55 protein-coding genes (2 of these 55 cut by a window edge) are annotated in these 56,216 nt (G+C 71.9%); 28 read left to right on the top strand and 27 right to left on the bottom strand.

Annotated features, from left to right (window positions below; all coding sequences use genetic code 11):
* The 5 genes from EWH70_RS31715 to EWH70_RS31695 form a co-directional block, all read right to left on the bottom strand.
* On the bottom strand, positions 1-2,178 hold the 5' portion of the coding sequence (locus EWH70_RS31715) for an AfsR/SARP family transcriptional regulator (protein WP_165436497.1). Its footprint begins 360 nt before the window's first position; the window shows 2,178 of its 2,538 coding nt (coding positions 1-2,178); it begins with the start codon at positions 2,176-2,178; the stop codon falls past the left edge of the window.
* Positions 2,179-2,305: 127 nt separating this feature from the next.
* Positions 2,306-3,640, bottom strand: coding sequence for a wax ester/triacylglycerol synthase family O-acyltransferase (locus tag EWH70_RS31710; protein WP_130479256.1), 1,335 nt, complete (start codon positions 3,638-3,640; stop codon positions 2,306-2,308).
* Between the two features lie 503 nt (positions 3,641-4,143).
* The gene (locus tag EWH70_RS31705; RefSeq protein ID WP_130479255.1) at positions 4,144-5,607 is read right to left on the bottom strand and encodes an SPFH domain-containing protein; all 1,464 of its coding nucleotides are present in this window, start codon (positions 5,605-5,607) and stop codon (positions 4,144-4,146) included.
* Between the two features lie 25 nt (positions 5,608-5,632).
* Entirely contained in the window at positions 5,633-5,839 is a 207-nt protein-coding gene (locus tag EWH70_RS31700; protein WP_130479254.1) for a hypothetical protein, read from the bottom strand.
* Positions 5,836-7,839 carry a Stk1 family PASTA domain-containing Ser/Thr kinase gene (locus EWH70_RS31695; protein ID WP_130479253.1) on the bottom strand — a complete coding sequence of 668 codons (2,004 nt, stop codon included), beginning with the start codon at positions 7,837-7,839 and terminating at the stop codon, positions 5,836-5,838. The genes EWH70_RS31700 and EWH70_RS31695 overlap by 4 nt, the downstream gene beginning before the upstream one ends.
* Positions 7,840-7,972: 133 nt before the next feature.
* On the opposite strand from EWH70_RS31695, the gene EWH70_RS31690 reads away from it, so the two are divergent.
* Positions 7,973-8,350, top strand: a complete 378-nt coding sequence (locus tag EWH70_RS31690; RefSeq protein WP_130479252.1) for an Rv2175c family DNA-binding protein — start codon at positions 7,973-7,975, stop codon at positions 8,348-8,350.
* Here EWH70_RS31690 and EWH70_RS31685 read toward each other — a convergent pair.
* The gene (locus EWH70_RS31685) at positions 8,319-9,461 is read right to left on the bottom strand and encodes an MFS transporter (protein WP_130479251.1); all 1,143 of its coding nucleotides are present in this window, start codon (positions 9,459-9,461) and stop codon (positions 8,319-8,321) included. The two genes, EWH70_RS31690 and EWH70_RS31685, sit on opposite strands and share 32 nt — an antisense overlap.
* 23 nt (positions 9,462-9,484) lie before the next feature.
* Here EWH70_RS31685 and EWH70_RS31680 point away from each other — a divergent pair, with 23 nt between their 5' ends.
* Together EWH70_RS31680 and EWH70_RS31675 are read left to right on the top strand one after the other, a co-directional pair.
* Positions 9,485-10,027, top strand: a complete 543-nt coding sequence (locus EWH70_RS31680; RefSeq protein ID WP_130479250.1) for a CGNR zinc finger domain-containing protein — start codon at positions 9,485-9,487, stop codon at positions 10,025-10,027.
* 250 nt (positions 10,028-10,277) lie between these two features.
* Positions 10,278-11,810, top strand: coding sequence for a sodium:solute symporter family protein (locus EWH70_RS31675; protein ID WP_130479249.1), 1,533 nt, complete (start codon positions 10,278-10,280; stop codon positions 11,808-11,810).
* Positions 11,811-11,860: 50 nt separating this feature from the next.
* Here the strand turns inward: EWH70_RS31675 and EWH70_RS31670 are convergent, their stop codons facing one another.
* The 5 genes from EWH70_RS31670 to EWH70_RS31650 all read right to left on the bottom strand — a co-directional run bounded on the left by EWH70_RS31670 (position 11,861) and on the right by EWH70_RS31650 (position 16,806).
* Positions 11,861-12,646: an LLM class F420-dependent oxidoreductase gene (locus EWH70_RS31670; RefSeq protein WP_130479248.1), complete on the bottom strand. Its 786-nt coding sequence runs from the start codon at positions 12,644-12,646 to the stop codon at positions 11,861-11,863.
* A 63-nt stretch (positions 12,647-12,709) separates the two neighbouring features.
* Positions 12,710-13,636, bottom strand: a complete 927-nt coding sequence (locus tag EWH70_RS31665) for a phytoene/squalene synthase family protein (protein ID WP_165436496.1) — start codon at positions 13,634-13,636, stop codon at positions 12,710-12,712.
* Complete coding sequence (gene crtI / locus EWH70_RS31660) at positions 13,633-15,105, bottom strand: phytoene desaturase family protein (protein ID WP_130479247.1); 1,473 nt, start codon at positions 15,103-15,105, stop codon at positions 13,633-13,635. The genes EWH70_RS31665 and crtI overlap by 4 nt, the downstream gene beginning before the upstream one ends.
* Before the next feature lies 1 nt (position 15,106).
* Positions 15,107-16,192: a polyprenyl synthetase family protein gene (locus EWH70_RS31655; protein ID WP_130479246.1), complete on the bottom strand. Its 1,086-nt coding sequence runs from the start codon at positions 16,190-16,192 to the stop codon at positions 15,107-15,109.
* A gap of 17 nt (positions 16,193-16,209) precedes the next feature.
* Complete coding sequence (locus EWH70_RS31650) at positions 16,210-16,806, bottom strand: CGNR zinc finger domain-containing protein (protein ID WP_130479245.1); 597 nt, start codon at positions 16,804-16,806, stop codon at positions 16,210-16,212.
* A gap of 51 nt (positions 16,807-16,857) precedes the next feature.
* On the opposite strand from EWH70_RS31650, the gene EWH70_RS31645 reads away from it, so the two are divergent.
* Together EWH70_RS31645 and EWH70_RS31640 are read left to right on the top strand one after the other, a co-directional pair.
* Positions 16,858-17,523 (top strand): AzlC family ABC transporter permease, encoded by a 666-nt coding sequence (locus EWH70_RS31645; RefSeq protein ID WP_240687332.1) that lies wholly within the window; start codon positions 16,858-16,860, stop codon positions 17,521-17,523.
* Complete coding sequence (locus EWH70_RS31640; protein ID WP_205669340.1) at positions 17,520-17,825, top strand: AzlD domain-containing protein; 306 nt, start codon at positions 17,520-17,522, stop codon at positions 17,823-17,825. The genes EWH70_RS31645 and EWH70_RS31640 overlap by 4 nt, the downstream gene beginning before the upstream one ends.
* Here the strand turns inward: EWH70_RS31640 and EWH70_RS31635 are convergent.
* Complete coding sequence (locus EWH70_RS31635; RefSeq protein WP_130479244.1) at positions 17,822-19,585, bottom strand: gamma-glutamyltransferase family protein; 1,764 nt, start codon at positions 19,583-19,585, stop codon at positions 17,822-17,824. The two genes, EWH70_RS31640 and EWH70_RS31635, sit on opposite strands and share 4 nt — an antisense overlap.
* A gap of 113 nt (positions 19,586-19,698) precedes the next feature.
* Here EWH70_RS31635 and EWH70_RS31630 point away from each other — a divergent pair, with 113 nt between their 5' ends.
* From EWH70_RS31630 to EWH70_RS31615, 4 genes are all read left to right on the top strand, one after another.
* Entirely contained in the window at positions 19,699-20,592 is an 894-nt protein-coding gene (locus tag EWH70_RS31630) for a methylenetetrahydrofolate reductase (protein WP_130479243.1), read from the top strand.
* A 10-nt stretch (positions 20,593-20,602) separates the two neighbouring features.
* Complete coding sequence (locus tag EWH70_RS31625) at positions 20,603-22,273, top strand: DUF885 domain-containing protein (protein WP_130479242.1); 1,671 nt, start codon at positions 20,603-20,605, stop codon at positions 22,271-22,273.
* A 495-nt stretch (positions 22,274-22,768) separates the two neighbouring features.
* Positions 22,769-23,671, top strand: coding sequence for a DMT family transporter (locus EWH70_RS31620; protein ID WP_130479241.1), 903 nt, complete (start codon positions 22,769-22,771; stop codon positions 23,669-23,671).
* 40 nt (positions 23,672-23,711) lie between these two features.
* Positions 23,712-24,341 carry a phosphoribosyltransferase gene (locus EWH70_RS31615; protein ID WP_130479240.1) on the top strand — a complete coding sequence of 210 codons (630 nt, stop codon included), beginning with the start codon at positions 23,712-23,714 and terminating at the stop codon, positions 24,339-24,341.
* On the opposite strand, the gene EWH70_RS31610 is transcribed toward EWH70_RS31615, so the two are convergent.
* The 3 genes from EWH70_RS31610 to EWH70_RS31600 are packed head-to-tail and all read right to left on the bottom strand — an operon-like array spanning position 24,330 to position 26,205.
* Positions 24,330-24,893, bottom strand: coding sequence for a GNAT family N-acetyltransferase (locus EWH70_RS31610; protein ID WP_130479239.1), 564 nt, complete (start codon positions 24,891-24,893; stop codon positions 24,330-24,332). The genes EWH70_RS31615 and EWH70_RS31610 overlap by 12 nt on opposite strands.
* A complete protein-coding gene (locus tag EWH70_RS31605; protein ID WP_130479238.1) occupies positions 24,890-25,393 on the bottom strand; it encodes a YbaK/EbsC family protein in 504 nt (167 codons plus the stop codon). The genes EWH70_RS31610 and EWH70_RS31605 overlap by 4 nt, the downstream gene beginning before the upstream one ends.
* A 23-nt stretch (positions 25,394-25,416) precedes the next feature.
* Positions 25,417-26,205, bottom strand: coding sequence for a DinB family protein (locus EWH70_RS31600; protein WP_240687331.1), 789 nt, complete (start codon positions 26,203-26,205; stop codon positions 25,417-25,419).
* 189 nt (positions 26,206-26,394) lie between these two features.
* Between EWH70_RS31600 and EWH70_RS31595 the strand changes: the two genes are divergently transcribed.
* From EWH70_RS31595 to EWH70_RS31580, 4 genes are read left to right on the top strand one after another with little or no spacing between them, the layout of a single operon-like run.
* Positions 26,395-26,919 (top strand): SAV_6107 family HEPN domain-containing protein, encoded by a 525-nt coding sequence (locus EWH70_RS31595; protein ID WP_165436495.1) that lies wholly within the window; start codon positions 26,395-26,397, stop codon positions 26,917-26,919.
* On the top strand, positions 26,919-27,683 hold the full coding sequence (locus EWH70_RS31590) for a maleylpyruvate isomerase family mycothiol-dependent enzyme (RefSeq protein WP_130479237.1): 765 nt from the start codon (positions 26,919-26,921) through the stop codon (positions 27,681-27,683). The genes EWH70_RS31595 and EWH70_RS31590 overlap by 1 nt, the downstream gene beginning before the upstream one ends.
* A gap of 19 nt (positions 27,684-27,702) precedes the next feature.
* A complete protein-coding gene (locus tag EWH70_RS31585; protein WP_130479236.1) occupies positions 27,703-28,248 on the top strand; it encodes a VOC family protein in 546 nt (181 codons plus the stop codon).
* A 56-nt stretch (positions 28,249-28,304) separates the two neighbouring features.
* A complete protein-coding gene (locus EWH70_RS31580; protein ID WP_130479235.1) occupies positions 28,305-29,363 on the top strand; it encodes a GNAT family N-acetyltransferase in 1,059 nt (352 codons plus the stop codon).
* Here the strand turns inward: EWH70_RS31580 and def are convergent.
* Positions 29,320-29,823 carry a peptide deformylase gene (gene def / locus EWH70_RS31575; protein ID WP_130479234.1) on the bottom strand — a complete coding sequence of 168 codons (504 nt, stop codon included), beginning with the start codon at positions 29,821-29,823 and terminating at the stop codon, positions 29,320-29,322. The two genes, EWH70_RS31580 and def, sit on opposite strands and share 44 nt — an antisense overlap.
* Before the next feature lie 42 nt (positions 29,824-29,865).
* Positions 29,866-34,500 carry an ATP-dependent helicase gene (locus EWH70_RS31570; RefSeq protein WP_130479297.1) on the bottom strand — a complete coding sequence of 1,545 codons (4,635 nt, stop codon included), beginning with the start codon at positions 34,498-34,500 and terminating at the stop codon, positions 29,866-29,868.
* A 685-nt stretch (positions 34,501-35,185) separates the two neighbouring features.
* On the opposite strand from EWH70_RS31570, the gene EWH70_RS31565 reads away from it, so the two are divergent.
* The 4 genes from EWH70_RS31565 to EWH70_RS31550 all read left to right on the top strand — a co-directional run bounded on the left by EWH70_RS31565 (position 35,186) and on the right by EWH70_RS31550 (position 39,238).
* Complete coding sequence (locus EWH70_RS31565; protein WP_130479233.1) at positions 35,186-37,123, top strand: Hsp70 family protein; 1,938 nt, start codon at positions 35,186-35,188, stop codon at positions 37,121-37,123.
* A gap of 125 nt (positions 37,124-37,248) precedes the next feature.
* Positions 37,249-37,443: a DUF3046 domain-containing protein gene (locus EWH70_RS31560; RefSeq protein WP_130479232.1), complete on the top strand. Its 195-nt coding sequence runs from the start codon at positions 37,249-37,251 to the stop codon at positions 37,441-37,443.
* A gap of 200 nt (positions 37,444-37,643) precedes the next feature.
* Complete coding sequence (gene recA, locus EWH70_RS31555) at positions 37,644-38,687, top strand: recombinase RecA (protein WP_130479231.1); 1,044 nt, start codon at positions 37,644-37,646, stop codon at positions 38,685-38,687.
* Between the two features lie 14 nt (positions 38,688-38,701).
* Positions 38,702-39,238, top strand: a complete 537-nt coding sequence (locus EWH70_RS31550) for a regulatory protein RecX (RefSeq protein WP_420809113.1) — start codon at positions 38,702-38,704, stop codon at positions 39,236-39,238.
* Positions 39,239-39,260: 22 nt separating this feature from the next.
* Here EWH70_RS31550 and EWH70_RS31545 read toward each other — a convergent pair whose 3' ends face one another.
* The 4 genes from EWH70_RS31545 to edd all read right to left on the bottom strand — a co-directional run bounded on the left by EWH70_RS31545 (position 39,261) and on the right by edd (position 42,865).
* Positions 39,261-39,797, bottom strand: a complete 537-nt coding sequence (locus EWH70_RS31545) for a DUF305 domain-containing protein (RefSeq protein WP_130479229.1) — start codon at positions 39,795-39,797, stop codon at positions 39,261-39,263.
* A 60-nt stretch (positions 39,798-39,857) separates the two neighbouring features.
* A complete protein-coding gene (locus tag EWH70_RS31540; RefSeq protein ID WP_240687330.1) occupies positions 39,858-40,190 on the bottom strand; it encodes a VOC family protein in 333 nt (110 codons plus the stop codon).
* Positions 40,191-40,361: 171 nt separating this feature from the next.
* Positions 40,362-40,973, bottom strand: a complete 612-nt coding sequence (gene eda, locus EWH70_RS31535) for a bifunctional 4-hydroxy-2-oxoglutarate aldolase/2-dehydro-3-deoxy-phosphogluconate aldolase (RefSeq protein ID WP_130479296.1) — start codon at positions 40,971-40,973, stop codon at positions 40,362-40,364.
* 29 nt (positions 40,974-41,002) lie between these two features.
* On the bottom strand, positions 41,003-42,865 hold the full coding sequence (gene edd / locus EWH70_RS31530) for a phosphogluconate dehydratase (RefSeq protein ID WP_130479228.1): 1,863 nt from the start codon (positions 42,863-42,865) through the stop codon (positions 41,003-41,005).
* A gap of 252 nt (positions 42,866-43,117) precedes the next feature.
* Between edd and EWH70_RS31525 the strand changes: the two genes are divergently transcribed.
* The 4 genes from EWH70_RS31525 to EWH70_RS31510 are packed head-to-tail and all read left to right on the top strand — an operon-like array spanning position 43,118 to position 46,954.
* Entirely contained in the window at positions 43,118-43,411 is a 294-nt protein-coding gene (locus EWH70_RS31525; RefSeq protein WP_130479227.1) for a hypothetical protein, read from the top strand.
* On the top strand, positions 43,408-44,241 hold the full coding sequence (locus EWH70_RS31520) for a hypothetical protein (RefSeq protein ID WP_130479226.1): 834 nt from the start codon (positions 43,408-43,410) through the stop codon (positions 44,239-44,241). The genes EWH70_RS31525 and EWH70_RS31520 overlap by 4 nt, the downstream gene beginning before the upstream one ends.
* 53 nt (positions 44,242-44,294) lie before the next feature.
* On the top strand, positions 44,295-46,208 hold the full coding sequence (locus EWH70_RS31515) for a fumarate reductase/succinate dehydrogenase flavoprotein subunit (protein ID WP_130479225.1): 1,914 nt from the start codon (positions 44,295-44,297) through the stop codon (positions 46,206-46,208).
* Entirely contained in the window at positions 46,205-46,954 is a 750-nt protein-coding gene (locus EWH70_RS31510) for a succinate dehydrogenase/fumarate reductase iron-sulfur subunit (protein WP_130479224.1), read from the top strand. Before EWH70_RS31515 ends, EWH70_RS31510 begins: the two co-directional genes overlap by 4 nt.
* Positions 46,955-47,006: 52 nt before the next feature.
* On the opposite strand, the gene EWH70_RS31505 is transcribed toward EWH70_RS31510, so the two are convergent.
* The 5 genes from EWH70_RS31505 to gluA all read right to left on the bottom strand — a co-directional run bounded on the left by EWH70_RS31505 (position 47,007) and on the right by gluA (position 50,907).
* Positions 47,007-47,396, bottom strand: a complete 390-nt coding sequence (locus EWH70_RS31505; protein WP_130479223.1) for a hypothetical protein — start codon at positions 47,394-47,396, stop codon at positions 47,007-47,009.
* 230 nt (positions 47,397-47,626) lie between these two features.
* On the bottom strand, positions 47,627-48,511 hold the full coding sequence (locus EWH70_RS31500; RefSeq protein WP_130479222.1) for an amino acid ABC transporter permease: 885 nt from the start codon (positions 48,509-48,511) through the stop codon (positions 47,627-47,629).
* A complete protein-coding gene (locus EWH70_RS31495) occupies positions 48,508-49,155 on the bottom strand; it encodes an amino acid ABC transporter permease (RefSeq protein WP_130479221.1) in 648 nt (215 codons plus the stop codon). The genes EWH70_RS31500 and EWH70_RS31495 overlap by 4 nt, the downstream gene beginning before the upstream one ends.
* 83 nt (positions 49,156-49,238) lie before the next feature.
* Positions 49,239-50,132: a glutamate ABC transporter substrate-binding protein gene (locus tag EWH70_RS31490; RefSeq protein WP_130479220.1), complete on the bottom strand. Its 894-nt coding sequence runs from the start codon at positions 50,130-50,132 to the stop codon at positions 49,239-49,241.
* A 46-nt stretch (positions 50,133-50,178) separates the two neighbouring features.
* Positions 50,179-50,907, bottom strand: coding sequence for a glutamate ABC transporter ATP-binding protein GluA (gene gluA / locus EWH70_RS31485; protein ID WP_205669342.1), 729 nt, complete (start codon positions 50,905-50,907; stop codon positions 50,179-50,181).
* A gap of 244 nt (positions 50,908-51,151) precedes the next feature.
* Here gluA and EWH70_RS31480 point away from each other — a divergent pair, with 244 nt between their 5' ends.
* Together EWH70_RS31480 and EWH70_RS31475 are read left to right on the top strand one after the other, a co-directional pair.
* Positions 51,152-51,829, top strand: a complete 678-nt coding sequence (locus EWH70_RS31480) for a response regulator transcription factor (protein ID WP_130479218.1) — start codon at positions 51,152-51,154, stop codon at positions 51,827-51,829.
* A 3-nt stretch (positions 51,830-51,832) separates the two neighbouring features.
* Positions 51,833-53,233 (top strand): sensor histidine kinase, encoded by a 1,401-nt coding sequence (locus EWH70_RS31475; protein ID WP_130479217.1) that lies wholly within the window; start codon positions 51,833-51,835, stop codon positions 53,231-53,233.
* Here EWH70_RS31475 and EWH70_RS31470 read toward each other — a convergent pair.
* Positions 53,223-54,143 carry a TAXI family TRAP transporter solute-binding subunit gene (locus tag EWH70_RS31470; RefSeq protein WP_130479216.1) on the bottom strand — a complete coding sequence of 307 codons (921 nt, stop codon included), beginning with the start codon at positions 54,141-54,143 and terminating at the stop codon, positions 53,223-53,225. The genes EWH70_RS31475 and EWH70_RS31470 overlap by 11 nt on opposite strands.
* Before the next feature lie 91 nt (positions 54,144-54,234).
* Between EWH70_RS31470 and EWH70_RS31465 the strand changes: the two genes are divergently transcribed.
* The 5 genes in view from EWH70_RS31465 to miaB are tightly spaced (at most 47 nt apart) and all read left to right on the top strand, a layout consistent with a single transcriptional unit that may run on beyond the window.
* A complete protein-coding gene (locus tag EWH70_RS31465; RefSeq protein WP_130479215.1) occupies positions 54,235-54,468 on the top strand; it encodes a ribbon-helix-helix protein, CopG family in 234 nt (77 codons plus the stop codon).
* The gene (locus EWH70_RS31460) at positions 54,468-54,815 is read left to right on the top strand and encodes a type II toxin-antitoxin system PemK/MazF family toxin (RefSeq protein WP_130479214.1); all 348 of its coding nucleotides are present in this window, start codon (positions 54,468-54,470) and stop codon (positions 54,813-54,815) included. Before EWH70_RS31465 ends, EWH70_RS31460 begins: the two co-directional genes overlap by 1 nt.
* A gap of 47 nt (positions 54,816-54,862) precedes the next feature.
* Positions 54,863-55,117 (top strand): FitA-like ribbon-helix-helix domain-containing protein, encoded by a 255-nt coding sequence (locus tag EWH70_RS31455; protein ID WP_130479213.1) that lies wholly within the window; start codon positions 54,863-54,865, stop codon positions 55,115-55,117.
* Complete coding sequence (locus tag EWH70_RS31450; RefSeq protein WP_130479212.1) at positions 55,114-55,560, top strand: type II toxin-antitoxin system VapC family toxin; 447 nt, start codon at positions 55,114-55,116, stop codon at positions 55,558-55,560. Before EWH70_RS31455 ends, EWH70_RS31450 begins: the two co-directional genes overlap by 4 nt.
* On the top strand, positions 55,557-56,216 hold the 5' end (the start) of the coding sequence (gene miaB, locus EWH70_RS31445) for a tRNA (N6-isopentenyl adenosine(37)-C2)-methylthiotransferase MiaB (protein WP_130479211.1). It continues 834 nt past the right edge of the window; 660 of the gene's 1,494 nt are visible here — the first part of the coding sequence; the start codon lies at positions 55,557-55,559; the stop codon falls past the right edge of the window. Before EWH70_RS31450 ends, miaB begins: the two co-directional genes overlap by 4 nt.

Genomic DNA, 56,216 nt, shown 5'->3' with positions numbered 1-56,216 from the left:
CTGGTCGTACTGCCGCTGCCACGCGCACAGCACGCCGATGTCGCCCAGAATCGCGCCCTCGGTCAGCATGGCCGTGTGCCGCCCGGGGCACGGCCAGGCCAGCGGCGCGGCGAGCATGCGCCCGATGACGTGCAGGCGCCGGAACGACGGGCCCAGCCGCGACCACGGGATGCGCCTGCCCGGCCGGGACAGGTCGGTCAGCGGGATGCCGACCCGGGAGTTGAGCAGGCCCAGCCGTTCCATCTCCCGCCAGCGCAGTGCCTCCTCGGGCGTGCCGAACGTCCGCGGCGTGACACCGGAGGGCGGCGGGCCGAGCGGAAGCGGCCGCGCCGAGGGGAACAGCGTGCGGTACAGGTTGTGCTGCGTGTGCGTCAGGTAATGCAGGACGCGCTGCACGGCCGCGCGACGCCCCAGGGCGGGCTCCTCGGCCCGCAGCCGGTCCATGGCGTAGAGCCGGAGCAGCGCGTGTAGCTGATAACGGCCGAAACTGGGTTGTTGCAGCATGTGCACGTCGACGAGGCTTTCCAGCAGGGCCTCGGCACGGCCGGGGTCGACGCCGCTCGCCGCCGCGGCGTAGAACGCGTCGAACTCGCTGTCCAGGTGCAGGCCGAGCATGCGGAAGAAGCGCCGCTCCTCCTCGCCGAGGTGCGAGTAGCACAGCTGCAGTGCCGACGTGACGCCGAACTCCGGCCCGGTCAGTTCGGCCAGCCTGCTGGTCTCGTCGCGCAGCCGCTGCGCCAGCTGCGCGACACTCCACGCCGGCCGCGACCGGAGCCTGCCCGCCGCGACCCGGATGGCCAGCGGGAGGTGACCGCAGATCTCGACGGCCTCGGCCACCGCTGCGGGCTCGCGTTCCGCGCGGTCGGCGCCGACGATGTTGCCGAACAGGGTCTCGGCGTCGCGGGCGGGAAGTGGTTCCAGGCTGAGCGTGCGCGTTCCGTCCAGTTCGGACAGTCGGCCGCGGCTGGTCACCAGCACCACGCAGTCCCGCCCGGCAGGCAGCAGCGGGCGGACCTGGGCGGCGGAGGCCGCGTCGTCGAACACGACGAGCGCACGGCGGTCGGCCGTCATCGAACGCCACAGCGACGCGCGTTCCTCCTCGGTCGCCGGCATGCTCGACGGCCGGACGCCGAGTGCGCCGAGCATGATCTCCAGCGCCTGCTCCGGCTCGTGCGGGCGGCGTCCCGGCGTGTGCCCGCGCAGGTCCACCAGCAGCTGCAGGTCCGGGTGCCGGCCGGCGAGCAGGTGTGCCGCCCGCAACGCCAGCGCGGTCTTGCCGACGCCAGCCATGCCGTCGATGGTCCAGATGACCGGCCCCTGCCCGCCGTCGTCGGCGGTGAGCCTGGCCAGTTCCGCGGCCCGTCCGGTGAAGTCGGCGACGCTGCGGGGCAGTCCGCGATGCGGCCGGGACGCCTGGTCGTGGCGGCTGTGCAGGGCGGGGTCGTCGTTGAGGATCTGCTCGTGCAGGGTGCGCAGCGACATTCCCGGCTCGATGCCGAGCTCGTCGACCAGGGCGTCGCGGGTGTGCCGGAACACGGCCAGCGCCTCCGCGGACTGGCCGCACCGGTGCAGCGCCAGCATCAGCTTGCCTGCCAGCGGCTCGCGCATCGGCTGTTCCCGCCACGCCACCCGCAGCTCGGGCAGGATGTCCTGGTGCAGGCCGAGCCGCAGGTCGATGCCGAGGCACTCCTCGTGCGTGCTCTGCCAGAGGTCCTCCAGCAGGGTGGCCTTGGTGTCGGCGAACACGCCGGGCACGCCGGACAGGATCGGGCCCGCCCGCAGTGCCAGCGCCTGGCGCAGCACTGCCCTGGCCGTCTTCAGATCGTCGGCGTCGACGGCCCGCTGGGCCCGCTCACGCAGTGCGTGGAACTCCTCGACGTCGAGCTCGGCCGGGCTGACGACGATCCGGTACCCGTCGGCAACGGTGGTGATCCGGTCCTCACCGGCGCTGGCGCCGGCCAGTGCCCGGCGCAGCCGGGAGACGTAGGAGTGCAGCGTCGACAACGCGGACGGGGGCCGCTCGTCGCCCCACACCGACTCCACCAGCAACTCCGACGGCACCACCTGACCGTGCCGGAGGAGCAGCGAGACGAGCACCGCCTTGGTCTTCGGCCCGCCGAGCGGCACCACCCCGTTGGGCCCCTGGACCTCGACAGGTCCCAGCAAACGGAATCTCACAACAGCCCCCATACCCGAACAAACCCCACGTCACAGCAATGACGCTCGCGCACGCTGACAGGTTGCCAGCGAGTTCCGCGGCGCGGCATCGTTCTGAAGACGGATATTGCCGGGGTGGGATGTCCGGTCAGTGGCAGAGCTGAACCAGCCGCTCGCCGGCCTTGAGGAAGGCGTCCCGCAGTGATCCGAGTTCGGGCACGGCCGCGCCGTTGGCCTGCAGGCCGATGTGCACGGCGTCGCGGTGCACGGCCACGGCGATGCCCAGTGCCTGGTTCGCCGGCAGCGGGACCAGCGGGAACACCTCGCGCAGCGGGTGGCCGCCGACCGTCAGCCGTGCGCGCGGGATCGGGACGGTGGTCACCACCGTGTCGAACAGCAGCGGTGCGGCCATGCCCGCGGCCCGGGTCGCCAGCCGGTGCACGCCGGCGGGCAGCCGGCCGGCCAGCAGCGGGAACGCCCCCGCGCCCGTGGTCGGCCCGCCCCGCTTGGCCGCGGTCATCGACCGGCGGACCGCCCGCAGCCGCTCGACCGGGTCGTCGAGCCCGACCGGCAGGTCGCACAGGTAGCCGGAGAGCTGGTTGCCTGCCGTGGCCCCCGCCCCGGCCCTGGCCCGCACGCTGACCGGGATCAGCGCGCGCAGGGTCCGGCCGTCGGCCCGCCTGCCGCGGTTGATCAGCCAGTCCCGCAACGCGCCCGCGACCACGGTGAGGACGACGTCGTTGGTGGTCCCGCCGTGTGCGGCACGCACCCTGCGGATGTCGGCGAGATCGAGCCGCACGAAACCGAGACGGCGCTGGGCCGCCCTGGGCGCGGCGATCGGGGAGACCGGGTAGGGCCGGGCGGCACGCAGCACGGACGACGCGATCGCGGCGCCCTCACCGGCCTGGCTCAGCGCCGACGACACGCCCTGTCGCAGCGCGTCCAGCGGCGACCGGGCCGTTCGCCGCTGGACGCACGAGGTGGGTGCCGCCCGCCGGGGGACGGGCACCGGGTCCAGCAGCCCCGCCCCGATGCCGACGGCACCCGCGCCGTCGGTCACCGCGTGGTGGAGCTTGAGCAGCAGCGCCACCGCGCCGCCGGGCAGGCCGTCGACGAGCCGCAGGTCCCACAGCGGACGGTCCATCGGCAGCGGCTCGGCGATCCAGTCGCCGGCGTAGGTGGTCAGCGGGTCGTCGTCGTAGAGCGTGCTGACCCGGTCGAGCCGGATGTGGGCGGCGGGGTCGAAGTGCGGGTCCTCGACCCAGGTGGCGCCGCCCGGCGGCAGCAGGGTGGTGCGCTGGTGGCGGCGCAGCTGGGGGATGCCTGCGGCACGCTCGGCGAGCAGGGTCGCCAGGCCGCGGGTGTCGATCGGGCCGTCGTCACCGGGGGTGAACACGGCCACCGCGCCCATGTGCATGGGCGAGTGCTGGCCCTCCAGGCAGAGGAACGCGATGTCGAGCCCGCTGAGCTGGCTGTCCGCCATGTACGACCTTCCGTCTCGTCTCGTGTCGGCGTGAGCACGTCCAGTGCACACGGACAACGTGACAGACGAGTGGTCACCGTGTTTCGGCGGGGCTAACCATCGCGGCTCCCGGGCCGGGAAGCGCATGAAGGCCACCTTCATCACGTCACACGGAAGGTCCCGGCAAAGTCCGAGGTGCTTGCAGGGCAAGGTGGGTGGGCCCGAGTGCAGAACTCGCGGTCCGGAACGCAGAACTCGCGTGCGTGAGCGCAGAACTCACCATGTGGACCGGGTTTCTCACCTCGCGCCGGTCACCCGCGTGAATGGCCCGTTCGCGCGAGTCGTACGTTCCCACGCGCGAGTCGTCCGTTCCGGACCCGCGAGTTGCACGTTCCCGCCCGCCTGGTCCCACTATCCGGCACGCTAGTTTCAGATCGCGAGACCCCTGCCCTGGGCAAAGCACGTGAAGGTCACCTTCATCACGTCACACGTAATGAAGGTGACCTTCACGTGCTGTGGACGGGTCAGGCGCCCGGCTGCTGGTTCGGCGTCAGCTCGCCGTTCTGCGCGGAGGTGTCCGGTGTGGACGAAGCGCCCATGGACTGCATCAGCTGCCGCGCGAGGCCGAGCCCGGTCCCGCCCAGCGACAGCGCCTTGGCGAACATCTCGGTCACGCCGTCCGCGCCGTTGAGCACGACCATGTTGTCGACGTTGCCGAACGCCTTCGCGCCTGCCTCGACGATCTCCGGCCACTTCTCCGCCAGCTGCTGGGCGACGACGGCCTCCTGGTTCTCCGCCAGCGCCGCGGCACGGGCCTTGATCGCCTCGGCCTCGGCGAGACCCTTCGCCTTGGCAGCCTCGGCCTCGGCAAGGCCCTTGGCGCGGGCGGCGGCCGCGTCGGCCTCACCGGTCGCCTTGGTCGCGGCGGCGTCGGCCTCACCGCGCGCCTTCGTGGCCTGCGCTTCCGCCTCGGCGGCCGTCTTCACCTTGGTCGCGTCCGCCGCGGCCCGCAGCTCGGTCTCCTTGGCCTCGGCCTGTGCCTTGGCGATGGCCGCGTCACGCTCGGCGTCGGCCGTGGTGCGAGTGTCGTACGCGCGGGCGTCGGCGGGCTTGCGCACCTGGGACTGCAGACGCTGCTCGGCCAGGTCGGCCTCCAGCTCGGCGGCCTTGGTCTCCTGGACGACGACCTCCTGACGCGCGGTCGCCTCGGCCAGCGGACCGGACTGGCTGGCCTTGGCCCGGGCCTGGTCCACCTCGGCCTGGTAACCGGCCTGCTTGATCTCGCTCTCCCGGACCGCGCCCGCCTTGCGTGCCGCGGCCTCCTGCTCGGCGGTGGTGGCCTCCTGGTCGCGCTGCGCCTCGGCGATCCGGGCCGACGCGGCGACGGCCGCCGCGTGCGGCTTGCCCAGGTTCAGGATGTAGCCGGACTCGTCGTCGATCTCCTGGATCTGCAGCGAGTCGACGACCAGCCCGAGCTTGATCATCTCGTTGGCCGACGAGCTGCGGATCTCACCGGTCAGCGCGTCGCGGTTGTGGATCATCTCCTCGATGGTCAGCCCGCCGACGATCGAGCGCAGGTGACCGGAGAACAGCTCGTGGATGGTCTGGTTCATCCCGTCCTGCTGGTCGAGGAACCGGCGGGCGGCGTTGGCGATCGAGGCGAAGTCGTCACCGACCTTGTAGATCACCACGGCCCGCACGGTGACCGGCAGGCCCTGCTTGGTCACGCAGGACACCTGCAGGTTGGCGCCCCTGGTGTCCAGCGACAGCCTGCGCGCGGTCTGGAACCCGGGCAGCACCAGCACACCCTTGCCGGTGATGATCTTGAAGCCGAGGCTGTCCGCGGTGTCCGTGCGCTGCACCCGCACACCCCAGCCGGAGATGATCAGTGCCTCATTCGGTTCAGCCACCTTGTACAGCAGCCGCAACAGGATGAACAGGACGATGATCGCACCGGCGATGACGCCGATGAGCGCCCAGATGTTCACTTGTTCCCCCCTTTTTTCCAGCTGGCTACCCCAGTGGCTGCCAGCGTTGCACGTAGACCGTACGCGGCGGCTCGAAATCGACGACGAACACCTGTGTTCCGTTTTCGAATCGTTCCCCGGAATCAGCCGCATAGGCGTAGAAGGCTTCGGTCCCGCCCCGGACGCTGAGCAGAACCTCCCCGACGAGCCCGGGCCCGATCGTGCCGGAGACCCGGCCTCGGCTGCCGATCACAGCACCGTCCTCAAGCGCACCTTGCTGCCCTTCTCCACCCTGCTGCCTGGTTGCGGGTCCTGGCCCGTGACGAGGTTGAACCACTCCTCGTCCTCGTCGTCACCGTTGCCGTTCCCATTGCCATTGCCGTTGCCGCGGCCGTTCTCGAACTCCGCCTTCAGCCCGGCCTGTTCGAGGATCCGCTTGGCCTCGCCGGGGCGCCTGCCGACCACCGAGGGGACCTCCACGGCGTTGGACAGGTAGACCGACACACGCTTGCTGCCGCGCATGGTCTGGTCCGCGCCGGGGTCGGTCCGCACGACGGCTCCCGCGGGCACGTTCGGGTCGAACACCGTGCCTGCCTCGACCGGCTCGAAGCCAGCGCTGCGCAGCGTCGCGAACGCCTCGTCCTTGCTCCGGCCCACCACGTTGGGCACCGGGACGGGCCGCGCGCCCTTGGACAGCACTAGCGTCACCGGGTCGCCGAGGTTGGCCTGGCTGCCCGACCGTGGCTCGAACCGGATCACCGCGCCCTCGGGGACGGAGTCGTTGAACTCCGCGGCGGCGTCGTCCCGCTTCGGCTGCAGTTCCGCAGCGCGGATGGCCGCCTCGGCCTGTTCCACCGTGGTCCCGGCGACGACGTCGGGTACCACCGGCCGTCCCGCCGAGACCAGCAGGACGATCTGCTGGCCCTCCTCGGCCTCGCTGCCCGCGCCGGGGCGCGTGTCCAGGGCCATCCCGGCCTGGGTGGTGTTGTGCCGCTTCAGTTCCACCGCCGGGACGAGCTTGGCGTCCCGCAGCACCTTCTCCGCGGCGGTCCGGTCCATCCCGGCGACCTTCGGCACCTCGATCGAACCGGCACTCGCGATCAGCCACGCGCCGGTGCCCAGCGCTGCACCGGCCAGCAGCACGGCCGCCGCCCAGATGGCGATCAGCCGCCTGCGGCCCGGCGACGGCGCGGGTGCGGCGGGTTCGGGAGGCGGCGGCTGCGCGGGCGGCGGGCGGTCGAACATCCGCGTCGAACGCGGGCCGGTGCCCTGCTGCACCGCGTTGGTGACGGCGGCGAACGCCGGCATGGTCTTCTCGGCGTCGGTCTCCCTCGCCTCGTCCGGCGCAGGCGGAACCGGAACCGGCACCGGCCGGATGCCCAGCGCGGAACGCACGGCCTGGAGTTCGTCGAGGAACGCGCCCGCGTCGGCCGGGCGGGCCTCCGGGTCACGGCGGGTGGCCCGCACCACGAGGTCGTTGAGGGCGGGCGGGATCTCCGGGCGCAGCAGGTTCGGCGGCGGCACGTCGTCGTTGACATGGCGGTAGGCCACGGAGATCGCGGTGTCGCCGGTGTAGGGCGTGCGGCCGGTGAGCATCTCGTAGAGCAGGATGCCGGTGGAGTAGACGTCACCCCGCACGCTGGCCGCGCCGACGGTGACCTGCTCGGGGGAGAGGTAGGCGACGGTGCCGAGGATGATGCTGGAGCTGGTGGTTCCCGCGCTGGCGACGGCCCGCACCAGGCCGAAGTCGGCCACCTTGACCACACCGGTGCCCGCAGCGCCGGTCCTGCCGATCAGCACGTTCTCCGGCTTGACGTCGCGGTGCACCAGCCCGGCGCGGTGCGCGGTGGCCAGCGCGGACAGCACCGGCTCGACCACGCTGAGCGCGAGCGGGATGTCCAGCTGGCCGCGCTCGTCGAGCACGTCGCGCAGCGTGCCGCCGTCGACCAGTTCCATGACGAGGAACGCGCGCGGGCCGTCGTCGCCCGGTGTCGTGTCGAAGCCCTGGTCGTGGACCGCGACCACGTGCGGGTGATGCAGCTTCGCGGCGGAGCGGGCCTCCCGCTCGAAACGCTCCACGAACGAGCGGTCGTCGGCGAAGCGCGGGTCCATGATCTTGATCGCCACCGGCCGGTCCAGCCGGGTGTCCACGCCGCGGTAGACCGACGACATCCCGCCCCTGGCGAGCAGCCGGTCGACCCGGTAGCGCCGGTCGAGAAGCGTCCCGGCCATGCTGGTGTCCGCGCGTGTCACAGTTGCCGATCGTACGGATAGGGGCATACCGGGTGGACGCTACCCGCGTGCCCCGGTTCGCCATGTTGAACTTTCGTTACGCCATTGGTGCGACCAGACGGCGGCTGGGACAAATTATGGCAAAGTGTCTGCTGTGAGTGCGATTCCAGTCGCCGACGACGTTCTCGACGCCGATGTCGCCGTGTTGTCGCTCAGCGAGACGGCCCGGGTGCTCGGACTGTCGTCCAGCAAGGTGCGGCAACTGCTGAAGGACGGACACCTCATCGCCATCCGCAGAGACGGCGAGCTGCTCATCCCCGAGGAGTTCCTGTCCGCCGACGGCAAGGACGGGATCGTCAAGGGCCTCGTCGGCACGATCACCGTGCTCGACGACGCCGGGTTCAGCCGCACGGAAATGCTGCGCTGGCTGTTCACTTCGGACGAGACGCTGCCGGGCAGCACCCCGATCAACGCCCTGCGCACCAGCCACGGCACCGAGGTCAAGCGACGCGCTCAGGCGATGGCTTTCTGAGCACACCGGCGCCCAGCGCCAGCAGCTGAACACCCGCGGCGAGCATCAGTGCCGTGGTGGTTGAGGCCGCCGCGACCGGTCCGGCCAGCGCCGAACCGACACCGAAGCCGCCGATCTTCAGGCTGGCCCCGGTGGTGAACACCTGTGCCCGTACCGCGTCGGGCGCCTCGCGGTGGCGGACGGCGAGCAACGCGGTCAGCTGCGGTCCCTCCGACACCCCGGCCAGCACCGCGGCCACCACCAGCCCCGCCGGGCCGGCGACCGCGGCCAGCCCGAGTGCCGCGGCGAGACCGGCGGTGCTCAGCGTCACCACGGTGTCCGGCCGCAGCGGCGGCGGGAACCTGGCCAGCACGAGGTTGGCCAGTAGCGCCCCGGCGGCGAGGACGGACAGCAGCAGCGCGCCGTATTCGGCGCCGCCGAGCCGTTGCGCGCCGAGTAGCGGGAAGCAGACCAGGGCCGCGCCGAAGCCGACGTAGGACACCACCGACGTCGCGGTCGCGCGGCGCAGCGCCGGGTTGGTCACGATCACCGCGAAGCCGCGGGTCAGCGGGACGCGGCCGGGGCGTGCCGCCCGAGCGGGCAGCGCCAGTGCCACCGGTACCGCGGCGGCGACCAGCGCGACGGCCAGCACGATCCCCACCGGGGCCCCGGCCAGGCCGGCCAGCGCGGGGCCGATCAGGCTCGCGGCGGTGAACGTCAGGCCGTCCACCGCGCTGGCCCGTTCCAGCGGGACCCGGCCGCGGACCAGCGGCAACTGCGCGGTCCAGCCGCCCGCGATGGCCGGGTTGAGCAGGCCGGTCACGGCCGCGACGCCGACCAGCACAGCGTCCGGCAGCCTGCCCAGCCCGAGGCCGATGGCGGTCAGGCCCGCCGCGTAGCCGGCCAGCGCGAGGGCGAGCAGCCTGCCGGGGCGTTCGCTGCGGTCGATGGCGACGCCGAGCAGCGGCCCCCCGGCCGCGGCGGCGATCGTCAGCGCGCCGACCAGCGCCGCGCCCACGGCAGGGGAGCCGGTCAGCGCCAGCCCGGCGAGCAGCAGCGCCGGTGCGGACAGCTCGTCGCCGGTCCTGGCGACGGCCGCGGCACCGACGAACGTCGTGTAACGGCTTATCACTCCCGAGACGTTACACTGATGATGTGCCGGTGCCGCAAGCCGATTCCGCCGCCGCCCGCCGGGCGGCCGAGCGTGCCGCCGACCTGGTCAACCTGCTCGCCGAGGACCCGGAGCCCGGCCAGGTCGCGGAATTGCTGCATGCCCACGGCGAGGTCCCGCCGGTGTCGCTGGAGCCCGCCGACGTGGCCGAGCTGCGGGAGGCGGCGGCCAGGCTGGCCCCGGTGTTCGCCGCCGCCGATGTCGACATGGCGGCGAACCTTCTCAACGACCTGCTCGCCACGCATGCCCATCCGCCGCGGCTGACCACGCACGGCGGATCCTGGCCGTGGCACCTGCACGTCGACCGGGACGACGACGGCCCGTGGGGCGAGTGGCTGCTGGCGTCCAGTTCGCTGGCGCTGGCCACGCTGGTGGCCGACCGTCAGCTCCCGCCGGGTGGGGTGTGCGCGGCCAGGGGCTGTGAGCGGGTGTTCGCCGCCGCCGGCTCGGGCAGCCCGCGCCGGTTCTGCTCGACCCGCTGCGCGACCCGGGCGCGCGTGGCCGCCCACCGCACCCGCGGCGCCTGACCGCGAGTCCACCGCTCAGACCCCGCGAGTTGCACGTTCGCGCCCGTTGAATGTGCAACTCGCAGGTCGCGGGCGGTGGACTCGCGGGGTGGGAGTGGTGGACTCGCGTGCATCAGAGCCTGATCGCGTTCATGTATGTGAAAGTAAGTCACAAGTGTGATTCACTTTCCGTCCGAGGGCTGGCGCCCTCGGCAACACCCTCGTAAGACCTACGTCACACATCGCGCGAGCACACAATCAGGGAGGTGCGATGAGCACACTGGACTGGATCGTGGTCGGTGCGTATTTCCTCGTGATGGTCGGAATCGGTTGGTGGTCGAAGAACCGGGTCCGCAGCATCGTCGACTTCTTCACCGCGGGCGGCAAGATGCCGTGGTGGTTGTCCGGGATCTCGCACCACATGTCCGGTTACAGCGCGGTCATGTTCGTGGCGTTCGCCAGTGAGGCCTATCGCCTCGGCCTCACCGTCTACGTCTGGTGGGCACTGACGATCGGCGTCGGCGTCGGGATCGGCAGCTGGCTGTTCGCCGCGCGGTGGAACCGGCTGCGGTCCAAGCACGGCGTCGCGTCTCCGCTGGAGTACCTGGCCCGGCGGTTCAACGTCCCGACCCAGCAGGTCATGGCCTGGTCCGGTGCCCTGCTGAAGGTGGTGGACATCGCCGCGAAGTGGTCGGCCGTCGCCATCCTGCTGCGCGGGTTCGCCGGTGTGCCGATCGAACTGGGCATCGTCCTGGTCGGCATCGTCACGATGATCTACTCGGTGCTGGGCGGCCTGTGGGCCGACGCGCTGACCGACTTCGGGCAGTTCATCATCCAGGCCGCGGCGGGCATCGTGATGTTCGCGGCGGTGGCCGCGCACTTCGGCGGCATCCAGTTCATGTGGGAGATCTGGGACCAGCTGCCGCCCGACCGCGCGCAGCCGCTCAACGGCGACTACACCTCGACGTTCTTCATGGCGCTGTTCGTCATCAAGACGCTGGAGTACAACGGCGGCATGTGGAACCTGGCGCAGCGCTACATGGCGGCGCCGGACGGTGCGGCCGCCCGCCGCTCGGCGGCGCTGTCGAGCTTCCTGTGGCTGGTGTGGCCGCTGGTGCTGTTCTTCCCGATGTGGGCCGCCCCGCTCATCGTGCCCGGCCTGGAGAACGCCGGTGACGCCTACATCGAACTGGGCAAGGTCATGCTGCCAGCCGGCATGATCGGGCTGGTGCTGGCCGGGTTCTTCTCGCACACCATGGCGATGGTGTCCTCCGACGCCAACGTGATCTCCTCGGTCATCACCAGGGACATGCTGCCCAGACTGTGGAAGGGCGCCAGGCGCATGGGCGAGGGGGCGCAGCTGAAACTGGCCCGCACCACGACGTTCCTGTTCATCGGGCTGAGCATGCTGATCGCGGTGTCGCTGGACACCAACGGCGGAGTGCTCAAGGTGGTCGTCGACCTGGTGGCCGCCACGATGGGACCGATCGCGGTGCCGCTGATGCTGGGCCTGCTGCCGTGGTTCCGCAGGATGGGCCCGGTCGCCGCGCTGACGTCGACGCTGAGCGGTCTCGCGGTGTGGGCGTTCCTCTACATCAGCCAGCAGAACGGGGTGAAGATCGCCAAGGAGGCGCTGGTGGCCTACCCGCTGCTCACCTCGCTGGTGCTGTTCATCGTGATCGGCCTGGTGTTCTCGCAGCGCACACCCGACCGGGACCGGCTGATCGACTCGCTGTCGACCGACGCACCCACCCCGTCCTCGCCCGAGCCGGGCGAGCCGGACCGGGTGCCTGCCAAGCAGTAACGGGCATGTGAAGGCCCCCGCGACCCGGTCGCGGGGGCCTTCACATGCGGTCAGGAGTTGGTGCGGTCCCGCCAGGCCAGCCACTCCCGCAGCAGGCCCAGGTCGTAGTCCGGCCCGCCGACACCGACGGTGAACTGGGTGACGCCCAGGTCGAGCAGCTGCTGGCCCAGCTCGTCGGGCTTGCCGCTGACGCCGACCGAACGCTCGATCTCCGCCGGGTCGCGGCCGACGTCGGCGCAGTGCTGGTCGAGGATGCCGACCTTGCGCCGCACCACGTCGGGGTCGCCGAAGCCGTGCCAGATGTCGGCGTGCTTGGCCACCATGCGCAGCGTCTTCTTCTCGCCGCCGCCGCCGATGAGCACCGGGATCTTGCGGGTCGGCGCGGGGTTCAGCTTGCCGAGCCTGGACTCGATGCGCGGCAGCGCCTCGGCCAGGTCGTCCAGCCTGCCGCCTGCCGTGCCGAACTCGTAGCCGTATTCGGTGTAGTCGCGTTCGAACCAGCCCGAGCCGATGCCCAGGATGAGCCGCCCGTCGCTGATGTGGTCGACGGTGCGCGCCATGTCGGCGAGCAGCTCGGGGTTGCGGTAGCTGTTGCAGGTCACCAGCGCGCCGATCTCCACCCGCGACGTCGACTCGGCCCAGGCGCCCAGCATGGTCCAGCACTCGAAGTGCAGGCCGTCGGGCTCGCCGTAGAGCGGGAAGAAGTGGTCCCAGTTGTAGACGATGTCGACGCCGAGGTCCTCGGCCTCGCTGGCGGTACGGCGGATGGTCGCGTAGTCCGCGTGCTGCGGCTGCAGCTGCAGCCCGATGCGGATCGGCCGTTTCGCAGAAGTCATGACTAGAGGGTAGCCGCGACGCGGAGCGTCTCCGTTGAGGGCGGTGGTGGGGCTGAGGATGGCCTAAGCCTGGAGTAACTCCAGTGCCTGAGTTCGCACCAGACTGGGCAACGCGACGGCCAGCCGCCGCCGGTTCGGCACGACCACCCTGCGGTGCAGGACGTGGTAGTCGGCCGCCACGATCTCGTCGAGGATGCCCTCGTACAACGTCAGCGCCGTGCGCACACACGGCCGCGATTCCGGGCGCAGTAACGGAATCCCCGCCCGCGCACGCCGGTACACCGCCCGGTTGCGGGCGACGAACGCGGCCATCGCCGCGCGGATCCGCCGGTCCGGCAGGCCAGTGCGGCGCGACCATTCCAGCAGCCCGGAGTCCACTCCGAACACCGCCAGCTCGGCGCGGGGCAGGTACACCCGGTCGCGGTCGAGGTCCTCGCCGACGTCCCGCAGGAAGTTGGTCAGCTGGAACGCCTCGCCCATCGCCGCCGCGCCCGGCTCCGCGTCGACGCGCGGACCGAGCGTGCCGAACACCGGCAGCAGCTGCAATCCGATCACCGCGGCCGAGCCGTACATGTACTCGCCGAGGTCGTCGAACGTCTCGTAGCCGGTGACGGTCAGGTCCATCCGCATCGACCGCAGGAACGCGTCGAACAGGCCGCGGTCGATCTCGTGCCGCCGTACGGTGTCGGCCAGCGCGACCAGCACCGGGTCGGCGGGCGTGCCGCCGCCGTACACCTCGTCCAGCTGGGCCGCGGCGCGGTCCAGCCCGGCTTCCGGGTCGCTGCCGGGCGCGGGGTTGTCGACGACCTCGTCGACGGCGCGGGCGAACCCGTACAGCGCGTGCACGGCGGGCCGGGCCCGGGTGGGCAGCAGCCGCGCGGCGAGGAAGAACGTCCTGCCGTGCGAGGCGTTGATCTCCCGGCAGACCGTGTACGCCCGCCGCAGCTCCGCGCCGCGGATACCGGCGGCGTCCAGTTCGCGCCTGCTCACCGGCCGGTCACCCGTGCCGCGGCCAGCCTGCCGGAGATCAGCACCGGCGGGATGCCGACGCCGGGCGTCGTGCCGCAGCCGGCCAGCACGACGTTGTCCATGCCGCGCACCAGGTTGCGGGGCCGGAACGGCCCGGTCTGCGCGACGGTGTGGGCCAGCGAGAACGGCGTGCCCGCCGCCATGCCGCGTTCGGCCCAGTCCAGCGGGGTCACCACCTCGTCGACGGTGAAGTCCCCGGCGAACCCTTTCAGGCCGCGGTTTTCCAGCGTCGCCACCAACTCGGCGCGGTAGGCGGGGCCGATCCGCCGCCAGTCCACGGCACCCCGGTCGAGGTTGGGTGCCGGGGCGAGCACGGAGATCACCTGCCTGCCGTCGGGCGCCATGCCGGGATCGGTCGCCGTCGGCCGGGTGACCAGCAGCGACGGGTCGCTCATCAGGCTGCCCCGGCTGGTGATCTCGGCGAAGGTCCGGCGCCACGCGGCGCCGAAGAAGATCGTGTGGTGGTCCAGGTCCGGCCACACCGTGTGGCTGCTGCCGTGCAGCACGACGGCCGACGGCGAGTACCTCGGCGGGACCGGGCGCCGCGGCCGGGCACCGAGCAGCCGGTAGGCGGCCTCCAGGTCGGTTGCCAACACGACGGTGTCACACGGGATGCGTTCACCCGCGGCGGTGCGGACCGCTCGCACGGTGCCGCCGATCCGCTCCAGCCAGGCCACCGGTGTCGCCAGCCGGACGGTGCCGCCCGCCCTCGTCACGGCGGCGGCCATGGCCTCGGCGACCCGGCCGACGCCGCCCTCGGGGTGGTACACCCCGCCGACCGTGTCCATGTAGGCGATCACGCCGTACGCGCCGATGGCCCTGGCCGGGTCGAGCCCGGCGTAGAGCGACTGGAACGTGAACAGCCGCCGGAGGCGCTCGTCACGCAGGTAGCGGCGCACCTTCGGCTCCAGCCTGCCGAATCCGCCGAGCGCGACCAGCCTGGCCAGGTTCGGGCCGAGAAGGTCCAGCGGGGAGTCGAAGTTGGCGCCGATGAACTCGTCGCGTTGCACGGTGTACAGCTCGGTCAGCCACTGCCGGAGCCCGCGGTATCCCCGTGCCTCGGCCGGGCCGGCGACCTCGCGGATCTCCTCCTCCATGGCCGGGCCGTCGGTGTGCACGGCGATCGTGCTGCCGTCGGCGAAGTGCGCGCGGTAGGCCGGGTCGAGGCGGTGCAGGCGCAGGTGGTCCACAGCGGACTCGCCGACGGCGGCGAACGCCTCGTCGAGCAGATCCGGCCTCGTGAGCACCGTCGCTCCGGTGTCCACTGTGTACTCCGAGTGGGCCGACGACACCCGCCCGCCGGGACGCGGATCGCGTTCCAGCAGGGTGACCTGACGGCCGGAGCCGAGCAGGTGCAGCGCCGCCGATAGCCCGGCGAGCCCGGCTCCGACGACCACCACGTGATCGGTGGGCCCGGTGACGGTACGCACGTCAGTACGTCCGCTGGGTGGCCAGGACCGCGAGGTCGGTCAGCCTGGCGGCCGCGGCGCCGGTCAGCTCGGCGCGGCCGAGGGCGGCCATGGCCGACCCGGTCAGCTCGGCGATCCGCCGCTCCACCGCGTCGACGGCGCCGGCCTCGTGCAACGCGGCCCGCACGGCGGTCACCTCGTCGACGGACAGGTCGGCCTTGCCGACGGCCGCGGCGATGACCTCCCGCTCGGCCGGGCCGGCGTCGCGCAGCCCCAGCGCGACCAGCAGCGTCCGCTTGCCCTCCCGCAGGTCGTCACCGGCCGGTTTGCCGGTGACCGACGGGTCGCCGAACACGCCGAGCAGGTCGTCGCGCAGCTGGAACGCGATGCCCAGGTCCTCGCCGAACTCCAGCAGCGGGCCGAGCAGTTCCGGGCCCGCGCCGGCCAGCGCCGCACCCAGGTGCAGCGGGCGGCGCACGGTGTAGGCGGCGGTCTTCAGCTCGTCGATGCGCAGTGCCGCCTCGACCGAGGCGTCCCCGGTGGCCTGGGTGTGCACGTCGAGGTACTGCCCGGCCAGCACCTCGGTACGCATGGCGCGCCAGGCCGGCCGCGCGGCGGCCAGCGTCGCCGCGGGCAGCGGCGCGGCGGAGAACATGTCGTCGGCCCAGGCCAGTGCCAGGTCGCCGATCAGGACGGACGCGGACAGCCCGTACCCGGCGGCCGAGCCCAGCCAGCCGTGGTCGGCGTGCCGTTTGGCGAACGCGACGTGCACCGTGGGCGAGCCCCGGCGGGAGTCCGAGGAGTCCATCAGGTCGTCGTGGATCAGCGCACACGCCTGGATCAGCTCCAGGCTGGCCACCGCCCGCAGCACGCCCTCGGCGTCCGGGCCGTCCGGGTCGCCGCCCGCGCCCCGCCAGCCCCACCACGCGAACGTGGGACGCAACCGCTTGCCACCGCCGAGGACGAACTCGGTGAGCGCGTCGATGGCGGGGCCGACGACCGGCTCGGTGCGGCGGATCGGGTCGCCTGCCTCGTGGAGGAACTCGGCGAGCACCCGCTCGACGTGCGGCGCCAGGTCGACATCGGGCGGTGACGGGCTCGGGGTCATGTGTCCATCGTCCGGGTTCATTCACCCGGATGCCCACCGGGGTGACCGACCACACGGCCATGGGTCCTGCGGTAGTGGCGCCGGGCGCGTTCCCGGTTGCCGCAGTCGGCCGAGCTGCACCAGCGGCGCGACCGGTTGCGGGTGCGGTCGACGAACAGCCAGGCGCACGCCGGGCCCGCGCACTCGCCGACCAGTTCGACGTCCGGCGAGGTGAGCAGGTCCTCGACGGCCAGCGCGAGCGCCGGGACGACGTCGCCGGGCCCGGTGACGTCGAGGGTCCACCGCAGTGGCAGGCCGGTCGCCGGGGCGGCGACGCGGTGGGCGGCGGCGAGGTGCCGGTGCAGCACCGCGAGCCCGTCGGTGTCGGTGCCGCCGGTGGTGATCACGTCGAACGTCGCCTCTCGCAGTGCGGTCAGCGCGGGCAGAACGGGTGCGAGGGCGGCGTCGGTGAGCTCGGTGGCCAGCCCGGTGCGCTCCAGCCAGGCGGGCAGGAAGCCGGGCAGCGTGAGCCGGTCGCGGTAGCGGGCCGGGTCGCGCCGCCAGGACACGGTGTTGGTCAGGTCCAGCGCCAGGTGACCGCCGACCAGGTCGTATCCGTGCCAGTTGTCGTCCACGCCGTCAGTCTAATAGGCTAAGTAGTAGTTAGCTTGTTAGGGAGGTGGACCGTGCGGAAGTACCTGCCCGGCATGCGTGTCGGCAGCGGCTTCGCCGTGGCGACCTTCGTGCTGGGGCTGACGTTCGGCGCGTTCACCCAGTCGCTCGGCTGGGGGCTGCTGGCTCCGGTGGTGTGCTCGCTGGTGGTGTTTTCCGGCTCCGCGCAGTTCGCCATGGCGACGGCACTGGCCGGCGGCGGCAACCTGGCCGTCGCCGTGGGCGCGGCGGCGCTGATCAACGCCCGGTTCCTGCCCATGGGGGTGGCGGTCGCGGGAGCGCTGCGGGGCGGCAGGATCCGCCGCGCGCTGGAAGGTCAGGCCGTCGTCGACGCGTCCTGGGCGGCCGCGCACCTCGGCGGCGGCCGTTACGACCGGGAGAAGCTGATCGGCGCGACGCTCGTCCAGGCGCCGGCGTGGGTGCTCGGCACGCTGGCCGGGGTGCTCGCCGCGCCACCGCCCGACGTGGTCACCCGGTTCGGGCTGGACCTGGTGTTCCCCGGCTTCTTCCTGGTGCTGCTGCTCGGCGAGCTGCGGGCGTCGCGGCGTGCGCGCGAGGTCGCGGCGCTGGCCGCCGTGCTCGCCGGCCTGCTCGTGCTCGTGGTGCCCGTCGGGATCGCCCTGATCGGATCCTCGGTGGCGGCGCTGCTGGCGTTGCTGCCCGAACGGGAGGCCGCGTGACGACGCTGTGGATCGGGATCGTGCTCGTCGCGCTGGTCAGCATCGGCCTGAAGGCGGCAGGGCCCGCCGTGCTGGGGGACCGGGAGCTGCCGCCGAAGGCCGCCGCGGTCATCGCCGTGCTGGCGCCGGCTCTGCTGGCGGCCCTCGTGGTCACCGACGTGGCCGGCGCCGGCTGGGCCGACGCCGACTGGCGGGTCGGTGCCGGGCTCGGCGCCGCCGGGCTGAGCTACCTGCTGCGGGCACCCGCCCTGGTGGCCGTCGCGGTCGGCGTGGTGGTCGCGGCAGGTCTGCGCCTGCTCTAACCGCCCAGGGCCACGCCGTCGCGGCGCGGGTCGGCGGCACCGCGCAGCCCGGACCCGGTGACGGCCACGGCGGCCAGCCCGCTGCGCAGTGTCGTGGCCCGCGCACACGGGTGACCACGTTCCTTCAGCGCGGGTAGCAGCTCGGCGATCGGCGTGCCCGCCTCCAGGTCGGAGTGCACGCAGTCGCCGGTCTCGGCCTGACCGGACACGTGCGGCCTGCCGACCGCCGTCGCCGGGTCCTCGCCGTGGACGAGCACGCCGAGCACGGTCTGCGCCACGTAGTCGGGGATCGGGCCGCCGCCCGCCGCGCCGGTCACCAGGCGCAGCGCACCCCGCCGGTCGAACACCAGGCTCGGCGCGATCGACGTCCGCGGCCGCTTGCCCGGCTCCATCGCGTTGACCTTCGCACCCGCCGCGCTGAAGTTGGTCGAGCCGTTGTTCAGCACGATGCCGCGGGCGACGACCCGGGAGCCGAAGTTCAGGTTGATCGTCGTGGTCATCGACAGCGCGTTGCCCCACCGGTCGACGACGCTGATCTGGCTGGTGTTCTCGGCCTTCCCGCCCGGTGTTCCCGGCTCGATCGGGTGCACCGCGCGGTCGGGCCTGATCAGCCCGGCCCGCTCCCGGGCGAACGCCGGATCGGTCAGTCCCGCGGGCACCGGGTCGTAACCCGGGTCGCCGACGTGGGCGTGCGAGTCGGTACCGGCGATGCGGCTGGCCTCGATGGCCAGGTGGGCGTACGGCGCGGTGCCCGGCCGGAGCCCGGTGATGCCCTTGGCCTCGGCCATGCGCAGCAGGTTGGTCAACGTCACCCCGCCGGTGGCCGGGGGCGCGGCGGTGCACAGCCGGTGCCGCAGGACCGGCCCGCACACCGGCTGCCGCTCGACGGCGCGGTAGTCCGCGAAGTCACGCTCGGTCAGCAGGCTCGGGATCACGGCCGGGCCGTTCGCGTCGGCGGTCGGGTCGAAGGTGCCCGCTCGCAGCGCCCGCACGATGGCCGGGGCGATGTCGCCATGCGGGTCGTAGAACGCCCGTGCGCCGCCGTCGCGGACCTCCGTGAGTACGGCGGCCAGCTCCGGGTTGCGCACGATCGCGCCCTCCGGCTTCGGGGCGTCGCCGTCGCAGAACAGCGCCCGCAGGCCGGGGAAGCGGCAGATCGGCGTCACGGTCATCGGGGTGCGCAGCATGGACGCCAGGTACGGCGCGACCGGGAAACCTTGCCGGGCAAGGGAAATCGAGTCACCGAACAGCCTGTCCCAGCCCAGCCTGCCGTAGTGGCGGTGCACCAGGCCGAGCACGGCTAGCGTGCCCGGCACGGCGACGCCGCGGGCCGAGTAGCCCACGTCGGCGGTGCCGAACGACGGCACTCCGGCCGCCTGCTCCCGTTCCGTGGGCACGGTCAGCCCGGCCGTGGTCGTGTGCCCGGCCGCGGCGACGCCGTCGAAGAACCGCACCTTCTTCGACCGTGCGTCGTAGTAGGTGAGCAGCGAACCGCCACCCAGGCCGGACGACTGCGGTTCGACGACGGTGAGCACCGCCTGGGCGGCGACGGCCGCGTCGATCGCCGAGCCACCTGCCAGCAGGATCCGGCACGCCGCCAGCGAGGCGGCCGGGTGGGCGGTGGCGGCCATCACCCTGGTGCCCGTGTCCTGCCGGCAGGACGGCGGCTTCTCCTGCGCGGCGGCGTTGCCGGTCACGAGCAGGGAGGCGGCGAGGGTGAGCAGGCCGAGCAGTGCGGTGATGCGGCGCGGTGTCCCCATGGACGTCAGGCATACCGCAGCCGGCCCCCGCGCGCGAAGCGGTGCTCCCAGAGAACGAGAAGGCAGTTTCGAACAGTGACTTTCCGCGTACCCTGCCGACTACCATGAGTGTCATGACTTCCGTGGTGGAACGCCTGCGAGGCGACAGGACCGCGTTCTCGGTGGAGTTCTTCCCACCGCGGGACGAGGCCGACGAGGCCATCCTCTGGCGGTCCGTCCGGGAGCTGGAGGGGTACGACCCCGCCTACATGTCGATCACCTACGGTGCGGGCGGCACCAGCCGCGACGGCACCATCCGCAGCATCGCCAGGGTCGCCACCGAGACCACGCTCGTGCCGATGGCCCACCTGACCGCCGTCAACCACTCCGTGGCCGAGCTGCGCAACGTCATCGGCTGGTACGCGGCCGTGGGCGTGCGCAACATCCTCGCCCTGCGTGGCGACCCGCCCGGCGACCCGTACGGCGAATGGATCCCCCACCCCGACGGCCTCAACTACGCCGAGGAGCTGGTGGAGCTGGTCCGCTCGCTCGGCGACTTCTGCGTCGGCGTGTCCGCGTTCCCCTACGGCCACCCGCGTTCGGCGGACCTGGACGCCGACACCAAGTACCTGGTCCGCAAGCTCAACGCCGGCGCGGACTTCGCCATCGCGCAGCTGTTTTTCGAGGCGGACGACTTCCTGCGGCTGCGCGACCGGGTGGCCGCCACCGGCTGTGAGGCCATGGTCATCCCCGGCATCATGCCGCTGACCACGCCCCGCACGCTGCGTAAGACCATCGAGCTGTCCGGCGCGCAGGCGCCCCGCTGGCTGCTGGACCGGCTGGAACCGCTGTCCGGCGACGCCAAGGCGTTCCGCGCGGAAGGCCTGGACGTGGTGACCGAGCTGGGTGAGCGGCTGATCGCCGAAGGCGTCCCCGACCTGCACTTCTACACGTTCAACCGGTCCAAGGCGACCCGCGAGTTGATCACCAGGCTTAACCTCGTGCCCGCGAGGGTGCCGCCCGGGTAGCGTGCCCGGCATGGCATCAGTGCATGACATCAGCGACCGGTACGTAGACGACTTCGCGGCGGCCGATCCCGTCACCGCGACGCTGATGGGCATCAGCGGTTACGACGACCGGATGCCCGACTACTCACCGGACGGCCACCTCGCGCGCGCCGAGCTGGCCCGCACCGCGCTACGCGAGGTCAAGGCGGCCGCTCCGGCCGACGCCTCGGAGGAACTGGCCGCCGCGGTGATCACCGAGCGGGTCGGCATGGACCTGGCGGTGCACGAGGCCGGGCTGGACCTGTCCGCGCTCAACACGATCGCCAGCCCGGTGCAGGACATGCGGATCGTCTTCGACCTGATGCCGACCGACACCACCGAGCACTGGGAGACCATCGCCGCCCGCGCGGAGGCCGTGCCCGTGACGCTCGACGGCATGCGGGCCTCCCTGCTCACCGCCGCCGGGCGGGGCAACGTCTCCGCGTTGCGTCAGGTGTCCAAGGTCGCCGAGCAGGCCGAGACGTGGGCGGGCCTGCACGGCAAGGAGGGCTTCTTCACCGGCCTGGTGTCCGGTGCCACCGGCGTGGACGAGGCGCTGCGTGCCCGGCTGGACGCCGCGGCCCGGGCCGCGCAGGAGGCCTACGCCGAGCTGGCCGGGTTCCTGCGTGCGGAGCTGGCGCCGAAGGCCCCGACCAAGGACGCCGTCGGCGAGCAGGCCTACCGCCTGTGGTCGCGGTACTTCACCGGCGCCGATCTCGACCCGCACGAGGCCTACGAGTGGGGCTGGGAGGAGTTCACCCGCATCGAGACCGAGATGCTGGAGATCGCGGGCCGGATCCGTCCCGGCGCGAGCCTCGCCGAGACGGCGGCGGCGCTGGACACCGACGAGCGGTATCTGGTGCACGGCGCCGAGGCGTACGAGCGGTGGATGCAGCAGCTGTCCGACGCCGCGCTGGAGTCGGTGCGTGGGACGCACTTCGAGATCCCCGACCCGATCATGGCGCTGGAGTGCCGGATCGCGCCGCCCGGCGGCCCGGCGGGGGCGTACTACACCGGCCCCAACGACGACTTCACCAGGCCGGGCACGATGTGGTGGTCGCTGCCCGAGGGCCGCGACGTGTTCACCACCTGGCGTGAGGTCAGCACCGTCTACCACGAGGGCGTGCCGGGCCATCACCTGCAGATCGCCACCGCCGTGCACACCGAGACGCTGAACCGCTTCCAGCGGCTGCTCGCGCTCAACTCCGGGCACGCCGAGGGCTGGGCGCTCTACGCCGAGCGGCTGATGCGCGAGCTGGGCTACCTGTCCGACGACGGCGACCTGCTCGGCATGCAGTCCGAGCAGCTGTTCCGCGCGGCCAGGGTGATCATCGACATCGGCATGCACCTGGAGCTGGAGATCCCGGCGGGCTCCGGTTTCCACCCCGGCCAGCGCTGGACGCCCGAGCTGGGACTGGAGTTCCTGCGCACCCGCACGATCACCGACCCGGGGATCATCCCCGACGAGATCGACCGCTACCTGGGCTGGCCCGGCCAGGCACCGTCGTACAAGCTCGGCGAACGGCTGTGGCTGGCCGCGCGGGACGAGGCCCGGGCCCGGCAGGGGGCGGCGTTCGACTCCAAGGACTTCCACACCCGCGCCCTGCGCATGGGCGGGATGGGCCTGGACACCCTGCGCGAGCAGCTGGCGAAGCTGGGCTGACCGTCCCAGGTTCTCACGTGGTGCCGGTCGCCTGCGTGAGCGGGCGGCCGGTTCGCGCGAGTCGTACGTTCTGACGCGCGAGTCGTACGTTCCCGCCCGTGCGTGAAGGTGGAGTTCGCGTGCGGGAGCGTGGGACTCGCGTGCAGGAAGGTGGGACTCGCGGGGCCGCGGGGTGGGAGGAGTGTCTCACGGTATGAACTCCACGCTCGTGCACGCGAGTTCTGCGTTCCCGTACGCGAGTTCCACGTTCGCGCACGATCACCCGGGCCTGACGTGTGACGTAATGAAGGTGGCCTTCACGTGCCGTGGTCCCTTAGGGTGCGCATCATGCACCGGGTCTTTCTCGTCACCCCACCCCCCGCTCGCTGAGCGGGGCGTAGGCAGCCGTCGGTGACACGTCACCGGCGGTATGTCGTGGTGCGATCGGACCCTTCGTACACGTGACGCCCCGCGTCGTGGTCGTTTCCCGTCCACTTCGACGCTGGAGCGTTTCGAATGTCCTTGTCCGTAGTTGTCGACGCGCGCGCGAAAAGCCGCGCCGTGGTGGCGCTGGTGGCCGCCGGGGTGCTGTGGGGGACCGGCGGTATCGCCGGTTCGCTGCTGGCTCAGCGAGCGGGGCTGCATCCGCAGCCGGTGGCCGCGTACCGGCTGCTGGTCGCCGGTGGCTGTGGCGTGCTGTTCCTCGCCGTGACCGGCGGCGCCCGCCTGCCCCGCACGCGAGCGGCAGCCGTGCGCCTGGTGGTCGCGGGCGCGTTGCTCGCGTTGTTCCAGACCAGCTACTTCGCCGCCGTCACCCTCACCTCGGTGAGCGTGGCGACGATGACCACCATCGGCAGCCTGCCGGTGTTCGTCGCCGCCGGCGCCGCGGTGCTCGACCGGCAGCGGCCCGACGCCCGCACGCTGATCTCGGTCGCCGCGGCGGTGGCCGGAGTGGTCCTGCTCAGCGGCTCGTCCGGAGCAGGCGCGAGTGGCTGGCGGCTGGTCGCCGGGGTGGCGCTGGCACTGCTGGCCGGCGCCGGTTTCGCGGCGCTCACCCTGGTCAACCGGCGGCAGGTGGCCGGCCTGGACGGCCTGCGGGTCACCACGTACGGCTGCCTGGTCGGCGGGGTACTGCTGCTGCCCGCCGGGCTGGCGTTCGGGATGACGCTGCCGCTGCGCGCCGACGTGCTCGCGCTGGCGTTGTACCTCGGCGCCGTACCGACCATGCTGGGGTACGCGGCCTACCTGCGTGGCCTGCGGGACGCGCGGCCGGTGTTCGCCGCGCTGGCCGCGCTGCTGGAGCCACTGACGGCGGCGGTACTGGCCGCCGTGCTGCTGGGCGAGCACCTCGGGGTGCTGGGCTGGTGCGGGGCGGCGCTGCTGGTTGCGGCGCTCGCCGGAAGTTACTCGCGGCGCTGACCGGGTAGCCGGTCGGTGGAGGTGACGAGAGGGGTACGGCATGCGTGCGACGAGGATCCGCGCGTTCCCCGACCGCGCCGCCGCCGGCCGGCAGCTCGGTGAGCTGCTCGCCCGGCGCGAGTGGCACGAACCGGTGGTGCTTGGCCTGGCCAGGGGCGGCGTCCCGGTCGCCGAACCGGTGGCCAGGGCACTGGATGCCCCGCTCGGCGTCGCCGTGGCGAGGAAGATCGGCGCACCCGGACAGCCGGAACTGGGAGTCGGCGCGGTGACCGCGGACGGACCGGCCTACTTCGACCGGCGGATGCTGCGCAGGCTCGGATTGTCCGAAATGGACATGGCGGAGACGTGCGAGCGGGAACGTGCCGAGGCGGCCAGACGGCTGCGGCTCTACCGCGGCGACGACGAGCCGGAGATCGGCGGCCGCGACGTGGTACTGGTCGACGATGGCCTGGCCACCGGTGTCACCGCGAGGGCGGCCGCCCGGGATCTGGCCGGGCGGGAGCCCGCGCGGATCGTGTTCGCCTCGCCGGTGTGCGCGCCGGGCGCCGAGGTGCCGGAGGCCGACGAACTGTTCTGCGTGGTGATGCCGCCGGGGTTCGGCTCGGTCGGCAACTGGTACCGCGACTTCGCGCAGACCACCGACGACGAGGTGATGGCGTTACTCGGATAGCGGCAGGGTGCGGCCCAGGATGGCGAACGGCCGGGGGTCGCCCGCGAAGTAGTAGTCACGCAGCACGTCGGTGAACCCCATCCGGCGGTACAGCCGCCACGCCCTGGTCGGACCCTCCGGAGTGGACAGCAGCACCCTCGGATAGTCCACACCGGACAGCAGCCTGCGCAGCAGGTCGGAACCGATGCCCCTGGCCTGGTCGGCCGGGCGCACGTGGATCTCGGTCAGCTCGAAGTAGTCGGTCATCCACAGCCGGACGCCCTCGTCGCCGGATTCCTGCGCGAGCCCGCGCCGCACCTGCTCGTGCCACCATTGGCCGGCCCGGCCGCGGTAACCGTAGGCGAGGCCGAGCATGGTGCCGTCGGTGTCCAGCGCGACGACGCAGCGCCAGCCCTCCCGGAGCACGTGGGTCAGCCACATCGGTGCCCGCTGTTCGGCCGTGCCCTGGGGGTAGTGCATGGCGGCGACGTAGAGGTCGAGCGCCTCGCGCAGGCGGTCGCGGAACTCGTCGGCCGTCAGCTCGACGAACCGGGTCGACGACGTCGCCGTCATGCTCCGCCCCCCAATGCGGCCGCCCGGCCGCCGGTCAGCTCGACCAGTGCGGCGAACGTGGTGGGAAAGACCGTCTTGGCGTGGCCGGCCGCGGCCCAGACCGTCTCGTACTGCTCCAGGGCGGTGTCCACCAGCGTGACCAGCTTCGCCGGGTGCCCGACCGGCGCGACCCCGCCGATGACCTGGCCGGTGTGCGTCTTGACGAACTTCGGGTCGGCCCGGTCGACCTCGTCCGCGCCCGCCAGTTCCGCGAGCACCGCGAGGTCGGCGCGGTGCGCCCCCGAGGTGAGGGCCAGCAGCGGGAAGTCGGTGCCGCCGCGGACGGCCCGGAAGACCAGGCTGTTGGCGATCGCGCCGACGCTCACCCCGAGTGCCTCCGCTGCCTGCGCCGCCGTGCGTACCTCCGCGGGGAGCACGCGGATCCCGTCCGCCGCGGCCGTCTGCCCCGCCTCGGCCAGTGCGGCCGCCACCTTCGCCGTCGCCGGATGCTCGAAGCTCATGCCCACTATCAGATCACGGACCGCTACCGGCCCGCGATGGTGTATCCGGCTTCCAGCACGGCCAGATCCCGTTCGGCGTAGAGCCGGTGCTGCCATTCCTCGTTGAGGACGCACAGCAGGCACTCGCGCACCGGGTGGCTGACCGGCTCGGGCCAGCCCGGCCCCTCGACGGCCGTGGTGTGGCCGGCCAGCGACTCGTCGGTCAGCCCGTCGACGACCTCGCGCACCGTGGCCATCCGGTCCCGGCGCAGTGCGAGTACCTCGTCCAGCGACGGCCGTGCGTCGCGGTCGCGCGGTACGCCGGGAATGTCCGGCATCTCGTCCCACGGCAGCGACAGCGGGTGCCACGGCGCCGGATCGCCGAGGATCGCCCGCCGGACCCAGGCGTCGGTGGCGAACACCAGGTGCCGCAGCGTCTCGATGAACGACCACTCGCCCTCGACCGATTCGTGCAGCAGCGCCGGGTCGAGGCGGCGGGCCCGCTCGACCGTGCCCGCCCAGAGCCGCTCGACGACGTCCCACGCCTCCCGGAAGCCCGCGGCGTCGGCGGGCCGCATCTTGACCCGGTCCGGGTAGCGCCGGTCCAGCTCCGCCTCCACCAGCGGTGCGACGTCGACGCCGTTGATCTGCAGGTTCTCGAACTCGCCGTTGATCTCCGTGTTGGACAGGTAGCTGCCGTGCATCGTGACGTTGTCCATCAGCACGCCCCGGAAGCGCGCGCCGGACAGCGCGACCGAGCGGAACAGGGCGTCACGGAGGTTCACGTCCTCGAACCGGGAGCCGCTCAGATCGGCCTGCGTGTAGTGAGCCACGTCACCACCCTAGTCGATCGCGGCGGGACTTGAACGAACAGGTGTTCGAAGCTACGCTGGAGATGTTCGAACGTGAGTTCGAAAGGCCGGTGGGGTGCTCACCGGAGGTGCCCGGCGGCGGGGTGGGGGAAGCGCGCCGTCGCCGGGCACCGCACCCGGCCGCCGACCGTCGACCCAAGGGGGTTGCCCATGTCCGCTGTTGCCGCAGTGAACGACACGACGCAGACCGCGCAGACCGCGCTGCCCCTGCCCCTGCGCGGGGCGGGGCGGACCCGGCCGCCGTCGTCCGCGGTGTCGCTGCTCACGCAGGCACGCAGGGAACACGGTGAGGCGACCCGGCAGACCGACCCGGTGGAGCGCTACACCGGGTCCTACTACTCCGCGCTGCGTGCCGCCGCCGCGGTGCTGGCCGCCCGCGGCCGCCCGCACCGGGGCCGGGCCAGGCCGGCGAGCGTGTGGGTGCTGCTCGACTCGACGGTGCCCGAGCTCGGCGAGTGGGCTGCCTACTTCGACTCGCACTCGGCCACCCACGCCGCCGCGCAGGCCGGCCTCGCCCGCAAGGTCACCGCCGACCTGGCCGCCGAGCTGCACGAACAGAGCGGCCGGTTCCTGGAGGTGGCCCGAGGGCTCGTCCACACCGGCCGGGAGAACGGCCGCGGCACGGTGCACCCCGCGACGCGGCGAAGTCCGCTACGCGGTGTGCGGAGCAGGTGATGTGGCGACACGACCTCATCGATCAGAGCAGGCTGCTCGAGTCCATCGGCATCGAGATGGAGCTGACCAGCGAGATCGCGCACGCGGTCCCGCCCGAGCTCCCGGTGCCGACCTGCCCGGGTTTCACCGTGGAGGATCTGGTCCGTCACCTGGGCAGCGTCTACCGGCTGGTGCGGACGTGGCTGGTCAAGGGCTACAAGCCCGGCGACTGGCAGCGCGATCCGGAGGAGGGTCAGGACCCGCTGGCGTTCCTGCGGAGCGGGGCCGAGGACCTGCTGGAGACGTTGTCCGCGCACGACCCCGGCGAGCCGGTGTCGACGTGGTGGCCGGAGGACCGGACCTACGGGTTCTGGCGCAGGCGGATGGCCCACGAGTCGACCCTGCACCGGGTCGACCTGGAGGTGGCAGCGGGAAACCAGGCCGGCCCGATCGGTGAGGACCTGGCGCTGGACGGTGTCGACGAGGCGCTGCGGCTGTGGTTCGGCCACCGGCTGTCGACGCTGGGGCTGTCCGGGACGATGGAGGCCACCGTCGCCGTGCGCACCGGCGACCACAGCTGGTTCACCAGAGCCGGGCCCGGTGAGACGTTCGCCTGGCGGTGCACCGAGGAGGAGGCCGACCGCGCGCAGGCACAGGTGACCGGGCCGCCCGCGCAGATCTACCTGTGGCTGTGGGGCCGGGTCAACGTCAACGCGGTGGACTACGAGGGCCCGTTCGACGCCATCTCCCAGCTCTGGGCGCTGCTGCGCCTGTCGACCAGGTAGTCGGCTAGCGTCCCGGGCTGTGACGGGCAACCTCGCGGGGCTGGTGTTCGAGGCGGAGCGACCTCGTGAGACGGCGGCGTTCTGGGCCGGGCTGCTGGGACCGGCCGGCGGCGGCCTGCTCCTGCACTTCGTGCCGCCGCGGCAGCCCAAGCGGGGCAAGAACCGGGTGCACCTCGACCTGGCCAGCGTCTCCGCGGAGCATCAGGCCGACCTGATCAAGCAGGCCCGCGACCTCGGCGCGGGCCTGCCGCAACAGCCGGCGGGTGTGCCGTGGACGGTGCTCACCGACCCGTGCGGCAACGAGTTCTGCGTACTGGAACCCCGCGAGGACTACCACGACACTCTGCCGTTGGCCCTCTCTTCGTTCGGGCGTCGGTCGGGCCCCCTGAGTCGGCGTCTTCCCTCCTCGCCGTCGGCCGCTGAGCGGCCTTTGGGCTCGTCAGTCCAGACGCCGACGGGCCCGACCGGTGCGGCTCGCCTCAGCCGGGGCCAGCTGTGCGTGGATCCGATCGGCACCGAGTACGTGCTGTTTCCCCGGGATTTACCGGGGTTCGCGTCCTCCTGACGTCCGCGAAACGCCGCCGTCCCCGCCTGGCAACACCGCCGGGGGACCGTGAAGGCATGGAAACGACGTTGCGTGTCCGCGTCCGGATGGACGACGGCCCCGGCTCGCTCGCCCGGATCGCCATCCGGCTGGCCGACCTGCGGTGCAACATCCTCGGCCTCACCGTTCTCCCGGTGCCCGGCGGCGTGCTCGACGAGATGGTCATCCGGCCCGCGCCCGGTGTCACCCGCGCGGAGGTACTCGACGCCATCCGGGCCGAGGGCGGGACCTGCGCCGGCGTCGCCGACGCCGACCTGCACCAGCTGGTCGACCCGCCCGCGTCGGCCCTGGACGCCGCCGCCCACGCCGTCGGACGGCCCGCCCGGCACTGCGACGCCCTGCGGACGGTCCTGACCGCGGATCTGGTCACCACCGTCCCGTCCGGGGAAGCCAACCCGGGCCGCACCGAGGGCGGGCACCGTGCCGTCTTCCCCAGCGGCGACGGCACCGCGTTCGTCGCGCGGCGACGATGGGCACCGTTCGTCGAGCAGGAGATCGCCCGCGGCGAGGCGCTGCTGCGGCTGCTCGGCGCCGTCCGCAGGGACATCACCGGACCGTCGGTCGTGACCTGTGCCGACGGCGCCACCGTCGTGCTGCGCACCGGCGTACCCGCCGACGCCGACGCGGTGGCCGCACTGCACGCCCGCTGCTCGGCGAACACCCTGTTCAACCGCTACCACACCGGCGTGCGCACGATCCCGCGCCGCTGGCTGCACCGGCTGCTCGTCCCGCCCCGCGGCCGCAGCCTGCTCGCCGTCTGCGGCCGCGACGTGGTGGCGCTGGGCCAGCTCATCCCCGCCGGTGACGGGTCGGCCGAGGTGTCCCTGCTCGTCGAGGATCGCTGGCAGCGCAACGGCCTCGGCACGGCCGTGCTGGCCAGGGTGGCCGAACTGGCGAACGCCGACGGCCACGGGGAACTGGTCGCGCTGTGCCTGACCGGTCAGGATGCCGTGCGCCGCACCGCGGTCCGCGCCGGTCTCGCCGTCGGCGAGCCCGAACGCGACGGCTCGGTGGCGCGCCTGCGGATCACACTCAGCGCCGCGCCCAGAACCAGTCCTTCTCCCTGGTCTGCTTGAGCGCCGCGCGCTTGCTGTCCTTGTCCAGCCGGTCCAGGTACAGCAGGCCGTCCAGATGATCGGTCTCGTGCTGCAGGCACTGCGCCATCACGTCGTCGCCCTCGACCGTCACCGGCTCGTTGCGCAGGTCGACGCCCTTGACCACGGCGTGCTTGGCCCGCCTGGTCGGAAACCACAGCTCCGGCACCGAAAGGCAGCCCTCGTCGATGTCGTGGGTCTCCTCGGAAAGCTCCACCAGCTCCGGGTTGATCACGTAACCGATGCGGCCGCCGACGTTGTAGCTGAACACCCGCAGGTTCACGCCGATCTGCGGCGCCGCGAGCCCCGCCCGGCCCGGCGCGTCGACCGTGTCGAGCAGGTCGGTCACCAGTGATTCCGTGGACGAGTCGAACCGGGTCACCGGATCCGACACCGTCTTCAGCACCGGGTCGCCGAAGTACCGCAGCTCCCGCATGGCCATAGGTGTTCCCCTCTCGCGTCCGCGCAGCATCCTACGAAGCCGTCAGGCCCGCAGCCGCAGACCCTTCGGGGTCGCCCGGAAACCGGCCTCCCGCAGCACCTCCGCCAACGCCGACGTCAGTGCCTGCTCACCGTCGGCCCGCTGCACCGACAGCTGGCCCAGCCAGCCCTCGCGCACCGCCGCCGACAACGCCTCCGCTGCCGCCCGCAGCGTCTCCTCCCGCTCGGTGAACGACAGCAGCGACCGCCCGCCGCGCTCCACGTACAGCGCGGGACTCCCGTCGACCAGCACCGCCAGCGCACCGGCCTTGCGGCCGGGCCGGTGCCCGGTGTCGCCGACCACAGCGGGCCAGGGCAGTGCCGCGCCGTAGGGCTGGGCGGGGTCCGACGCCGCCAGCACCACAGCCCGTGCTGTGTCGGCACGGGAACGGCCGCCCGCGCCGTCGGACACCGCCCGCAGCCGGTCCACCGCCCCCTTCGCGGCGAACTGCGCGGCCCCCAGCCCTTCCACGACGTAGCCGCGGATCACCTGCCCGGAATCCTCCATGCCCCGCAACACCTTGTAGATCCCGGAGAACCCGCCGGTGACGCGCTCGGTCTCCAGTGCGCCCCTGGTCAGCACCCCGTGCCGTTCCAGGAACGCCTCCGTCCGCGCGTGCGTGCGCCGGGTAGGGTCCGGTTCCCTGGGCGGCGTCAGCGCCCAGCGCCCGGCCACCGTCGGCGGACCGGACCGCGACGGCATCGCCGGGCGGCCCGCCCGCAGCCGGGCGTACCGGCCCCGCGGCGCGGACCGCCGCGGCCGGTGGGTGGCGCCCTTGCCGGACACCTGCGCCCGCATCGGGCCCAGCGTGTCGCCGGTGACCACGCCCGCCCACACCAGGTCCCACAGCGCCGCGACCACCGCACCGTCGTCGGGCGCGGCCTCGACCAGCGGCGTGACGCGGTCCACCAGCTGGCGGAAGAACAACGCGCCACCGTCGAGCACCGAGATCACCGCGCGGTGCAGTGGCTCGTCCGGCGGTTCCTCGTCGATCTCCGGCAGCAGCAGGTCGGCCACGTCGGACGGCGCCAGCGCCAGCCAGCCGTCCCCGCCGGACAACGCGCCGCATCCGGCCCAGATGACCTCACCGGCCGTGGTCAGCTCGTCGAGCAGCGCCGGGTTGTAGCCGGGCAGCCTGCTGGGCAGGATCAGCGATTCCACCGCGCTGGCCGGCAGCGGCGCGCCGGCCAGTTGCTCGACGACGGCCAGCACGTCGTCGGCCGACGGCGCCGAGCGCAGCCGCTTGCCGATGCCGTGCCAGGACGGCAGGAACCGGCCCAGCGCCGCCGGTTCGACCGGCTCCACCTCGGCCCGCAGCCGCGCCAGCGACGCCCTGCGCAGCCGCCGCAGCACGGCGGCGTCGCAGAACTCGATGCCGGTGTCGTGTGGCGAGCGCTGCCCGGGATGGCCGACCGGGCTCAGCTCGCCGCGCACCAGCCTGCCCTCGGCGGTGAGCCGGTCCAGCACACCGGTGACGACAGCAGGACCCAGCCCGAACCGCTCGGCCGCCTGCGCGGCGGTGAACGGGCCTCGGTTGCGGGCGTAGCGGGCCAGCAGGTCGCCCAGCGGGTCGGCCACCGGCTCGGTGAACGCCTCCGGCACCCCGACCGGCAGCGCCACGCCCAGCGCGTCGCGGACCCGGCCGGCGTCCTCGATGGCGAGGAACCGTTGCTGCCCGGCGATCCGCACCTGGATCACCCGCCGGGCAGCGACCAGCTCGTCCAGCCACTCCGCGCGGATTCCCCGCTCGGCCGCCTCCTCGACGGTGAGGTCGCCGAGGAACCGCAGCAGGTCGGCCGCGTCCTCGGGGCCGCGGGCGTGCCGGTCGGGCTCCAGCCGCTGCAGCGACCGCTCGACCTCGGCCACGACGTCGGCGTCGAGCAGCTCGCGGATCGCCTCGGTGCCGAGCAGTTCGGCCAGCAGCGCCGAGTCCAGCGACAGCGCCGCCGCTCGCCGCTCGGCCAGCGGCGCGTCGGTCTCGTAGAGGAACATGCCGACGTAGCCGAACAGCAGGCTGCGGGCGAACGGCGACGCCGAGGGGGTCTCGACCTCCACCACCCGTACCCGCCGCGCCCGCACGTCGGACATCAGCTCACGCAGCCCGCCGACGTCGTAGACGTCCTGCAGGCACTCCCGCATGGCCTCCAGCACGACCGGGAACCGCTCGTACTTCGACGCCACCGACAGCAGCTGGGCCGCACGCTGACGTTGCTGCCACAGCGGAGTGCGCCGCCGCGGGTCGCGGCGGGGCAGCAGCAGCGAACGTGCCGCGCACTCCCGGAACCGGGCGGCGAACAGCGCCGAGCCGCCGACCTCGGCGATGATCAGCTGCTCGACCTCGTCCGGGTCGAGCACGATGTCCTCGGCGCCGATGGTGATCTCGGCGCCGTCGGCGTCGAGCGCGTCGGGCAGGCGCAGGACGATCCCGTCGTCGGAATGCATGGCCTGCGCGTCCACCCCGCGTTGTTCCCGCAGCCGGGCCGCGATGGCCAGTGCCCACGGCGCGTTGACCTGCGCGCCGAACGGCGAGTGCACGATGATCCGCCAGTCGCCCAGCTCGTCGCGGAACCGCTCCAGCAGCACGGTCCGGTCGTTCGGCACGTGCCGGGTCGCCTCCCGTTGTTCGGCCAGGTAGGCGAGCAGGTTGGCCGACGCCCGCTCGTCCAGGCCGGCCGCGCCCGCCCGTTCCAGCGCCGCCGAACTCTCCGAAGTGGACAGATCGCGGAGGAATTTCCCGTGTGCCCTGCCCAGTTCCAGCGGGCGGCCCGGCGCGTCGCCCTTCCAGAACGGCATCCGCGCGGGTTCACCCGGTGCGGGGACCACGATCACCCGGTCGTGGGTGATGTCGGTGATCCGCCACGACGAGGTGCCCAGCAGGATCGCGTCGCCCACCCGCGACTCGTAGACCATCTCCTCGTCCAGCTCACCCACCCGCGAGCCGGGCCTGCCCTCCTCGCCGGGCGTGGTGACGGTGAACAGGCCGCGGTCGGGGATCGTGCCGCCGGAGGTCACCGCCAGCCGTTGCGCGCCCGGCCTGCCCCGCAGCTCGCCGGTGACCCTGTCCCAGGTGATCCGCGGCCGCAGCTCGCCGAACTCCTCGCTGGGGTAGCGGCCGGCCAGCATGTCCAGCACGGCGTGCAGCGCGTCCTCCGGCAGGCTGGCGAAGGGTGCGGCGCGGCGGACCAGCGCCGCCACGTCGGTCACCGTCCACGGCTCGACGGCGACCATGGCGACGATCTGCTGGGCCAGCACGTCCAGCGGGTTGCGCGGGTACCGGACGGCCTCGATGGCGCCCTGCCCCATGCGTTCGGCCACCACCGCGCAGGACACCAGGTCGCCGCGGAACTTCGGGAACATCACCCCGGACGAAACCGCCCCCACCTGGTGGCCCGCCCGGCCGATGCGCTGCAGCCCGGACGCCACCGTCGGCGGTGCCTCGATCTGCACCACCAGGTCGACCGCGCCCATGTCGATGCCCAGTTCCAGCGACGAGGTGGCCACGACGCAGGGCAGCCTGCCCGATTTGAGCTCCTCCTCGACGTGGGTGCGCTGCTCCCGCGACATCGAGCCGTGGTGGGCCCTGGCCACGTCGGCGGGTGCGCCGCCGGCGAGGCCGGACTGGCCGATCGCCTCGGCGGGGAACCGGCCCGGCTCCGCGGGCACCTCGGCGGCCAGCTCGTTGAGCCGGGAGGTGAGCCGTTCGGTGAGCCGCCGCGAGTTGGCGAACACGATCGTCGAGCGGTGGGCACGGATCAGCTCCAGCACCCGCTCCTCGACGGCCGGCCAGATCGACGGCTTCGGCGGCGGGGTCACTTCGTCGTAGGTGTCGCCCTCGGGGAACGCCGGCGGCTCGGCCGGGTCGGACCGCGGCGCGTCCAGCTCCGCCAGGTCCTCCACCGGCACCTCGACGGTGACCTCGATCGTCTTGGGCGTCTTCGGCTGCACCACCCGCACCGGGCGCCCGCCACCGAGGAAGGCGCTGACCTCGTCCAGCGGTCGCACGGTGGCGGACAGGCCGATGCGCTGGGCCGGTGCGTCCAGCAGCTGGTCCAGCCGTTCCAGCGACAACGCCAGGTGCGCGCCGCGCTTGGTGCCCGCGACGGCGTGTACCTCGTCGACGATCACCGTGCCGACGCCGCGCAGCGACTCGCGGGCGGCCGAGGTGAGGATGAGGAACAGCGACTCGGGTGTGGTGACCAGGATGTCCGGCGGGGTGCGGGCGAACGAGCGGCGTTCGTTGGCCGGTGTGTCGCCGGTGCGCATGCCGACCTCGATCTCCGGCCTGGGCAGCCCGAGCCGGTGCGACGCCTGCGCGATGCCGGCCAGCGGTGCGCGCAGGTTGCGCTGCACGTCGACGGCCAGTGCCTTGAGCGGGGAGACGTAGAGGATGCGGCAGCGCCTGCCCGGGTCGTCCGGTGGCGGTGCGACGACCAGCCGGTCCAGCCCCCAGAGGAACGCCGACAGCGTCTTGCCCGAGCCGGTCGGCGCGACGACCAGCGCGTGCTCACCCGCGTGCGCCGCGCGCCAGGCCCCCTCCTGGGCCTCGGTGGGCGCGGCGAACGCCCCCGCGAACCAGTCCCTGGTCGCGGGGGAGAACAGCTCCAGTACTGGGTCCGACTCCGGCACGCCCTCCATCATGCGCCGGACCACCGACAGTCCGCGCGTGACCTCGCCTCCGGCGGGGCGAACAAGCTCATGAAGGCCACCTTCATTACGTCAGACGTCAGGGCCCCGGCAAAGTCCGGTCGCAGGCAGGTGAGGTGGCTGGTCTCGAGCGTGGAACTCGCGTGCCGGAATGCAGAACTCGCGTGCGTGAGTGCAGAACTCACGATGTGGACGCGGGTTCTCACCCGGTGCCGGTCGGCCGCGTGACCGGGCCGGTCGCGCGAGTCCTCCGTTCCCGACCCGCGAGTCGACCGTTCCGGACCCGCGAGTTGCACGTTCCCGCCCGTCTGGTCCCACTGTCCGGCACGCCGGTCCAGATCGCGGGACGAGCCAGGTGGCCGAACGGGCCGCTCGCGCGGCCCTGCCGGGCCGGAACGCGGGTTTCGCGTTCCCGAACACGACACTCACCATCCGGACTGGCGAGTCCCACCGTCGTGCACGCGAGTCCCACGCTCCGGCACGCGAACTCCACGCTCCCGCACCACCACGACTCCCGGACTTTGCCGGGGCCCTGACGTCAGACGTGGTGAAGGTGGCCTTCACGTGCCGTGGCCGAGCGGAGGCCCAATCTGCCGGGTCCGCACACGCGGGAGCGGCCGACGTGGGAACATCACCGCGATCGTGCGTGCGCCCGGTGGGCGTGAACGAGGGGAGTGCTGTGCGGATCCTGTCGGTGGACCTGGGGACGTCGAACACCGTCGCGGTGCTGTCCGCGCACGGGCGGCCACCGCGGGTCGTCGAGGTGGACGGGGCGGCCACGATGCCGTCCGCGGTGTTCGCCGAGCAGGGTGGGCAGCTGATGGTCGGCAGGGACGCCGAGCGCCGTGCCCGCCTGGACCCCACCCGCTTCGAGCCGAACCCCAAGCGCCGCGTCGACGAGCAGACGCTCCTGCTGGGCACCGACATCGTCCCGGTCAGCGAGGCGCTGGCCGCGGTGCTGCGCCGGGTGCTGGAGGAGACGTCCCGGCAGCTCGGCGGCGAGCTTCCGGACGAGGTCCGCCTCACCCACCCCGCGCAGTGGGGGCCGGTCCGCCGCAACGTGCTGCTGTCCGCGGCCCGCCTCGCCGGCATGCCGGCCGGGGTGACGCTGGTGCCCGAGCCGGTGGCCGCGGCCGCGCACTTCGCCTCGTTCCCCGGCAAGACGCTGGCGCCGGGCCAGGCGCTGGCCGTCTACGACCTCGGCGCCGGCACGTTCGACGTCGCCGTCGTCGGCGCGACGCAGAGCGGGTTCAGCGTGCTGGCCGAGGACGGGCTGCCCGACCTCGGCGGTCTCGACGTCGACCAGGCGCTGATGGTGCACGTCGGCCGCGAGGTGTCGCACTCCGACCCGCAGCGCTGGCAGCGGCTGCTGCGGCCCGAGTCCACCGCCGACCGGCGTACCCGCCGGGCGCTGCAGGAGGACGTCAAGGCCGCCAAGGAAGCACTGTCCCGGCACCCGCAGACCGAGGTGCCGATGCCCGAGCCGTTCTCCGACGTCCTGGTGACCAGGGCGGAGCTGGAGGGCCTGGTCCGCCCGGCGATGCTGCGCAGTGTCGAGCTGCTGTCGCGGACGGTCCGTTCGGCCGGGCTGGCCCCCGAGCATCTCGTCGGCATCTACCTGGTCGGTGGCTCCAGCAGGCTGCCGCTGGTCGGCAGCATGATCGCGGAGAAGCTGGGCGTCGTCCCGGCCAGCCTCGACCAGCCGGAGACCGCCGTGGCGCTGGGCGCGCACCACGTCGCGCCGGACGGCATCAGCATGCGCACCCAGAACGTCGACGGCACGGTGGCCGCGACCGGAACCGGCGCGCACCAGGTCAACCCCGCCATGACCGGCCCGCACACGCCGCCGCCGGTGGCGGCCATCCCCGGCACACAGACCGGGCCGTACGGTCCGCCCGCGCAGACCGGCCCGTACCCGCCGTCGTCGTTCCCCGGCACCGGCCCGCAGCCCGCGCAGGCTCCGCCGCCCGCCAACTTCCCGTCCTACCGCAAGCCGCAGGAGGAGACTCCCGCCGCCGACAGTGGCAAGCGCAAGAAGCTGATCATCGGCATCGCGGTGGCGCTGGTGGTCCTGCTCGGCGGTGCGGCGACGTACTTCCTCTGGCCGTCGTCGCAGGCGTCCGCGCTGCCGGCCGACCAGTGCCAGCAGCCCGGTCAGGCCGGCGCCAACGGGTTCACCGACTGCCTGCGTCAGCTGGCAGGCAAGATCGCCGACACCGGGCAGTGCACCCCGGGCATGGGCAACGGCCCGGCCGCGGCGCGGGAGCCGGAGTCGCTCGGGGTGACGGTCAACTGCGCGGCGCCCGGCAAGCCCCGCGCGCAGATCATCTACATCCACGGCACGTCGGCCGAAAGCATCAAGGAGCACACCGACCAGGTGCTGAGCGCCTCCGGCGGCAACCTCAACAGCAAGATCGAGGCGCCGTGGAAGGGCAACGGCCTGACCGGGCGCTACACGGCGGCCGCCAGCCAGGACTCGTCGGCCGTGGTGTTCACCGTCGACGACCGCCCGCTGGCCGGGATCCTCTACGAGGCCAACCTCGGTGGCTCGGCCGGTCAGGTCGACCCGTCGGCGCTGGTCGACTACTTCGAACAGCAGATCCAGCCGGGGGAGTAGGCGATGCTGGGACCGACGGGCGAGCTGCTGGTGTCATTGGCCGCGGCCGCCTGCCTGGTGGCGGCCATCGTCGTCGGCCTGCTGTGGCTGCGGAACAACCGCAAGCGCTGAGTACGCTGGCGCCAATGCGTATCACGGTGTTCCGGCAACGGATGGCGGAGGAGTTCGGCACGGTCCGCGCGGAGATGCTCGCCAAGGACCACGTGCTGAGCGGCCTCGGCGGCAGGACGGTGGAGCAGGCGCTCGCCGCCGGTGTCTCGGCCAAGGAGATCTGGCAGGAGGTCTGCGCGGCCTTCGACGTCCCCGCCGAGCGGCGCTGAGGTTCCTCCGGCGTGTCGCTCGCGACCTCGAACAGGTGTTCGTCTAAGCTGTGCGCGAGTTGTCCACAGCAGGGTCGGTGATCCACAGATTTCCGTCGTTTCCACACGGAGGTCTGGAACTGTCGGTCCGTCCCCGTAGCGTCGGACCCAACAGCCGAACAGCACAAGCCCACAGGCTCCAACCAACGAGGTGGATTGCAATGCCAGCAGCAGCACCGGACCGGGACAAGGCGCTCGAACTGGCCCTTGCGCAGATCGACAAGCAGTACGGCAAGGGCTCGGTGATGCGCCTCGGCGACGAGGGGCGCGCCCCGATCGCGGTCATTCCGACCGGTGCGATCGCGCTCGACATCGCGCTGGGGATCGGCGGCCTCCCGCGTGGGCGGGTCGTCGAGGTCTACGGGCCGGAGTCCTCCGGTAAGACCACCGTCGCCCTGCACGCGGTGGCCAACGCCCAGAAGGCGGGCGGGATCGCGGCGTTCATCGACGCCGAGCACGCGCTGGACCCCGAGTACGCCAAGGCACTCGGCGTCGACACCGACGCCCTGCTGGTGTCCCAGCCGGACACCGGCGAGCAGGCGCTGGAGATCGCGGACATGCTGATCCGCTCCGGCGCGCTGGACATCCTGGTCATCGACTCGGTGGCCGCGCTCGTGCCGCGTGCCGAGATCGAGGGCGAGATGGGCGACTCGCACGTGGGTCTGCAGGCACGGCTGATGAGCCAGGCCCTGCGCAAGCTGACCGGTGCGCTGAGCAACTCCGGCACCACCGCGGTGTTCATCAACCAGCTGCGGGAGAAGGTCGGCGTCATGTTCGGCTCTCCCGAGACCACCACCGGTGGTAAGGCGCTGAAGTTCTACGCGTCGGTCCGGCTCGACGTGCGCCGCATCGAGACGCTGAAGGACGGCGGCGAGCCGGTCGGTAACCGCACCCGCGTCAAGGTCGTGAAGAACAAGGTGGCGCCGCCGTTCAAGCAGGCGGAGTTCGACATCCTGTACGGCCAGGGCGTCTCCCGTGAGGGCTCGCTGATCGACATGGGTGTCGACCAGGCCATCGTCCGCAAGTCCGGTGCCTGGTACACCTACGAGGGCGACCAGCTGGGGCAGGGCAAGGAGAACGCCAGGAAGTTCCTGCGCGACAACCCCGACATCGCCAACGAGATCGAGAAGCGCATCAAGGAGAAGCTCGGCATCGGTGCCCAGCTCGACGCCGACGAGACCGTGCCGGCGCCGGTCGACTTCTGACCGCGGTGCCGAGGCTGAACGCCGAGACCCTCGCCGAGCTGACGCCGCAGGAGCGGGCGAAGCGCGCCAAGGAGGTGTGCTTCGACCTGCTCGCCGCGCGGCCCCGCACCAAGGACGAGCTGCGGCAGGCGTTGCGGCGCAAGGGTTTCGACGAGGAGACCCGGGAGACCATCCTGGGCAAGCTCGACACCGCGGGCCTGGTCGACGACGAGGCCTTCGCCGAGGTGTGGGTGCGGTCCCGCCACACCCACCAGGGCCTGGCGCGCAGTGCGCTGGTCGCCGAGCTGAAGCGCAAGGGGGTCGACGCCGAGGTGGCGGCGCGTGCCGCCGGCGAGGTCGGCCGCGACCTGGAGGAGCAGCGCGCACGGGAGCTGGTGCGCAAGCGGCTGCGGTCGATGTCGGGTCTGGACGAGGCCACGGCGGTACGGCGCCTGCTGGGGATGCTGGCGCGTAAGGGATACCCGCAGGGGCTGTCGTACGCGGTGGTGCGGGAGGAACTGCGCGAGGCCGGTAACGAGTCCACCCTCCTGGACGAGGCCGTGCAGGACTGACGCGGGCGCGAGTGCGCGAGTCTCAGACCCGGCCCATCGACTCCAGCTCGCTCAGCTTCGCCTCCTGCGCGGTCACGATCTCCCGCGCCAGCGCCTTGGTGCCCTCGTGGGTTCCGTTGACCTGCACGTCCTTCGCCATCTGCACCCCCGCCCGCAGGTGCTTGGCCAGCGTGGTCATCCACAGCCGGTCGAACTCCGTGCCGCCGGCGGCGTCGAGCGCCTCGAACTCGCGCTCGGTCAGCATGCCCGGCATGGCGTGGCCGGCGTGGGCGTTCCCCGCCGGCGCGTTCACCTGCCACGCCGCCAGCCAGGACTTCATCGTCTGGATCTCCGCCGACTCGGAGCGGGCGATCGCCTCCGCCGTCTTCGTGACGACCTCGTCGGCGCTCCGCAGCCCGGCCAGTTCCGCGAGCCGCAGCGTCTGCTCGTGGTGCGGGATCATCTCCAGCGAGAACCGGATGTCCGCGTCGGTCACCCCCTCCCGGTGCGCGGGCTTTCCTTCGGACCAGCAGCCGGCCAGCAGCGTGACGAGCAGGCCGAGGATGGCTAACAGGCGCACGGGTCCTCCTGGCGGGTCGGGAGCCTTCACCCATGCAGTACGGTCCCGGGCCCGTCCGGTTCACCCCAAAGGCTGGAAGATCCCGAACGGCACGCCCTGCGGATCGGCCAGCTCGCCCACCGGTCCGATCGACGTGTCGAACGGGCCGGTGAGTACCCGCCCGCCCAGGCGCACCACCTCGTCGGCCGCCGCACGGGCGTCGGCGACCCCGAAGCTCACGTTCCACCGGCTGCCCTCGCCCTGCCGCTGGGTGTCGCCGGCCTTGAACACCGTGTACGGACCGCCGTCCATCTCGTTGACCACCTCCGCCCGGATGTGCTCCTTCGCCTGCCACAGGGCGACCGGGGCGCCGGTGGGGTCGATGAGGTAGGTCATCCGGCCCGCGTCGAGCACGGGTCCTGCGCGGTGGAGATGGCCGCGGCCGAACGCCCGGCCAGCGTGGCCATGCTGTAGACGCCTCCGCCGGGGTACTTAGGTGGTGCGCAACGGCATGGCGGACTCATCTCTCGGCAGACGACGAGGGTCCGCCCGCGCGGGCACGCTGACCAGGGCCGAACGGCCTGATCAGCCCAGCTTCGCCGCCTCCCGCGCCAGCCGCTCCACCTCCGCGAAGTCACCCTTCGCCGCGGTCAGCCAGGAACCCCCGACGCAGCCGACGTTGGGCAGCGCCAGGTAGGTGGGCGCGCTGTCGGCGGTGATGCCCCCGGTGGGGCAGAACCGCAGTCCCGGCAACGGCCCGGCGATCGACTTCAGGTACGCGACCCCGCCACTGGCCTCCGCGGGGAAGAACTTCAGCGCCGTCAGCCCGCGCTCGGCCAGCCGCATGGCCTCCGACACCGTGCTCGCCCCCGGCAGGAACGGCACGCCGGAGTCCATCGCGGCGTCCAGCAGCGGGTCGGTGCACCCCGGGGTGACCAGGAACCGGGCACCGGCGTCGACCGCCTGCTTGACCTGGTCCGGCCCGGTGACCGTGCCCGCGCCGACGACCATGTCCGGCACCTCGGTGGCGACCCGCTCGACGGCGGCCAGCGCGACGGGCGTGCGCAGCGTCAGCTCGATCACCGGGATCCCGCCTGCCAGCAGCGCCCGTGCGATCGGGACCGCGTGGTCCAGCTCGTCGACGACCACCACCGGCATCACCGGCGCCAGCTTCAGTAGGTCCGATCCGCTGCTCACGTCCACGATCCCGCCGTCCTCTCGCTCGCTCACGCGCCCGGCACCGCCGGCACGCCGAAGTGGCCGGGGGTCACGCCGCCGAACACGCTCGCGCCCTGGTCGGCGGGGCCGACGGCACGGCGCAGCGGGGCGAACAGCTCCCGGCCGGTCCCGGTCCAGGATGCCTCATCGGGCGGACCGTCCCGCAGCTCCCTTCCGGCCAGCTCCTCGGCGTCCACCAGCACCTCCAGCTCACCGGCGTCGGCGTCGAGGTGGACGACGTCGCCGTCGGCGATCCGGGCGAGCGGCCCGCCCGCCGCCGCCTCCGGCGTCAGCTGGATGGCAGCCGGAACCTTGCCCGACGCCCCGGACATGCGCCCGTCGGTGAGCAGCGCGACCTGGTGGCCGCGGTCCATCAGCACGCCCAGCGCCGGCGTGAGCCCGTGCAGCTCCGGCATGCCGTTGGCCATCGGGCCCTGGTTGCGGATCACCACGACGACGTCGCGGTCCAGCTCACCGGCGGCGAACGCCTCGGCGAACTGCTCCTGCGTGGTGAACACCCGCGCGGGCGCCCGCACCAGGCGGCGCTCCGGCGCGACGGCCGACACCTTGATCACCGCCCTGCCCAGGTTGCCCTCGACCATCCGCAGGCCACCGTCGGGCGCGAACGGGTCGCTCGCCGGGCGCAGCACGTCCCGGTCCACGCTCTCGCCGGCACCCGGCCGCCAGGTGAGGGAACCGTCGGCCAGCACGGCTTCCTCGCGGTAGCGGTCCAGCCCCGGCCCGGCCACCGTGCGCACGTCGGGGTGCAGCAGCCCGGCGTCGAGCAGCGTGCCGATCACGAACTGCACGCCACCCGCCGCGTGGAAGTGGTTGATGTCCGCGCTGCCGTTGGGATACACGTGCGCCAGCGTCGGCACGACGGCGGACAGTTCGGCGAAGTCGTCCCAGGTGAGCTGGATGCCCGCGGCGGCGGCGATGGCGGGCAGGTGCATGGTGTGGTTGGTGGAACCGCCGGTGGCCAGCAGGGCCACCACGCCGTTCACGATCGCCTTCTCGTCGACGACCGCGCCGATCGGCGTGTACTCCTCACCGCGGGAGATCTCCACGGCCCGCCGCCCGGCCTGCTCGGTCAGCGCCCGCCGCAGCGGCGTTCCCGGCGGCACGAACGTCGTCCCGGGCAGGTGCAGGCCCATCACCTCGACGACGATCTGGTTGGAGTTGGCGGTGCCGTAGAACGTGCAGGTGCCGGGCGAGTGGTACGACGCCGCCTCGGCGTCGAGCAGGTCCTCCCGCGTCGCCTTGCCCTCGGCGTAGAGCTGACGCACCCGCGCCTTCTCCTTGTTGGGCAGCCCGGAACTCATCGGCCCGGCGGGCACCAGGATCGCGGGCAGGTGACCGAACGCCAGCGCGCCGATGAGCAGCCCGGGGACGATCTTGTCGCACACCCCGAGCAGCAGCGCGGCGTCAAACATCTCGTGGGACAGCGCCACCCCGGTCGACATCGCGATGACCTCGCGGCTGAACAGCGACAACTCCATTCCGGCGCGGCCCTGGGTGATGCCGTCGCACATGGCGGGCACGCCACCGGCGAACTGGGCGACACCGCCTGCCTCGCGCACCGCGACCCGCAGCCAGTCCGGGTACTCGTGCATCGGCTGGTGTGCCGAGAGCATGTCGTTGTAGGACGACACGATGGCGACGCCCGGTTTGCGTGCCGCGCGCAGCACGTCGCGGTCGCCGCCGCTGAAGCCGGCGAAGCCGTGGGCGAGGTTGCTGCAGGCCATGCCGCGGCGGGCGGGTCCCTCGGCGTGCGCGGCGGCGATGCGGGCGAGGTAGGCGGAGCGGGTCTCGGCGCTGCGGGCGGCGATCCGTGCCGTGACCTCGGCGATCACCGGGTGGACAGTGCTCATGCGTGGCGTCTCCGGAAGGGCTCGGGACGACAACGCTGGCGTCAGCTTTCGTGACAGCGCCCACAGTAGCCGAGGCCGATCGCCGGATCAAAATCGATCCAGAAGATCGGTCAGGGTGACCCCGATCACGCAGCGTTGAACGTGTGTGCTACTTGTCACACCGGACACGGCAAGGCAGAGTCGGGCGCACGAACGCGTGACCCACCACACAGCGCTCGCAGCACTGCCGTACGGACTGACTCGGAGGTATCCATGTCCACCACCGAACTCACCGAACTCCGCCGCACGATCGGGCAGCTGAGGCAGTGTGTAGGCGCGTTGCGTGCGCGCTATGGCGAGGCACCGGCGATCCGCCGCCTCGTCAACGACGTCGAGCGGCTCGACATCGACGCGAGCGAGCTGAGCGAGGCACCGCCGGTGCCCGAGCAGCCGAAGGCGGCCGACCGATCGCACGTCGTCGTCGTACCCGACACCCCCTACGACCCCGAGCTGTGGCGGGACGCCGACGACGAAGGCGTCGGCGGCTACCAGCGCGGCCAGCGGTGAGCGCGCCGGCTAGCAACGGGGCCAGCCAGGCGGGTACCGGGGTCCGCGCGCCGTCGCGGGCCTCGATTGCCGAACGCACTCTGCGCACGGACCGGTGGTGGCTCCCGCCACTGCTCACCACGCTCGGCCTGGCCGCGTTCGTCATCTACGCCACGATCCGCTCGTTCGTGCGGACCGCGTACTGGGTCGACGAGTACCACTACCTGACGCCGTTCTACTCACCCTGTCTGAGCGAGTCGTGTGTGCCGGGCTCCAGCCACTTCGGCACCTGGTTCGGCGAGCTGCCCGGGTTCATCCCGCTGGGCTTCATCGTGCTGCCGTTCCTGCTCGGCTTCCGGCTCACCTGCTACTACTACCGCAAGGCGTACTACCGCTCGGTGTGGTTCTCGCCGCCGGCCTGTGCCGTCGCCGAGCCGCACGCGAAGTACACGGGCGAGACGCGCCTGCCGTTGATCATCCAGAACGTCCACCGCTACTTCTTCTACGTGGCAGTGCTCGTGGCGCTGATCAACACCTACGACGCCATCACGGCGTTCCACGGTTCCAGCGGCGGCTTCGGTTTCGGGCTCGGCAACGTGATCCTGTTGGGCAACGTGATCATGCTGTGGGCCTACACGCTGTCCTGCCACTCCTGCAGGCACATCGCGGGCGGCAGGCTGAAGCACTTCTCGAAGCATCCCGTCCGGTACTGGCTGTGGACGCAGATCTCCAAGCTGAACACCCGGCACATGCAGCTGGCCTGGATTACGCTCGGCACCCTGGTCCTCACCGACTTCTACGTGATGCTGGTGGCCAGCGACGTGATCGCCGATCTGCGCTTCGTGGACTGAACCCGGGCATGACCCGACTGACAACGACGTCAACTTTTCGAGGGAATGACTACATGACCGAGGTCGAACGGCACAGCTACGACGTGGTGGTGATCGGCGCGGGCGGGGCGGGCCTGCGCGCGGTCATCGAGGCCCGCCAGCGCGGGCTGCGCGTCGCGGTGGTGTGCAAGTCGCTGTTCGGCAAGGCGCACACCGTCATGGCCGAGGGCGGCTGCGCCGCGTCCATGGGCAACGCGAACGCGAACGACAACTGGCAGGTCCACTTCCGCGACACCATGCGGGGCGGGAAGTTCCTGAACAACTGGCGCATGGCCGAACTGCACGCGAGGGAGGCGCCGGACCGGGTCTGGGAACTGGAGACCTACGGCGCGCTGTTCGACCGCACGGCCGACGGCAGGATCAGCCAGCGCAACTTCGGCGGGCACACCTACCCGCGGCTGGCACACGTCGGAGACCGCACCGGGCTCGAGCTGATCCGCACCATGCAGCAGAAGATCGTGTCGCTGCAGCAGGAGGACTTCGCCGAGACCGGCGACTACGAGGCGAAGATCAAGGTGTTCGCCGAGTGCACGGTCACCGAGCTGATCACCGACGGCGGCCGCATCGCCGGTGCGTTCGGCTACTGGCGGGAGAGCGGCAGGTTCATCCTGTTCGAGGCTCCCGCCGTGGTGCTGGCTACCGGTGGCATCGGCAAGTCGTTCAAGGTGACCTCCAACTCCTGGGAGTACACCGGCGACGGGCACGCGCTGGCCATGCGGGCGGGCGCGAAGCTGATCAACATGGAGTTCGTCCAGTTCCACCCCACCGGGATGGTCTGGCCGCCCAGCGTGAAGGGGATCCTGGTCACCGAGGGCGTGCGTGGTGACGGCGGGGTGCTGAAGAACTCCGACGGCAAGCGCTTCATGTTCGAGTACATCCCCGAGGTGTTCAAGGGGCAGTACGCCGACGGCGAGGAGGAGGCCGACCGCTGGTACACCGACGCGGACAACAACCGGCGCACGCCGGATCTGCTGCCGCGCGACGAGGTGGCCAGGGCGATCAACTCGGAGGTCAAGGCGGGCAGGGGATCCCCGCACGGCGGAGTGTTCCTCGACATCGCCAGCAGGCTGCCTGCCGAGGAGATCAAGCGCCGGCTGCCGTCGATGTACCACCAGTTCAAGGAACTGGCCGACGTCGACATCACGGCCGAGCCGATGGAGGTCGGGCCGACCTGCCACTACGTCATGGGTGGCATCGAGGTCGACCCGGACACCGCAGAGTCGAGCGTTCCGGGCCTGTTCGCCGCGGGGGAGTGCTCGGGCGGGATGCACGGTTCCAACCGGCTCGGCGGCAACTCGCTGTCGGACCTGCTGGTGTTCGGCCGCAGGGCCGGTCTCGGCGCGGCGTCCTATGTGGACGGACTGACGGACCGGCCGTCGGTCGCGCAGTCCGCCGTCGACGAGGCGGCGAAGCTGGCGCTGGCACCGTTCGACCCGCCCGCGGACGGCGTGGAGGAGAACCCGTACACCCTCCACACCGAGCTGCAGCAGTCGATGAACGACCTGGTCGGCATCATCCGCAAGGCGGAGGAGATCGAGCAGGCACTGGAGAAGCTGGCCGAGATCAAGGCCAGGCTGCCCAGGGTGACCGTCGAGGGCCACCGGCAGTTCAACCCGGGCTGGCACCTGGCGGTCGACCTGCGCAACATGCTGCTGGTCAGCGAGTGCGTCGCCAAGGCAGCGCTGCTGCGCACGGAGAGCCGCGGCGGGCACACCCGCGACGACCACCCCGGGATGGACGCCCAGTGGCGCAACAAGCTGCTCGTCTGTGCCGTGGAGGGCGACGATCCGCTGGCGCCGGAGGTGTCGGTCACGCCGAAGGAGCAGGAGCCGATGCGGCAGGACCTGCTGGAGCTGTTCGAGGTCGAGGAACTCCAGAAGTACTACACCGAGGACGAACTGACCACGCACCCCGGGAGGCAGGCGTGAGCTACAAGGCGAGCTTCCGGATCTGGCGTGGTGACGACGAATCCGGTGAGCTGCGGGACTACACCGTCGAGGTCAACGAGGGTGAGGTCGTGCTCGACATCATCCACCGCCTGCAGGCCACGCAGGCGCCGGACCTGGCGGTGCGGTGGAACTGCAAGGCGGGCAAGTGCGGGTCGTGCTCGGCCGAGATCAACGGCCGCCCTCGGCTGCTGTGCATGACGCGGATGTCCACGTTCACCGAGGACGAGGTCGTCACCGTCACGCCGATGCGGACGTTCCCGGTGATCAGGGATCTGGTGACCGACGTGTCGTTCAACTACACGAAGGCACGCGAGATCCCGTCGTTCACCCCGCCGGCCGACCTGAAGCCGGGCGAGTACCGGATGAAGCAGGTGGACGTCGAGCGGTCACAGGAGTTCCGCAAGTGCATCGAGTGCTTCCTGTGCCAGAACACCTGCCACGTGGTGCGTGACCACGAGGAGAACAAGGAGGCGTTCGCCGGGCCCCGGTACCTGATGCGGATCGCCGAGCTGGACATGCATCCGCTCGACGTCGCGGACCGGCAGAAGGCGGCGCAGGAGGAACACGGGCTGGGCTACTGCAACATCACCAAGTGCTGCAGCGAGGTCTGCCCGGAGAACATCCACATCACCGACAACGCGCTCATCCCGATGAAGGAGCGGGTCGTCGACCGTAAGTACGACCCGGTGGTCTGGCTGGGCAACAAGCTGTTCCGTCGCAAGTAGACACCGCGCGCGAGGCGGCCCCGGACGTCGTTCGTCCGGGGCCGCCGCACGTTCAGCTGACCTCGACGCAGGGCTTGCCCGCCGTGCCGTTGGTCGTGACCAGTTCCACGCACACCTGACCGGCCCCGTGGGAAGTCCCGGAGTAGCTGTACTCCAGGTGCTTGTACTCCCGGTCCACCTCGGTGAGGCTGAGGTTGGGCCCGGTCATCACGAAGTGGCCGACGGTCGGGTTCATGCCCGGCGCGTTGGCCTGGTACCAGCCGGTGGCGGTGTACCGGTTGGCGTCGCCCTCGACCTTGATGCAGGCGTTGTCGTTGCAGCCCGTCGCGTCGAGGACCCCCGTCTCGTCGGCCGACGCCGAGACGCTGCCCAGTGTCGTCAGCGCCGCCGCGGCGGCCGACACCGCGGCCACCCTGCGCAGGAACGTTCGCTTGTCTCGCATTGTCCTTCACTCCTTTCGTGTGCCCCCAACTGGGACAACGTTGTTATGTGAGACTAGTTGGAAAATTCCCGACAACACAACCCGGCTTGATCCGGATTTAGGGTTCCGCGTGTCTGGATGGGCTTCAGATGCCGTGAAGGGGGCCCTCACAGCGGCAGATGCACGTGAAGGCCACCTTCACCACGTCTCACGTGATGAAGGTGGCCTTCACGAGCTTGTGCTCCGGGAGGTCAGCCGCCCGTACGGACCGGGGTGGGAGCGCCCGCTCCCGCGTCCGGGTCCAGCGCGAGGTCGTCGCCAGGGCCCGCCGGGGTGATGACCTTCTTGTTGCGCCGGTTGCGGCTCTCCAGGTACTTCGCCAGCGCCGTGAGCAGCAGGCACATGACGATGTAGATGGCGCCGACGACGATGGTGACCGGCACCAGCGGCCTGCCGAACTCGGCGATGCCGCCGAGGTAGCGGGCGTAGCGCAGCAGCTCCTCGTAGGTGATGAGGAAGCCGAGCGCGGTGTCCTTCAGCAGCACCACCAGCTGGCTGATGATCGTCGGCAGCATGGCCCGCAGCGCCTGCGGCAGCAGCACCAGGTTCATCGTCTGCGTCTTGCGCATGCCCAGCGCGTAGGCCGCCTCGCTCTGCCCCTTCGGCAGCGACAGGATGCCCGCACGGAACACCTCGGCCAGCACCGAGCCGTTGTACAGCGTCAGGCCCAGCACGACCGAGTAGAACGGCGCGCCGAGGCTGAGGCCGAAGTGGAACGCGAAGATCATCACGACCAGCGGAATGGCGCGGAAGAACTCCACGATCACCGTCGCCGGCCCGCGGAGGTACGCCTTGTCCGACAACCTGGCCGCGGCGAACACCGCGCCGAAGATCAGCGCCAGCACGGCACCGGCGGCGAACGCCTTGAGCGTGTTGCCCAGTGCGGCGAGCAGGGACTCCTGGATCACCGTGTACTGGAGCCAGTCCCACAGCTTGCCGTCGAACTGCCCGGTGTCGGCGAAGCGGTACACGATGAAGCCCAGCAGGCCCGCGACGCCCAGCACACCGATCACGGCGTAGAGGCGGTGCCTGACCCTGGCCTTGGGCCCGGGAACGTCGAAGAGGACAGAGCTCATCGGGCCACGCTCCAACGCTTCTCGAGGCTGCGCTGCAACAACGTCAGCGGGATGACCAGGATGACGAAGATCAGCGCCACCCACAGCATGCCGACGAACACGTCATAACCGCGCTCGGACAGGTACGCCTGGATCGCGCCGGCCTCGACGACGGAGAAACCGGCGGCGATGGTGGTGTTCTTCAGCAACGCGATCAGCGTGCTCACCAGCGGCGGCACCACCGAGCGGGTCGCCTGCGGCAGCACGACCGAACCGAGCGTCTGGCCGAACGTCAGGCCCAGCGCGCGGCTGGCCTCCGCCTGGCCCACCGGCACGGTGTTGATGCCCGACCGCACGACCTCGCAGATGAACGCCGAGGTGTACAGCGTCAGTGCGACGACGGCCGCCATGAAGAAGGAGATCTCCACGACCTTCAGCAGCGGGTAGGCGAACGCGAAGAAGAAGAACACCAGCGTCAGCGGGGTGTTGCGGAACAGCGTGACGTAGGTGGTTCCCGCCGCGCGGAACACCGGGACCGGGCTGACCCGGAGCATGGCGAGGATCGTGCCCAGGATGAGCGAGCCCACCGCGGAGAGCCCGAACAGCTCCAGTGTGGTGAGGAAGCCCGGACCGTACAGGTCAAGGTTGTCGAATAAGACGTCCATCGTTTCCTCGGTGCCTCGGAACAGGGTGAGGGAATGCTTCGGCCGGCGGGGCAGCCTCTGCCACCGCCGGCCGAAACGTCAGATCAGTACCGCTCGAGGGTCGGCTTGGTCGCCGGGGAACCCGACTTGCCCAGGGTGTTGTCGTAGATGGCCTGCCAGGTGCCGTCGTCCAGCGCACCCTGCAGGATCTCGTTCACCTTGTCCCGCAGCGGCTTGTCGTCCTTCGGCAGGCCGATGCCGTAGGGCTCCTTGGAGAACGGCTCACCGACGAGCTTGAACTTGCCCGGGTCCTGCGCGGCGTAGCCCTTGAGGATCGCGTCGTCGGTGGTGACGACCTGCACCTGGCCGGCGTCCAGCTGCGCGATGCACTGCGAGTAGTTCTGCAGCTCGACGATGTTGCCCGGCTCGGTCAGGTTCTCCTGCTTGACCTTCTGGATCGGGGTGGAACCCGTGGCGGAGCAGACCTTCTTGCCCTTGAGGGTGTCCTTGCCGGTGATGTCGGTGTTGTCGGCCTTCACCAGCAGACCCTGACCGGCGACGAAGTACGGGCCGGCGAACGCGACCTGCTGCTTGCGCTTGTCGTTGATCGTGTAGGTGCCGACGTAGTACTGCACGTCGCCGTTGGCCAGCGCGGCCTCGCGGCCTGCCGACGGGACCGGCTTGTAGTCGATCTTGTCCTCGGCGAAGCCGAGCTTCGCGGCGACCAGCTTGGCGATCTCGATGTCGAACCCGGTGTACTTGTTGGTCGTCGGGTCCTTGTAGCCGAGGCCGGGCTGGTCTTCCTTGACGCCGATGGTGACCCGGCCGGCGGCCTTCATCTTGGCGAAGGTCGGCGAGTTGGCGACCTCGACGTTCTGCGCGACCTGCTGCTGCGGCGGGGCCTGGCCGCCCGGGTCGTTCGGGGTGCCCTCCTTGCCGCAAGCGGTCAGGGCGAGACCGCCGACCAGCAGTCCGGCCGCAAGGGTGCGGATCCTCATGGACCTCTCCTGTTTCTGGTTGGGGCGGCGCGCACGCCGCGTGTCACTAGTGGGTCAGGATCTTGCCGAGGAAGTCCTTGGCCCGGTCGGACTTGGGGTTGGTGAAGAACTCGTTCGGGTCGGTGTCCTCGACGATCTCACCATCGGACATGAACACCACCCGGTGCGCGGCGCGGCGGGCGAAACCCATCTCATGGGTGACCACCAGCATCGTCATGCCTTCCTTGGCCAGCGAGGTCATGACGTCGAGCACCTCCTGGACCATCTCCGGGTCCAGCGCGGAGGTCGGCTCGTCGAACAGCATGACCTTCGGCTTCATCGCGAGCGCCCTGGCGATCGCCACGCGCTGCTGCTGGCCGCCGGACAACTGGGCGGGGTACTTGTCGGCCTGGTTGGCGATACCGACCCGGTCGAGCAGTTCCATCGCGGTCTTGCGTGCTTCGGCCGACGCGATCTTGCGGACCTTCTGCGGGGCCAGGGTCACGTTGTCGACGATCGTCTTGTGCGCGAAGAGATTGAACGACTGGAACACCATGCCGACGTCGGCACGCAGCGCCGCCAGTGCCTTGCCCTCGGCAGGCAGCGGGACGCCGTCCACCGCGATCTCGCCGCTGTTGATCGGCTCGAGCCGGTTGATGGCGCGGCACAGCGTGGACTTGCCCGAACCGGACGGTCCCAGCACGACGACCACCTGGCCGCGCGGCACCTCCAGGTTGATCTCCTTCAGCACGTGCAGGTCGCCGAAATACTTGTTCACGGCCGTGGCCTTGATCATCGGCGGCGCTGGCGTAGCTGCGGTCATCTGGCCTCCAGTACGGAGCTGATCGGTCTGTATGTCCACTCGGTTGCCGTAACTGTAGTCACACCCCGTGAGCGGATGTTCTCGCAGGTACGCGTGACGGGCCGTGACAGCGGAGCGATGGCGGAAACCTACTCCGCCCGGAGACGGTGTGAAGCCCGTTTGAGCAACACTTAGGATTTCAAATCGATCTCATCACCTGCGAAGGAAAGGCGCCGGGGTGCGTGTTCTGCTCGTCGAGGACGACACCCGTGTCGCAGGCGCGCTCGTTCCCGCGCTGGTCAGGCGGGGCCTGACCGTCCGCTGGCTGGAGTCCGGCCTGCCCGCGCTCGACCTGCTCGACGAGGTGGACGTGGTCCTGCTCGACCTGGGCCTGCCCGACGTCGACGGGATGCAGCTCTGCGGGCGCATCCGGGAGGCCAGTGACGTAGCGGTGATCGTCGTGTCGGCACGGGGTGAGGTCGACGACCGGATCGCCGGCCTGCGTGCCGGTGCCGACGACTACCTGGTCAAGCCCTACGACGTCGACGAGCTGGTGGCCAGGGTGCAGGCGGTGCGGCGCAGGCAGACGCCTCGGCGGGCGGCGGCCTCCGGCGGGGTGGTCCGCGTCGGTGACGTCACCGTGGACCTCGACCGGCACGAGGTGACCGCGGGCGGTACGCCGGTCCCGCTGTCCCGCAAGGAGTTCGGCGTGCTGAGCCTGATCGTGGCCGAGGGCGGGGCGGTCTGCAGGCGGGAGTGGCTGCTGACCGAGCTCTGGGGCCGGGCAGGGCAGGCCGAGAACCGGTCGCTGGACGTCCACGTGGCGACCCTGCGCACGAAGGTCGGGCGGGCGTCGCTGATCGAGACGGTGCGCGGCGTCGGCTACCGCCTCGGCGCGGTCCCGGACCGGGGCTGACGGGTGCGGGCGCGGCTGCTGGCGACCGTGCTGTCGCTGGTCGTCCTGCTCGTCGCCGGGCTCGGCCTGCCGCTGGCGATGAGCGTCGCGTCGTCGACGGGCCAGTCGCTGTTCCTCGACCGCCTCACCGACACCGCCCGCTTCGCCTCGCTCGCACAGCGGCCGCTGCTGGAGGGCAGGCCCGAGCTGCTGACCGCCGAGCTGCGCCGCTACACGGAGGTCTACGGCATCCCGGTGGCCGTGCTCAACCAGGACGGCCGTCCGGCGATCAGTTCCGGTGACGTGCCGGGGGCGGCGCGGCTGAACCTGGCCGAGGCCGCGGTCGCCACCCAGGTGCAGGCCGCGCTGGCCGGGCGTCATCCGGAGCCGGGACCGGCGCTGCTGCCGTGGGCGGAGGAGACGCTGGTGCTGGCCGAGCCGGTGCTCATCGACGGTGACGTGCGGGGCGTGGTGGTGACGGCGTCGCCGACCGCCTCGGCGAGGTCGAACGTGGCGCTGTGGTGGGCGTTCATCGCGGCGGTCGGGGTGCTGGCCTGTGTCCTGGCGCTGCTGGCCGCGCTGCCGCTGGTGCGCTGGATCCTGCGGCCGGTGCGCAGGCTGGACGAGGCCACCGGGTCGCTGGTGGAGGCCGTGGTCAGCGGGCGCGACGTGGTCCGGGTCGGGGACGGCGGCGGCCCGCCGGAGCTGCGGCAGCTCGGCCGTTCGTTCGACCGCATGGCGGGCAGCGTCGCAGAGGCGCTGGCCGCCCAGCGCGCGTTCGTGGCCGACGCCTCCCATCAGCTGCGCAACCCGCTGACCGCGCTGAAACTGCGGCTGGTGAACCTGGAGGGCCAGGTCGATCCGGATGCCGAGGAACACCGGGAGGCCGCGGTCGCCGAGGCGGCCCGGCTCAACCAGCTGCTGGACGGCCTGCTCGCGATGGCCCGCGCCGAGGCCGGTGCGGGCGAGCCGGTGGCCACCGAGGTGGCGCCGGTGGTCGCGGCCAGGGTGGCCGACTGGTCGGTGGTCGCACGGGCCCGGGGTGTCCGGCTGTGGACCGAGGGTGACCTCGAGGGAGTCCGGGTGTCCAGCCCGCCGCGTGGAGTCGATGCCGTACTGGACGCCTTGCTGGACAACGCGTTGAAGTTCACCGCCGAGGATTCCGAGGTGGTGGTGTCGGCACGGGTGACCGGCGGGATGCTGCGGCTTTCGGTGCGGGACAACGGTCCCGGCCTGCGGGCCGAGGAGCTGGAGCGGGCGACCGACCGGTTCTGGCGGTCGAGCGCGCATCAGAACGTGCCGGGTTCCGGACTGGGGCTGGCGATCGTGGCGCGGATCGTCGCCAGGGTGGACGGGACGCTGGAGCTGGACCTTCCCGATGGCGGCGGGTTGCGGGTGACCGTGGGCTTCCCGGTCATTCCTTGAGTGAGCGGTAGTACCGCAGCGCGCCGGGATGCAGTGGCATCGGCGTGGTCTCGATGGCGGGCCGCGCGTCGATGGACAGCGCCGCCGGGTTCACCTTCGCCAGCTCGGGGCGGGCGGCGAACAGCCCGCGGGTGAGTGCCTCGGCGAGGTCGGCTCCCATGGTGGCCGGGACGACGAGGAAGTTCGGCACGGCCAGCGTCGTCACCGGCCCGCCTGCCTGCGGGTAGGTGGACCGGGGGATGGTCGCCGAGCGGTAGGCGGGATTGGCGCTGCGCATGGCCGACATGGCGGCGCCGATGTCCACCAGGCGCAGCGGCACCTGGTTGGCCAGTGCGGTGATCGCGCCGGTGGGCAGGCCGCCGGACCAGAACAGGGCGTCGATCTGCCCGTGCCGCAGTGCGTCCAGCGACTCGCCGAGCTCGATGTGGCGCACGGTCAGCGACCCCGGCGCGTCCAGTCCGACGACGCCGAGCAGCTGCTGCGCGATGACCGCCACGCCGGACTCGGCGGCCCCGATGGCGACCGTGCGCCCGCGCAGGCCGTCCAGCGTCGTGATGCCGGAGTCGGCCCGGACGACGACGTGCAGGTAGTCGTCGTGGATGCGGGCCAGCGCCAGCAGTTCCGGCCGGCCGGTGGAGGTGGCGGCGACGTCGGCGGCGGTGAAGGCGACGTCGGCCGTTCCGGCACGCAGCCGGGCCAGGTTGTCCGGCGAGCCACCGGTCTGCTGGACCTCCGGGCGGTCGCTGCCGAGTTCGGCCGACCAGGCCGCGGCGAGCGGCTGGGCGAGCTGGAAGTAGACGCCGCCGCTGCTGCCCGCGGCGATCCGCAGGCGCGTGCCGGACAGGTCGGCCCCGGTGCAGGCGCTGACCAGCAGCGTCAGCGCAGCGCAGAGGGCCAGCAGGGCACGCATTCGCGGATGGTGTCACAGCCGCCGGACTGTCGGTGCCCAGGGCTACTCTCGCCGGTAGTGCCAGGGTGGCACCACGGGTAGCATCGGAGGTATGAAGTTGAGCGTGAGCCTGACCGAGGAGGACGTGGCGTTCATCGACCACTACGCGGCGGCGTCGCGGATCCCGTCGCGATCGGCGGTCGTGCACCGGGCACTGGAGCTGCTGCGGGCGTCACAGCTGGAGGACGACTACCGCGCGGCCTGGGAGGAGTGGAGCGAACGCGGTGAGCAGGACGCCTGGGAGGCGGCGGGCGCCGACGGGCTGGGTGAGGTCCGGTCCGGGTGATGCGCCGCGGGCAGATCCGCATGGTCGACCTGGAGCCGGTCCGCGGTGCCGAGTCCAACAAGGTCCGGCCCGCTGTGGTGGTGAGCAACGACGGCGCCAACGCGATTGCCGGGCGGCTGGGCAGGGGAGTCGTCACGGTGGTGCCGGTGACGTCCAACGTGCGCAGGGTGTTCCCGTTCCAGGTGCTGCTGCCCGCCGCCGAGTGCGGGCTGGCCGCCGACTCGAAGGCGCAGGCCGAACAGGTGCGCTCGGTGTCGGTCGAGCGGGTCGGCAGGCTGGCCGGGCAGGTGCCGCCCGCTGTGCTGGCGAAGCTGGACGACGCACTGCGCCTGCACCTGGGCTTGTAATCCATGTGATAGCATTGACAGCAGTGCAAGCAATGCGGGGAGGGGTCATGGCGAACTTGACCATCCGGGACTTCGACGACGGTTTGAAGGCGGAGCTGCGCGTCCGGGCCGCCCGCAACGGCCGGTCCATGGAGGCCGAGGTGCGCGCGATCCTCACCGAGGCACTGTCGTCGCGCCCGGCCGCCGAGCCGGGACCGGGGCTGGGCACTCGCATCCACCAGCGGTTCGCCGGCCCGGTGGAGTTCGAGCTGCCGCTGCCGGACAGGCACGACCTGCCGCGGGCCGCCGACCTGCCGCGGTGATCATCCTCGACACCAACGTCGTCTCGGAGCTGATGCGGCAGGCGCCGGAGCCCGCCGTCGTGGCGTGGGCCGACCGGCGCTCGGCCGGCGAGTTGTTCCTGACCGCCGTGACCGCGGCCGAGCTGCTGCACGGCGTCGCCCGGCTCCCGGCGGGAAAGCGCAGGTCGGCGCTGACCGAGCACATCCGCGGCCTGCTGGACACCGACTTCGACGGCCGGATCCTCCCGTTCACCGCGGACGCCGCGGTCGAGTACGCCGTCGTCATCGCGGCGCGGGAGCGGGCCGGGCGGCCGATCACCGTCGCCGACGCGCAGATCGCCGCCATTGCCCGGGTGTACGGGGCCACGCTCGCCACCCGCAACGTCGCCGACTTCGCGGGGACGGGCGTCGCGCTGGCCGATCCCTGGGCAGGCGAAGGCCAGGTTTACCCTGGTGGGCGATGAGCACCTCAGGCGTCGCGAAGACCTTCCAGATCCGCACACTCGGCTGTCAGATGAACGTGCACGACTCCGAGCGGCTCGCGGGTCAGCTCGAGGCAGCGGGCTACGTGGCGGCGGAGGCCGACGCCGCCCCGGACGTCGTCGTGTTCAACACCTGCGCGGTCCGGGAGAACGCCGACAACAAGCTCTACGGGACGCTCGGCCACCTGCGGCCCGCCAAGACCGCCAACCCCGGCATGCAGATCGCCGTCGGCGGCTGCCTGGCGCAGAAGGACCGCGGCGAGATCGTCCGCCGCGCGCCCTGGGTCGACGTCGTCTTCGGTACCCACAACATCGGCTCGCTGCCGGCGTTGCTGGACCGGGCGCGGCACAACGCCGAGGCCCAGGTGGAGATCCTGGAGTCGCTGGAGACCTTCCCCTCGACGCTGCCCGCCCGGCGCGAGTCGGCCTACTCGGGCTGGGTGTCGATCTCGGTGGGGTGCAACAACACCTGCACGTTCTGCATCGTGCCTTCCTTGCGGGGCAAGGAACGTGACCGCCGGCCCGGCGAGATCCTCGCCGAGGTCGAGGCATTGGTCGCCGAGGGCGTGCTGGAGGTGACGCTGCTCGGTCAGAACGTCAACTCCTACGGCGTCGAGTTCGGCGACAGGCTGGCGTTC

Origin of the sequence: Amycolatopsis suaedae, assembly GCF_004214935.1 — a bacterium.
GTDB classification, from domain to species: Bacteria; Actinomycetota; Actinomycetes; order Mycobacteriales; family Pseudonocardiaceae; genus Amycolatopsis; species Amycolatopsis suaedae.
This window is presented reverse-complemented; position numbering and strand designations above follow the sequence as displayed.

What these genes read in the sequence shown, in the direction of transcription:
- edd (WP_130479228.1), bottom strand. Translation starts at nt 42,865, where the DNA reads ATGAGCACTGTCCACCCGGTGATCGCCGAGGTCACGGCACGGATCGCC.
- EWH70_RS31615 (WP_130479240.1), top strand. Translation starts at nt 23,712, where the DNA reads ATGCGTGCGACGAGGATCCGCGCGTTCCCCGACCGCGCCGCCGCCGGC.
- EWH70_RS31460 (WP_130479214.1), top strand. Translation starts at nt 54,468, where the DNA reads ATGCGCCGCGGGCAGATCCGCATGGTCGACCTGGAGCCGGTCCGCGGT.
- def (WP_130479234.1), bottom strand. Translation starts at nt 29,823, where the DNA reads ATGGCCATGCGGGAGCTGCGGTACTTCGGCGACCCGGTGCTGAAGACG.
- EWH70_RS31675 (WP_130479249.1), top strand. Translation starts at nt 10,278, where the DNA reads ATGAGCACACTGGACTGGATCGTGGTCGGTGCGTATTTCCTCGTGATG.
- EWH70_RS31630 (WP_130479243.1), top strand. Translation starts at nt 19,699, where the DNA reads ATGACTTCCGTGGTGGAACGCCTGCGAGGCGACAGGACCGCGTTCTCG.
- EWH70_RS31620 (WP_130479241.1), top strand. Translation starts at nt 22,769, where the DNA reads ATGTCCTTGTCCGTAGTTGTCGACGCGCGCGCGAAAAGCCGCGCCGTG.
- EWH70_RS31635 (WP_130479244.1), bottom strand. Translation starts at nt 19,585, where the DNA reads ATGGGGACACCGCGCCGCATCACCGCACTGCTCGGCCTGCTCACCCTC.
- EWH70_RS31670 (WP_130479248.1), bottom strand. Translation starts at nt 12,646, where the DNA reads ATGACTTCTGCGAAACGGCCGATCCGCATCGGGCTGCAGCTGCAGCCG.
- EWH70_RS31470 (WP_130479216.1), bottom strand. Translation starts at nt 54,143, where the DNA reads ATGCGTGCCCTGCTGGCCCTCTGCGCTGCGCTGACGCTGCTGGTCAGC.
- EWH70_RS31590 (WP_130479237.1), top strand. Translation starts at nt 26,919, where the DNA reads ATGTGGCGACACGACCTCATCGATCAGAGCAGGCTGCTCGAGTCCATC.
- EWH70_RS31610 (WP_130479239.1), bottom strand. Translation starts at nt 24,893, where the DNA reads ATGACGGCGACGTCGTCGACCCGGTTCGTCGAGCTGACGGCCGACGAG.
- EWH70_RS31580 (WP_130479235.1), top strand. Translation starts at nt 28,305, where the DNA reads ATGGAAACGACGTTGCGTGTCCGCGTCCGGATGGACGACGGCCCCGGC.
- EWH70_RS31495 (WP_130479221.1), bottom strand. Translation starts at nt 49,155, where the DNA reads ATGGACGTCTTATTCGACAACCTTGACCTGTACGGTCCGGGCTTCCTC.
- EWH70_RS31525 (WP_130479227.1), top strand. Translation starts at nt 43,118, where the DNA reads ATGTCCACCACCGAACTCACCGAACTCCGCCGCACGATCGGGCAGCTG.
- gluA (WP_205669342.1), bottom strand. Translation starts at nt 50,907, where the DNA reads ATGATCAAGGCCACGGCCGTGAACAAGTATTTCGGCGACCTGCACGTG.
- EWH70_RS31710 (WP_130479256.1), bottom strand. Translation starts at nt 3,640, where the DNA reads ATGGCGGACAGCCAGCTCAGCGGGCTCGACATCGCGTTCCTCTGCCTG.
- EWH70_RS31490 (WP_130479220.1), bottom strand. Translation starts at nt 50,132, where the DNA reads ATGAGGATCCGCACCCTTGCGGCCGGACTGCTGGTCGGCGGTCTCGCC.
- EWH70_RS31560 (WP_130479232.1), top strand. Translation starts at nt 37,249, where the DNA reads ATGCGTATCACGGTGTTCCGGCAACGGATGGCGGAGGAGTTCGGCACG.
- EWH70_RS31455 (WP_130479213.1), top strand. Translation starts at nt 54,863, where the DNA reads ATGGCGAACTTGACCATCCGGGACTTCGACGACGGTTTGAAGGCGGAG.
- EWH70_RS31465 (WP_130479215.1), top strand. Translation starts at nt 54,235, where the DNA reads ATGAAGTTGAGCGTGAGCCTGACCGAGGAGGACGTGGCGTTCATCGAC.
- EWH70_RS31570 (WP_130479297.1), bottom strand. Translation starts at nt 34,500, where the DNA reads ATGATGGAGGGCGTGCCGGAGTCGGACCCAGTACTGGAGCTGTTCTCC.
- EWH70_RS31500 (WP_130479222.1), bottom strand. Translation starts at nt 48,511, where the DNA reads ATGAGCTCTGTCCTCTTCGACGTTCCCGGGCCCAAGGCCAGGGTCAGG.
- EWH70_RS31515 (WP_130479225.1), top strand. Translation starts at nt 44,295, where the DNA reads ATGACCGAGGTCGAACGGCACAGCTACGACGTGGTGGTGATCGGCGCG.
- EWH70_RS31605 (WP_130479238.1), bottom strand. Translation starts at nt 25,393, where the DNA reads ATGAGCTTCGAGCATCCGGCGACGGCGAAGGTGGCGGCCGCACTGGCC.
- EWH70_RS31505 (WP_130479223.1), bottom strand. Translation starts at nt 47,396, where the DNA reads ATGCGAGACAAGCGAACGTTCCTGCGCAGGGTGGCCGCGGTGTCGGCC.
- EWH70_RS31655 (WP_130479246.1), bottom strand. Translation starts at nt 16,192, where the DNA reads ATGACCCCGAGCCCGTCACCGCCCGATGTCGACCTGGCGCCGCACGTC.
- recA (WP_130479231.1), top strand. Translation starts at nt 37,644, where the DNA reads ATGCCAGCAGCAGCACCGGACCGGGACAAGGCGCTCGAACTGGCCCTT.
- EWH70_RS31595 (WP_165436495.1), top strand. Translation starts at nt 26,395, where the DNA reads ATGTCCGCTGTTGCCGCAGTGAACGACACGACGCAGACCGCGCAGACC.
- EWH70_RS31625 (WP_130479242.1), top strand. Translation starts at nt 20,603, where the DNA reads ATGGCATCAGTGCATGACATCAGCGACCGGTACGTAGACGACTTCGCG.